This window comes from Streptomyces sp. NA04227 (assembly GCF_013364195.1).
Classification (GTDB): domain Bacteria; phylum Actinomycetota; class Actinomycetes; order Streptomycetales; family Streptomycetaceae; genus Streptomyces.
Genome location: NZ_CP054918.1, coordinates 7,815,636 through 7,872,367 on the forward strand (window position 1 = coordinate 7,815,636; position 56,732 = coordinate 7,872,367).

Genomic DNA, 56,732 nt, shown 5'->3' on the forward strand with positions numbered 1-56,732 from the left:
GCGCGTCATCGGTCACCACCTTCCGTGTTGGCGGACTCGGACGCGGGAGCGGCGTCGGACTCGTCCGGGGGAGGGGGCGAAGACGGGGACGCGGAACGCCCGGTCCCGGTGCCCGGGGCGGTGACCCCCGACGCGGGCTCCTTGAACAACTCCGGCCCGGCGGAGCTCTGTTGGGGCAACCTGTCGGAACGGGGCGGGGCAGAGCCGGTGGGGGAGGGGAACCCGAGGAGGCCGGAGGAGCCGGTGTGGGTGGCGCCGTCCCGTGTCTCGGGCTTCGTCAACTCCGGGTCCCCGGAGGCCGGTTCCAGAACCGTTGGCGCTGCAACAGTCGGTCCCACACCAGTCGGTGCCCCGAGATCCGCACGCCCATCCTCCGAGTCGTCCGAATCTCCGGCGCCTGCCGAACTCGCCCCCGGCGCACGCCAGTTCTCGTCGGCCACCAGCCGGAGCCGCCAGCGCACGGGGCGAGTGAGACCGCACGAATCCACCGCTCGGGCCAACGCCTGCCGTACGTCCTCGCCGACATGCTCCAGATCGCCGAAGCCGACCCGCACCCGTACCGACGCCCTGCTCCGCCCCATGCGCACCCGGGCCTCCGTCACGCCGTTCTGCGCGAGCACCGCGGTCCGCAGCACGGTGGCAGCCGCCGACCGGTCGAGCGTCACGGCGACATCGGCGGCGGGCGTGGTCAGCGGCAGTCGGCGGCGCAGCCCCGGAGTGAGCGCGAGCAGCACGCACCACAGCCCGAGGGCCGCCGCGCCCGCCGCGGCCCAGGGCGCCCAAGTGTCGCCGAGCCGCACCGCCATGAGCTCGTCGAAGGCGTTCCGGCGCCAGGCGGCGACCGTACGGCCGGCGCGTACCGCCACCGCGTCGGCGAGCAGCGCGCCCGCGCCCGCGGCGAGCGCGGCGGCCGCCAGCGCCGCGGGCAGGCGCCGCGCGGACCACGGACGCGCGGACGAATGCCGCCCCGCGGCACCGCCCGCCTGGGCTTCCCGCGTCACCGGTTCGACGACGTCGGGTGAACCGCCGTCCAGTCGCCCCGCCTTGCCGGGCGTCTCCAGACGGCTGATCAGGACCCGCGTACTGGGCACCGAGAGTCCGGTCAACTCCTCGGTGCGGCGCGTGACATGGCGCCGGATCCGCTCGCCCGAGGCGGGCAGGTCGCCGGGGTAGGGGAGCCGTACTTCGAGGGAGAGGCGCGCGGTGGTGCCCTTGCGGGACAGCCCCACCCGGCGCGCCTGTTCACCGCCCTCGATCGCCTCGGCCGCCGCGTGTTCGGCGATGCGGCGCACCGCACGGTCCGCGACGGTGGTCGCCCCCCGGGCGCCCGCGGGTTCCATCAGCGCCTCCGGCCCTGCTGGGACAGGAACTCGCGCAGGTCCACACCCTCGTCGAGCATCCGTCCGATCCCGTAGCCGACCGCGCCCAGCGCGGCCACCAGAAGGAACGCACCGAACCCACCGAACCAGGCGGCGAAGGCCAGTGCCATCCCGACCGCCATGAAGAGCACCGCTCTGCTCATGCCCAAGCCTCTCCGTCGCTTCCCGGTACTCCGTACCCGTCAAGGGGCCACTTCGCTCGTACCACTGTTCGCTTTGTACGAGAACCCCGGCCACCGTGGCTCACCGCCACGCTGTGCGCCCGGCCGGGGCCGGGCGCACAGCGCGTGCGGCCCGTGCTCATTCGACGCGGGACTCGGCGGAGTCCTGCTCGTCGTCCGGCAGGTGGACGTCGTTGATGGCGACGTTGACCTCGACGACCTCCAGACCGGTGATCCGCTCCACCGCGGCGATGACGTTCTCGCGGACGTCGCGGGCGACGTCGCCCACCGGCACGCCGTACTCCACGACCAGGTCGATGTCGATCGCCGTCTGCCGTTCGCCGACCTCGACCTTCACGCCGCGCCCCACGTTGGGGCGGCCGCCGGGCACCCGGTCGCGAACCGCTCCGATGGTGCGCGACAGGCTGCCGCCCATGTCGTGCACACCCGGGATCTCGCGCGCCGCCATGCCCGCGACCTTGACGACCACGACATCGGCGATGGAGGTCTTGCCGCGGGTGGCCGCGGGTTCGGTGACTCCGCTGGTTCCCGCGGTGACCGTGGTGGAGTGCTCGTCATGGGAGCGCGTCTTCGGCATGGACGCTCCGGTCGCGACGGCGGAGGCTGTCTGAGTGGTGGTCATGAGGTCCCTCTCCTCGAATTCCTCGGCACGTGTGGCCATGTCCGGTCGTTGGACACGGCACGCGGGTGGTGTGTCACGCACGGAGCCGGGAAATTTTTCGCCGCTGTTCCGGCGGGGAGCCGAAAAGGGTCCCGGCCGCGCGTGACACTTCGCGGCGGCGTGTGTCGAACAGACGCACCCACGAGACACGAAGGAGCGGTCGATTGCCCGGCGACGGGATGGAACCTTCCGGACGAGTGCCGTCCGAACTCACCGCCGACCCCGGCGACGAACTGCTGGCCACCCGGGCCCGGGAAGGCGACGAGGAGGCATTCGAAGCGCTCGTCCGACGGCACGGCGCGACCCTGCTCGCCCTCGCCGTGCGCATGCTCGGGGACAGGGCCGAGGCGGAGGACGCCGTGCAGGAGGCGTTCGTCAGCGCCTGGCGCAGACTCCCCGAGTACCGTGGAGAGGCGGCGTTCCGTACCTGGATGTACCGGATCGTCACCAATCGCTGTCTGAATCAGCTGCGGGCCCGGCGGCCCTCCGCCCATCTGGACACGGTGCCCGAGCCCGTCGCACCCGAGCACGAGGCGTCCCCGGCGAGGGCGGCCGAGAGCACGGCGGCGATGCGGGCGCTCGGCCGCGCGCTCGCCGAGCTCTCGCCCGAGCAACGTGCCTGCTGGGTTCTGCGTGAGCTGCACAATCTGTCCTACGACGAGATCGCGGAAGCGGTCGGGATCAGCCATCAGGCGGTCCGCGGCCGGATCTTCCGTGCTCGGCGCCATCTGACGGAGGCGATGGGAGCATGGCGTTGAACGCGAACCCGGTGCCGCCGGACGATGAACTCCTGCCCTGCGGACGGTCCTTGGAGTCGCTGTGGGCCGCCCACGACGAGAACGGGCCAGCGGACCCGCACGTCGCCCACTGCCCGCACTGCACGGCCGCCCTCGACGAACTGCACGCCCTCGACGAAGTCGTCCGCCAGGCCCGCACCGCCGAGGAGGACCCCGAGGACGCCTCCCGGCTGACCCGGCGCGTGATGGACATCGTCCGTCTCGAACTGCGCCCCGGCAGGAGCCTGCCGCTGGGCGAGGCGGACGAGGACCTCTGGATCGTGGAGGCCGCGGCCGCCAAGTCCTTCCGTTCGGCGGCGGATTCCGTGCCGGGAGTACGTGCGGGAAGCTGCCAGGTCCTGCCGCTGACGCCGGGCGCCGGACGGGTACGCGGCCCGGTCGCGGTGCGCCTGGACATCGCGGCGGCCCTGAGCTGGAACCTTCAGGAGGTGGCCGAGGCCGTACGCGCGGCGGTCAGTGCGGCCGCCGACCGGTCGATCGGGCTCGAAGTGCGCACGGTGGACGTCTCGGTGGTGGACGTCCTGGACGAGGATCAGCAGGACGGGGGAGGCAGCAGATGAACCAGCAGAAGAAGCAGCACGGGAACCGGCCCAGCGCCCGCAGCCGGGTGGAGGAGGCGGTGGCGGCCGCTGCGGCGGGGGTGCCCGGGGTCGCGTATCTCAGGCCCGGTCTGGTGGGCGTGCTCAGGGCGCACACCGCCCGGCTGATGCACGGCGTGGCCCGGCCCGACCCGGTGGGCGGCGTCCGCGCGGCGCTCGGTCCCGACCGCAGAACCTGGCAGGTGGAGGTGAAACTGACGACCCTGCCCGGCCACCGCGCGGTCGACGTCACCCGCGAGGTACGTGCCGCCGCCACCGCCGCGGCGCGCGAGGTCCTGGCCGACGGCGGGGCGCGGGTGGAGGTGACCGTGACGGTGACCGGCGTGCTGTGAGGCACCCGCTCGTGCTCCGGACCGGCGGGTCACTGCTCCTTGGCGCCGCGCTCCTGCGGCGACGGCGCGGCCTGCCCCGCCCGTGAACCCGGTTCCAGCGGTGGGCAGTTGACGGCCAGGTACGAGCGGCACAGCGGTTTCGGCGCGCGCTTGAGCCGCGGGCGCAGCGAGCGCGGCCGCAGGAACAGGGCGGCCGCGCAGGACGAGGCGAGGAAGAGCACCGCAGTGACGACGGCCGCGCGGTGGAAGGAGCGGTCCACCGCGTCCGGCGAGGTGTAGGCGTCGCCGGAGAGGCCCACCAGGAGCGGCAGCGCGGCGACGACGAGGAGTTGGGCGACCCGCGCCGCCGTGTTGTTGACCCCGCTGGCCAGGCCCGCGCGTGCCGCGTCGACCGAGGCGAGCACCGTGGCCGTCAGCGGGGCGACGAAGATGCTCATCCCGAGCCCCATCACCACCACCGCGGGCAGTACGTCGGCCGCGTACCCGGAGTCGGGTCCGATCCGCAGCATCAGCAGCGCGCCAGCGCCGGCCACCAGCGGACCGGTGATCAGCGGCGGCGCGGGCCCGGTGCGCCGGGCGAGCGCGCCCGCGCGGGCCGACAGCAGCAGCATGAGGACCGTGATCGGCAGGGTGGCGAGCCCGGCCTCCAGGGCGTCGTAGCCGAGGGTCGTCTGCAACTGCACCGGCAGGATGAACAAGGCCCCGCCGATCGCCGCGTACAGACACAGCGTCATGCCGTTGGTCGCGCTGAACAGCCGGGAGCGGAAGAGCGAGAGCGGCAGCATCGGGTTGGCGCGGCGCCGCTCCACCAGCAGGAAGGCGGCCCCGGCCGCGAGGGCGATCACGACGGGGATGCCCACCCGCAGCGGTGAACCGTGTGCGGAGGCGCCGATCAGCGCGTAGCTGACGCCGCCGAGCAGGACGGCCGCGAGGACCGCGCCGAGCACGTCGAAGGGCCGACCGCCGAGCGCCGTGTCGCGGCTCTCCGGTACGAACCGGACGGCGAGCAGAAGGACCAGGGCGCCGAGCGGCACATTGATCAGGAAGATCCAGCGCCAGCCGGGACCGTCGATGAGCCACCCGCCGAGGAAGGGGCCGAGCGCACCGGCCACTCCGGTCAGACCCGACCAGGCGCCGACCGCGCGCGACTGGTCGTCGGGATGGAAGGACGCCCGTACGAGCGCCAGGGAGCCGGGGGTGAGCAGCGCTCCGCCGATGCCCTGCAACCCGCGCGCCGCGATCAGCACCCCTTCGTCCGGTGCGACGCCGCACAGCACCGAGGCCGCCGTGAACCAGGCGACGCCGAGCATCAGCGCCCGTCTGCGTCCGATCCGGTCGCCGATCGCTCCGCCCCAGAGCAGCAACGCGGACAGGGTGAGCATGTAGGCGTTCACCACCCACTGGAGGGTGGACAGCGAGGCGCCGAGGTCGCGGCCCATGCGCGGCAGCGCGACGTTGACCACCGTCCCGTCGACCATGGCCATTCCGGAGGCGAGGACGACACAGGTGAGTACCCAGCGACCGTGGGCGGAGGACAGCCGCAGTCCGTCTCCGGCGGGTTCGGAAGCGCTCATGCCTCCAGCTTGTCGGCCCTGCGGGCCGGGCGCCTGCGGGCGGGAAACACCGGGCGCTGCCCGCGAGCGGGCGGAACGCACCGGCCGATCCCCGCCCGCGGGCGCTCTGGATCAGCCGCGAGTCGCGGCACCCGCCTCGGCGAGCACCTCGTCGGCCTTGGCGGCCGAGCTCTGCCACAGGGTGGTCACCGGCTCCCACACCGCGAGCCCCTCGGGGGCGTTGAGCGAGGCGGCGCTGAAGGTGACGCCCCGGTGCGAGGGGTCGCCGGCGACGGTGACCGAGTCGACGACCCGGGCGTTCGGGCTGTCCAGCTTGTCGACGATGCGCACCGAGGCGTAGCCGGTGGCACCCGGCTTGAGCCGGTACGGCGCGCTCTCCGCGGCGGGCACCGGCTGCGCCGCACCGTCGAGGTCCCCGAAGGTCACGGTGGGAATGTGGTCGACGGCGCAGCTGCGCGAGGCCCGGTTGGTGACGCTGATGTGCAGGACGTCGGGCAGCTCCGTGGCGGAGGCCTTGACGGTCAGCCGGTCGGCCCGGCAGGTCGGGTCCGCGGCCTTCGCGGCGGACCCGGCCCAGGCGGCGGGAGCCGCGAGGGCGAGGGCGGTGGCCGCGGTGGCGGCGGCGAGAACGGTACGAGCACGCATGAAGAATCCCCTGTTCAAGTGCATGATCACGGCACGGTCCCGGACTCTCGCCGACCGGCGGGTGCCGAAAGGCGCGGAAAGCGGGAGCAATGGGTCGAAGCTTGCATGTGCCGGGTATCACTAGGGACGGCCGAAGAGGGGCAGAGGTTGCACGGCGCGCGGCGAATCCACGCCTTTCGTACGGCACTTGGCCTGAAGGTGTGAACGGGGGAGTGCGGGCGTGCCGGGCGCGCCCGGCACCGACAGGGCCTCCCGAGGTGACGGGAGTCACGTCCCCGAGGCGGTTGAGATGCCGCACATTCACGCGGAATGCCTTGAAGTCGCGAATAAAGTCGACTTATGGATGTGTCTCCCAACGGGCCCCTGGACTGCCCGCTGGCCAGGGTCGTGGACAGATATCTGCCCCGGCTCTCCGAGTTCGCCTTCGAACCGGGCCTGGTCGCGGCGGTGGACCAGCATGCCGCCGCGGTGTGCGAGGCACTCGTCCCCGCGCCCCGCGACGGACAGGGGCGCACCCCGCGCCGCGAGGATCTCTCGGACTACGTACGAGGCTTCACCGACGTACTCACCGAGTCCGCATGGCGCGAACCCGTGGGCTACGACTTCGCCGCGCTGCGGCTCACCGCCATCTGCTGGCTCGTACGCGAACACGACCTCCTTGCGCCCTGACGCGCGCGTGCGCTCCGGCGTGAACCGGGGGTCGAGCCGTGCCGGTCCGTGCCGAGGTGCGTTGCGCCGGACGAGTGGCGGGTGCCCTGACCTGTGGTTCCGCCGGACAGGAACGCTTCAGAGGCGCCCATCCGGGTGCCGTGCATAAGCGGATAAAACGTGAGGAATGGGCGATTTCTCGGCGTGCATCACGCAGGACCGCCCGCGCCGAGTGTCTGCTGGATCCCCACCGCCCGACCTCCGGGCACGGACCGATCCCACGGAGTACGTCATGTTCCGCCGCACCACCCGCGTCCGCCGCACCACACCGACCGTCACCGCCGCCGTACTCGCCCTCGCCGCCGCCGCGGCACTGCCCGCCGCGGCGGCCGACGCACGGCCCGAGCGCCCCTCGCCCGCACCGCGGTACACGGTCCAGGAGATCCACACCTTCCTGGAATCGTTCTACGGCGAACACGGCCCGGGCACCTTCGCCAGGAAGTACGGCATCAGCCCGGCACTGGCCACCAAGGTCCGGCGCACCCCGGGATACGACCTGCTGCTGTGCGCCCAGGACAGACCCGGCTCCATCGACATCGGCCGTGTGACGATCGCTCCGGCCACCGGAACCGGCCGGGCCGTCGTGACCACGCATTGGGGCAAGAGCGGCCAGAACCGGGCCAGACTCACCGCGTACGTCGACCGCGACGCGAGACGCCCGCTCCAACTCCACGACGTGGTCTGCGGGTTCTGACCCGGAGGGTACGAGAAGGGGCGCCGCGTCCGGCACGGAACCGCGGCGCCCCACGACGATCCGCCGGTCGGGAGAGGGCTGGGGCGGTCGGGGATGGTCAGTGGTCGCCGTCCCGATCGACGGTCAGGAAACGACCTCCGTACCGACGATCAGCACTGAGCACTCGTCACGCGTCCTCCTGACCGGCGGGCAGGGGAAACCCGAGCTCCCGGGCCGCGTGCCGGGGCGTCGGCCGGTTCCAGCGCTCGGCCATCGCCCGGGCCCCGGACAGGGACCGCAGTTCGGCGAGGTCGAGATACAGCGTCCCGGCCAGATGGTCCGTCTCGTGCTGCACGATGCGGGCCGCCCAGCCGCTGAACACCTCGTCCACCGGTCGGCCCGCGAGGTCCGTGGCACGCAGCCGAACCCGTTCGGGCCGCGCGACCACCGCCTGCCATCCCGGGACACTCAGACAACCCTCGAAGAACGCCACCCGCCGCGGACCCGCCGCCGCGTACGCCGGGTTGATCAGCACACGGAACGGCAAGGGGTACCGACCCCGTACCTCGCGCACCTCCTTCGGCACGTCCGCCTCGTCCTCGACCACCGCGATCTGCAGGGGCACCCCGATCTGGGGCGCCGCCAGGCCGACGCCGGGCGCGGCCCGCATCGTCACACGCATCGCCTCGACGAGCGCTTCCAGCCGCCGGGGCCCCAACTGCCCCTGGTACGGCTCCGCGGGGCGCCGCAGAACGGGATCCCCGGCCGCGACGATGGGCAGCGGAAGCGGGGCGGCGAGCAGAGCGTCGATCTGTTCGGGCAGGTCTTCAGGTGACATGCGCCCCAGCATGCCCGTCGGCGGACCTTCGCGTCGGCCGAGGCCGCCAAGGATGCCCGTAAGTACGACTGTTGCCGCGTCAGGGTGATCTTCAGACGTTGCCGCCGACGCCGAGGCCCTTCGCCCGCTCCTCGGCGGCAAGCTACGCACAGGTCGCCGCGCACCACGCCGAAGGCACCGGCCGCACAGGGCCGCGGAGTCTCGCCCACGCTTGCCCATTCCACCCCAACGCCCGTGACTCTGCCGGTACTTCCGGCCCCTCGCCAGGCGCGCACAGCCACCTGACACCGGCAATCGCCACCCATCGGGTCCGACCGGACCACCACCCCTCCCATGGAGAAACACATGGCACCCCGACGCTTCCCCGCGCTCTCCCTCTCCTCCTTCGCCCCGGCCTCTTCCCGCTCCTCGAATTCCGCCCGTGGTCTGCTCCCGGCGGCCGTACTGCTCGCATTTCTGGGCCTGATGAGCCCGGTTCAGGCCGCCCATGCCGACGTCGCCGTCGCGGCGTCAGCGGACGGCAGCCCGAGCGTCCGCGCACAGAAAAGCGCCTACGTCGAAACCCGGCTGTTCTTCGGAACCGTGCGCCCGAACGGCGGCCCTTCCGTCACCCGCGACGAATTCCAGAGCTTCGTCGACGAATCCGTCACTCCTCGGTTCCCCGAGGGACTCACGGTGCAGGAGGGACACGGGCAGTACCGCGACGGCCACGGCATCGTCGAGCGCGAGGACTCCTATGAGCTGATCCTCTTCTACCCCGTCGCCCAGCGGGCCTCCGCCGACATGAACATCGAGGCGATCCGGGCGGAGTACACGAAGCGGTTCGACCAGGAATCCGTGGCGCGGATCGACCACGAGGTCACCGTCGACTTCTGAGCCTGTGAGCGCCGCTCCGTCGAGCGTCGAACCCGTTCGGCGCTCGGTCAACCGCCCGGGAAGTACGGTGTGCCCACGCCGATTCCCGGGCGGTTGCGTGTCGGGAAGTCGGCCACGGAACATCCGGCGCGAAAGTCGGTCCCGAGTGGGCCCGTCGGGTGCCAGCATGAACCGATGACCGAGCCCTCGTTGCCCGTGCCGTCCGCACCGGAACCGTCCGCGCTCGAATTGCTGGAAGCAGACCAACTCCGCTTCGTCGAGACGCCGACACCGCCGGTGCCCGAGGATGAACGGCTGGCCATGAACCGGCTGTGGGACGAGGCGGTCGGGGCCAACCCCATCCTGTTCGACGGGCCTGTGGCCGCATGCACCGGGACGCACTGGGAAAGCCCGCGGCACCTGGTCGTCCACTGGACCCGGAGCAGCTACCGGTACCGCGCACTGCGCCGGGTCCCGGGCGCGGTCTCCTGGCTGCCCTCGCTGTTCGTCACCGTCCTGCAGCCGACCGACGACGGGCGGTTGCTGGTCGGACGGATGTCGGCATGGACGCAGGCCACCGGCCTGTGGGTACTGCCGGGCGGTTCCGTCGAACCACCGGATCGCGACGGGCAGTTGGACCTGGCGGCACTACGCGGCCACGCGGCCCGCGAACTGTCCGAAGAGACCGGAATCGACATCGCCCCCGACGCCCTGGCTCTGGGCGCCCTCACCCGCGGGCAATGGCGGAACCTGGGCGCCCACTTCCTCGCTCCGCCGCGGCCGGCCCGTGAACTGCGCGCGATCTACGAGGACTTCACAGCGACCGAGAACGCGCTCGGCCGCGAGCCGGAACTCGACCGCATCACTTTCGTCCCCTCCGCCGAGGCGCTGGCGGAACTCGACGGACCTCGCGTGGACTACCTGGAGCCGGTCGTACGGCGCTGCGCCGGGGTGGCTCAGCGCTTCTGAACAACGCCCGGAGCGCTCACAATTCATCGTGCGAGTGCGGCTCCGTCGCGTCCAGAGCATCGTAGGAGTGCTCTTCGCTCTTTCCTCTCGATAGGGAATTCTCCTCGGAATCCTCCAGCCCTTCCTCTTCCGTGTGGGGGGTGGGTGGTTGGTTGGTGATGTATCCGGCGAGGGCGAGGTTGGCGCCGGTTTGGAAGCGGCTTGTGGCGTTGGTTTGTTCCATTATTTGGGCGATGTGGCGTCGGCAGGTGCGGACGCTCATGCCGAGTTTGCGGGCGACGTTTTCGTCTTTGTGTCCTTGGGCGAGGAGTTTGATGATGGCGTGTTTGAGGTCGTGGGTGATGTGGGGTGTGGTGGGGGTGTGGGGGGTGTAGGGGGTGGCGTTGTTCCAGAGGTGGTCGTAGGTTTTGCAGAGGAATTGGACGAGGGTGGGTTCGCGGATGAGGGCGGCTCCGGGTTGGCGGTGGGTGATGTTTTGTTCGGGGAGGAATACGGTTTCGCGGTCGTAGATGATGATGCGGTCGATGAGTTGGTCGGTGGTGCGGACGTGGGCGCCGTGGTGGGTGATGGTGCGTATGTAGTTGACGGTGGTGAGGTCGGTGCGGGCGGTGTGTTGGTAGAGGTGTTTGATGGTGAGTCCGCGTTGGAGGTTGTTGAGGGTGCGGGGGCGGGCGTTTTCGAGGATGTCGGGTGGTCGGGGTCCGCCGGGTTGTGCGGTGAGTATTTCTTTTTGGGCGTGGAGTCCGTGGTCGTTGAGTGTTTTTTGGAGGGTGGTGATGTCGGTGATGATGTCGAAGGCTTCGGTGTGGTTTCGGTGTTGTCGGCTTTCGTAGTAGAGGGGTTGGAGGGTTTGCATGCGGTTGCGGGTGTGGGTGACGGCGTTTTGGAGTTGTTGGATGTGGTGTTCGGTGGTGGCGAGGAGTTCGGCGGTGGCGGCGTCGGGGCTGAGGGGGATGAGGGTGTCGGGTTGTCCGGGGACGGGTTTGAGGAGGTGGAGTTGAGTGAGGGTGTGGGTGATGCGGTGGGTGTGTTCGGGGGTGAGGTGGAGGGTGTGCTGGATGTCGGTGGGGTGGTAGCGGCCGTTGAGGACGGCGTGGCGGTAGGCGGCGGCGGTGGTGTCGTCGAGGTGGTCGATGGTGGGGTTGTGCAGGGTGTGGTGGAGCTGGTCGAGAGTGTCGGCCTGCGCATCGCCGGTCGCGGTGGGGTGAGCGGCGGCCGGGACCGCTGCCGCGGCCACATCGTCGAACTCGGCCACCGCGTGCGCGGGGGAAGGGTCCGCGACAGGCGAGTGAGCGCCACAAGTACAGGTGGACGCAGCGAAGTTGAATGATTTCCCTGCGTGCGGGGTACTGTCGTCGAAGTGCTCGGGTGAACCAACGGCCGTCGTACGCCCGGGGGTTGGTGGTTCCGGCTTATCCGCCGCGCAATGGACGGAGTCCCGGGCGAAGGGCCGGATGTCCGAGGGTTCCGCCACGACGTATCGCGACTCGTGTCCAACCATGGGCGGCACGGGCGAATCCGCCCTCGGGCTGGGGATGTTGGCGTGAGGTGCGGGGCTGGAGGCCTTGTCCGGGCGGGGAGTGGTCGCGTTCGGGTCGGTTTCGGGCATGCCTGGTATTTTCTCCCCTGGGAAGTACTTGTTGCCTGACAACTTTACGTCACTGGGATTGGCTTGGCGGATTACCCGAAGCGGTGCATGGTGGTCTGCGTTCATCGTTCTTTCGTTGTGCAGGGGGATGGTTATGCGTTTGGCCGGTGTACGTAAGGCCGTGGTTGTGGCAGTGGCCGCGGCGGGGATCGGCGTCGCTGTGAACGCCGGTTATTCGGAACAGTCGATTCCGGTTATGGGGGCTTCCTCGAGTGTTTCGCCGGATGTCCCGACGGATGAGCCGGAGGTGGGTCCGGAGGACGACGGCTGGGGCTGATCTGTGTATGTCGTGTGACTGAGGGCTGATTGCTCTTGCTGTTTCCGCGGTCCGGTTTCTGGGGCTTCTCAGAAAACCGGACCGCTTTCTTTTTTCTGGGCTCCAGGACGGCACTCCGGATCCGAGGCGGCTGTACTGGAGCGACTTCATGTGGTGAGGAACCGGTGACCGGGTGTCGGAACCTGGTCCTCCGCACGGAAGCGCACAAGTCTGTGATTGTGACCTGCCCGAGAAGGGTGGGCCAGGAAACGCGGGAGCCGGTAACGGGTCTTTGACGTGCCGGTTTCCTCGGTGTGCGCCGACCGTTGCATGTGTTGCACACTCCGCATTGGCCGCTGTCCATGTGGGGTCCCCTGGACCACATTCGTCCCGCTGGGTGAGACCGTACTGTCGGATGCCCCTGCTTCGGATATGCGCATATGCCGATGCGCCGGGTCGACAACCCCCGGCGCATGCGGTGCAATTCCCACTTTTCCGCACTCAACGGCCCCGCTGGCCGCGCTGCTTGACGTACTGCTCGATCAGGTCCGGGAGACGAGGGCGGGCTCGGCCGGCCGGGACTCGCCGCTCCCGGGTGCCCTCGCTCCCGGTCGTCCGGCCGTGCGGATCACTCGGCGACGCGGAAGCGGTTGATGGCGTCGAGGTGCTTGGCGCGCATCTCGTGGTCGCGGACGCCAAGTCCCTCCATCGGCGCGAGGCCGAGGACGCCGACCTTGCCCTGGTGGAGGTTCTTGTGCACGTCGTAGGCGGCCTGTCCGGTCTCTTCGAGGCGGTACACCTTGGACAGTGTCGGGTGGATCTTGCCCTTGGCGATGAGGCGGTTGGCTTCCCAGGCTTCGCGGTAGTTGGCGAAGTGGGAGCCGATGATGCTCTTGAGGCTCATCCACAGGTAGCGGTTGTCGTACTGATGGTTGTAGCCGGAGGTGGAGGCGCAGGTGACGATGGTGCCGCCCTTGCGGGTGACGTACACAGACGCGCCGAAGGTTTCGCGGCCGGGGTGTTCGAAGACGATGTCGACGTCTTCGCCGCCGGTGAGTTCGCGGATGCGCTTGCCGAAGCGCTTCCATTCCTTCGGGTCCTGGGTGTTCTCGTCCTTCCAGAACTTGTAGCCCTCGGCCTTGCGGTCGATGATCGCCTCGGCGCCCATGGCGCGGCAGATGTCGGCCTTGTCCTCGCTGGAGACGACGCAGATGGGGTTGGCGCCGCCGGCGAGGGCGAACTGGGTGGCGTAGGAGCCGAGTCCGCCGGAGGCGCCCCAGATCAGGACGTTGTCGCCCTGCTTCATGCCGGCGCCGTTGCGGGAGACGAGCTGGCGGTAGGCGGTGGAGTTGACCAGGCCCGGAGCTGCGGCCTCTTCCCAGGAGAGGTGGTCGGGCTTGGGCATCAGCTGGTTGGACTTGACCAGCGCGATCTCGGCCAGGCCACCGAAGTTGGTCTCGAAGCCCCAGATGCGCTGCTCGGGGTCGAGCATGGTGTCGTTGTGGCCGTCGGAGGACTCCAGCTCGACCGACAGGCAGTGCGCGACAACCTCGTCACCGGGGGCCCAAGCCCGGACGCCGGGGCCGGTGCGCAGGACGACACCGGCCAGGTCCGAGCCGATGACGTGGTACGGCAGGTCATGGCGCTTGGTCAGCTCCGACAGACGCCCGTACCGCTCCAGGAAACCGAACGTGGGGAGCGGTTCGAAGATCGAGGTCCACACGGAGTTGTAGTTGACCGAGGAGGCCATGACGGCCACCAGGGCTTCACCGGGGCCGAGTTGGGGCACCGGAACCTCGTCGAGGTGGAGGGACTTGCGCGGGTCCTTGTCGTGCGGTTCGAGTCCGGCGAATATCTCGGTCTCGTCCTTGTGCACCGTGATGGCGCGGTAGGACTCGGGCAACGGCAACGCGGCGAAATCCGCCGGCCCGAGCGCAGGCCGGCCGTTCTCGGTTGCGGTGTGCGCGAGGATCGCGTCGAGGATGTTGTTCATCGTGGCCTCCGGCACTTCGGGTCTGACGGTCCACTCATACGCAAATGTGGGCCCGCTGGGGAGCGCGTCAGGCCGTGCCAGGGGTGGAGGAGCAGAGGCTAGGGGGCATGGGGGCCGGATTCCGGGGCCGCGTCGACAAGCGCGCGTCCCCGGCGGATTGGTCACCGGCGCGGAGCGAGGTCGGTCAGCGCAGCAGACGTGCCCGCAGACGTTGCAAGGTCGGCAGGTCCACGCCCAGGCCCTCGACCGCATAGCGGGTGAAGGTGCCGTACGTATGCCGGATCTCGGCCAGGGCCGTGTCCAGGTAAGCCGTGCGGACCTCCTGGAGCGGGATGATCAGGTCCGGGTTCTGCATGGCGCCGGATTCCTTGAGGTACTCGCGGGCCTTGCGGTCGCTCTCCGCGCGCAGGGTGTTGGAGTGAAGGAAGTCCTGCTGTGCGGTGGCCGCCGGGACGCCGAGCAGACGCAGCAGGGCGTAACTCATCCAGCCGGTACGGTCCTTGCCCGAGGTGCAGTGGAACAGCAGCGGCGCGTTCGCGGGACCTTCGGCGATCTGGCGCAGCGTGGCACCGAACGCCGCACGGCTGTCGGCGTTGGTGACGAAGGTGCGGTAGATCTCGTGCATGGCGGCCTCGGCCTTGCCGTCGCCGAGCATCTCCTGCTGCACCTGGGGGTCGCGGGAACCGATCGCGTCGAGGAGCAGCCGGTAGGAGCCGTTGTCGCTGACGGGCCTGGCCGTCGCGGTCAGACCGGGCGGCAGCCGGTCGGGCTTGTCGTACTGAATCTCGAACGGCGTGCGGAAGTCGATGACAGTCCGCAGACCGAGCCGCGAAAGGGCGGTGACCCCGTTGTCGGTCAGCTTGCCGAGGGAGTCCGAGCGGAACAGCACCCCGTCCCTGATCTGGTGTCCCGTTACGGTCGAATAGCCCCCGAGGTCACGGGTGTTGACGGTGCCTTCCAGCGGGATGTGCCCACCGGGGACAGCGGCGCGGACATCCGCCGTGCCGGGCAAGGGGGCGGTCCCCGGGCCTTCTGCGGCCGTGGCGCCCGCGACATCCGCGGTCGGGACGGAGCCGTCGACGGCAGCGGGGACGGCGACGGCGGGGGTGGCCAGGCCGAGCAGAGCGAGTGCGGCCACGGCAGCGGGGGCCGTGGGCAGAAGTCGGTGAGCACGCATGCGCACATGCTGGCAGCGGAGGCTCCGGCTCGGTATGCCCCGGCGCGATCTGCCGCCCCTCAACCCCAGATGACAACCCCTATGGCCCCTAAGGGAGTTGACTGCCACGCCAGGAGGGAGGCAACGAGTCGAGGACCGGTCCGCGTAGTACTGAAGGGTGGTGCGGGGGCGCGTACCGTCCCCCGCACCGTGTCGGATCTGGCGGTACCGCCCGGTCTCAGGAGGTGGTGGGCGGCTGGGTGGCGGCTCCCAGAGTGAGCTTGATGGTGTTGCCGTCGCCCGGGACGATCAGGTTGATCAGCGGCGTGGAGAGCAGGCAGTGCTCGAACGCCGGAATGGTGTACGTGCCGGAGAGGTTGCCGCCGCGCAGCGGGTTGAACCCGGCCTCGCTGCTCAGGTTGAGGACGGCGGGCGTCCTCGTCTCGCAGTGATCGCCCACCGGCGTCGGGATCCCGGCGACCTTCATGTCCTTCAGCCGGAGCGTCAGCTTGGTGGTCGTCTTGGTCTCGCCGGTCTTCAGATCGAGCGTGCCCGTGGTGGGTTCGGTCTCGATGAACTCGGTCGTCGCGGAGACGGGGATGACGCCGAGCATGTTGAACGAGACCTTCGCGGGCGGCAGTTTGGTGTTCGCGGTCAGCGTGCCCGCGAAGAGATCGGCCGACGCTTCGAGCGTGCCGGGGCCGAGGTTCACCGTCGAGCCGGTGCCCTTGAGGACGGTGCTGCCGGTGAGCGGGTAGTTCAGCCGGACGGGGGCGGCGTGGGCGGCACCCGTGGTGGCCGTCACCAGTGCGGCGGCCGCGGAAACGGCGAACGCGGCACGAACAGCGGTACGGCGGACGGTTCTTGAGGACTTCATCGGGGCTCCAAGGGATCTGAGGGTCGCGGGATGCGGATTCCGTTGGGCTGTGCCGGGCTTCGGCGCGCGCGGAAGGTGCGCACGGCGTGCGGGAGGGCAAACGAGTCGGCCAGAGTGCGAGGCGGTCTTTCGTACGCATCGCCCTTCGGCCGTCCGCGTGTGATGACGAGCAACCGCGCTTCACTGCAAGCGAGTTCGGACCATACGGCGGTGCCGGGACAGCGGGCGCATGCGCGAGAGCGCACACACCGAAACTGTGCGGAGCAGTGGTGCGGCGGTACTGCGGGGGGTGGCACGGAGCGGCTTGACGCGGACTGTGCGAGAGAGCGGCGGTGCGGCGGTGCGGCTCGAACGGGGAAGGCAGCAAACCGGAGCGGTACGCGCATCACGCGAGTGCCGGCAATACGACTACGGCGAGCGATGCGAGCAATGCGAGAGATGGGAACCACACGAACGATGTGCGAGGTTTCCTGCGTTTTCCGTGGTGATGGCCAGACGCTACACACGGGTAACCGGGCAGGCAAGAGCGGTTTCGCCGATCGCGAGCCGGGCTTGTCCGGCGGGGCGGCTTCTTGTCAACGCCGCACTACCCGGCGGACGGTTCTTGTCGGCCGGTGAGCAGCGCCGGGCCTCGCGCCCGGCGCCGCAGTACGGCTCGCTGGGTTGAACAGGTGGGGGTGAACTTCCCCTGTTCTCACTCCAGTTCGAGGACGATCTTGCCCGCCGCACGTCGCTCGTCGAGGGCGAGCAGGGCTTCGGCGGCGTCCTTGAGCGGGTAGGTGGGGCCGAGTACGGGGTCCAGCCTTCCGGTCTCCAGGTGCGGCAGCAGCTCTGTCCACTGCTCGCGCAGGTAGGCGGTGCGCGGGAGCCAGTAGGCGCCCCAGCCGACCCCGCGTACGTCGATGTTGTTCAGCAGCAGCCGGTTCACCTTGACCGTGGGGATCTCACCGCCGGTGAAGCCGATGACCAGCAGACGGCCCTCCGGGGCGAGGGAGCGCAGGGAGTCGGTGAAGCGGTCGCCGCCGACAGGGTCGACCACGATGTCCACACCGCGGCCGCCGGTGAGCTCCTTGACCGCGCCGAGGAACCCTTCGGCCAGCACGACCTCGTCGGCGCCCGCCGCGCGGGCGACGTCGGCCTTCGCCTCCGAGGAGACCACGGCCACGACGCGGGCGCCCAGGACGGAGGCGAGCTGGACGGCGGCGGTGCCCACGCCGCCCGCGGCGCCGTGCACGAGAACCGTCTCGCCCGCCTTCAGGCCGCCGCGGCGGGTGAGTGCGAAGTGGACGGTGAGCAGGTTCATCGGCAGTCCCGCGCCCTGGGCGAAGGACAGCCGGTCGGGCAGCGCGAACACCATGGACGGATCGGTGGCCACCTGTTCGGCGAAGCCGCCGAACCCGGGGAAGGCGGCCACGCGCTGGCCGGACACGAACCCGGAACCGGCGGGCGCCTGGACGACGACGCCCGCGACCTCCGAGCCGGGCGTGAACGGCGGCTCGGGCTTGATCTGGTACTCACCGCGGCTGAGCAGCACGTCGGGGTAGGTGACCCCGGCCGCCTTCACGTCGATCAGTACCTGCCCCTCGACGAGCTGCGGTGCCTCGGCCGTGACCAGTTCCACTGCCTGAGGGCCTTCGAGCCGTACCACCTGCACCGCGCGCATGCGCTTGTCCCTTCCCAGACTGCAACTGGGCCGAGGCTATGCCACCTCCTGAGCATTGCTCAATAGCGCACGGCTGTGAGGCGTACGGCAGTTCCGCTTCTCGCCCTGTGTCCCCTGTGTCCTCTGCGTCCCCTGTGCCTTCCGGGGTTCCGGCCTTCCGGTGTGACTCGCCAACAGGCCGTCCGCGCAAAGGTGTTGGCCTCTTGTCACAGGGATTTCACTCTTCGCATCTACCCGCATAGACCCGGCCGGGGCACCATATGGCCGCCCCCCCCGCACTCACCCCCTCCATCGCCAGGAGAAACCATGCGCAATCGCGCTCGCGCCCTCGCCGCTGCCGTCACCGCCGCCGCGACCACCGCGCTGACCTTCGCGGCCACCGCTCCCGCACAGGCCGCCCTGCCGACCCCGATATCCGCGAGCACCGCCCGCTCCTACCTGGCCTCCATGCCGGCCACCGGCGAGCACTCCCGCACGGGCTACAGCCGTGACCTGTTCCCGCACTGGATCACCATCAGCGGCGCCTGCAACACCCGCGAGACCGTGCTCAAGCGCGACGGTTCCGGTGTGGTCACCGACTCCTCCTGTGCCGCGACGTCCGGCAGCTGGTACTCGCCCTACGACGGTGCCACCTGGTCCGCGGCCTCCGACGTCGACATCGACCACCTGATCCCGCTGGCCGAGGCCTGGGACTCCGGTGCCTGGAACTGGAGCACCTCCAAGCGCCAGCAGCTCGCCAACGACCTGACCCGCCCGCAGCTGCTCGCGGTGACCGACAACGTCAACCAGTCCAAGGGCGACCAGGACCCGGGCACCTGGTGGCCGTCGCGTACCGCCTACAAGTGCACCTACGCCCGCGCCTGGGTGCAGGTCAAGCACTACTACGGTCTGAGCGTCGACTCGGCCGAGAAGAGCGCGCTGACCTCGGTCCTCAACGGCTGCTGAACCGTTCCGCAGTGACTGCCCGCCCCGCATCGTGCCGCTGTGCGCGATGCGGGGCGGGCAGTGCGGGACCTGGCCTCCGCTTGCCCCGGACCGCGTCAACTGGTGGCAAGCACAAGGGAGATGGCCTGCACCGGACAGGCGTGGACCGCGTCGCGCAGCTCCGTCGTGTCGGGGTGGCTGCCGCGTCCCGTGCGGAGTGTGCCGAAGCCGTGGTCGTTCTGGACGAACACGTCGGGTGCGTTGCGGGCACACTGGCCCGCTCCGACGCACCGGCCGGTGTCGATGCTGATGTTCACCCGGCTTTTCATGGGGCTCTGCATGGGGCTCGTCGTGGGGTTGTTCATGTGACTCTTCGTGGGGTTCGTCATGCCGTTGTCCCTACGGATTGCTCGCTGGTCGGGGCGTACTGCGCGGCCGTTCGGCGGTGCTCACCAGGTGACGGGCAGTTCGACAGGTCCCTGAACGGTGTCGCCGGGTTTGAGGACGAGGCTGTCGGCGGGCTGGGCGAGACGCAGACCCGGGAGCCGGGTCAGTAGTCGGCCGAGGGCGATCTCGATCTCCGCGCGGGCGAGGTTCTGTCCGAGGCACTGATGGCTGCCGAAGCCGAAGGCGATGTGGTGCCGGACGGGGCGGTGCCAGTCGAGCTCGTCCGGATGCGGGTAGACGCCGGGGTCACGGTTGACGGTCGAGGCGGCGAAAACGACGGCGTCACCGGAGCGGATCGTCACCCCGTCCACCTCGATGTCCTCGGTGGCCAGGCGCAGGATGCCGTCCACCACGGACAGATGGCGCAGCAGTTCCTCGGTGGCCGCGGGGAGAAGCGCGGGATCGGCGCGCAGTTCGGCGAGCCGCGCGGGGTGTTCGAGCAGCGTGCACACGGCCAGCGCGATCATGTTGGCGGTGGTCTCGTGGCCCGCGACGAGCAGTACCCAGGCGAGGTCGGCGAGGCTCTCGGTGGTGAGCGTGCCGTCGCCGAGCCGGTTGTGTACGAGGTCGTCGACCAGTCCGCGCCCCGGCTCGTGTTGTTTGCGCGCGACAAGTGTGCCGAGATAGCCGAGGAGTTGGCGGTGGGCGTCGGCGCAGTCCTCCGCCGAGGGCCCGCGCAGCAACCGCCGCGACTGCTCCTCGAAGAAGTCGTGGTCCTCGTAGGGAACGCCGAGCAGGGCGCAGATCACCCGCGAGGAGACCGGCAGCGCGAAGGAGCTCACGAGTTCGGCGGGCGGCCCCGCGGCGACGAGGTCGTCCAGGGCCTCGTCGACGGTCCGCTCCATCTCCGGCCGTAACGCATTGATCCGCTTGAAGGTGAAGCCCGGTATCAACAAGCGCCGCTCGGCGGCGTGTTCGGGCCCGTCGACCCCGATCAGCGGGGTGCGGGTCTTGGCGATACCGCTGAACCGCGCGCTGGGGACCGGGAATTGGGGATGCGTGCGGTCCGAGGACAGACGAGGGTCGGTCAGCAGTGCGCGGGCTGTGGCGAGGCGGGTGACCGCCCAGACCGGGCGGCCGTCGTAGAAGGAGACGCGAGTGAGCGGGCCGCCGTCGTGCAGCCGCCGGTAATCGGCGGGCGGCCGGTAGGGGCAGGAGCGGTCCTGGGGGTAGGGGAGGGGAGCACCGTCCGGCTCTCCTGCGACCCGGGTCTTCCCTGGGTCGCTCGGCTCTCCCGAGCTGCTCGGATCGTCGGCGCCGCCGGTGGGCGGGGCGGTGGTCGTGGCCATGGTGATCTCCTGCTGTGAACGTGCGGTGTTCGCTACCGGTGGATGCGGACCATGCCTTGCACGCCGGTGACTGCCGTGGGCGCCGGTGTGCGGGCGAAGCTCCCGAAGGTGCGACCGATTCTGGGTCGCCGGGTCCCGCGATGTCCTTGGCACCGCTGGCACGGTCGCTTGGCCGTCCCTGCCCGGCGGTCCCCTCGCGACTGCCGACCTCCACACCCCTTTGAGTCACTTCTGTCCCATTTGGAGGAATTGGCCAATTCCCCCCTTGGGGGTCGATTGGCTAGGAAGTGGCGGAATTCCGGTGTACGGGTGTGGCGCTTTTGGTTCCACCGAAACGTAGTGAGTCGCGTCACATTCACCTGCGTCCACCTCCGTGGAGAGGGCGGTCATTTCCCTTCAGCGAAGGGCGAGTTGATTTCTCTTCCGGGAAGCCTTCCCGGGTGGCCGGGCGCTTTTCCGGATCACTCGCTTTGCGTTCCGTAATTCAGGCCTTGTTTGTTCTCGAGTTCCTCGCCTACGGTCTCGGCAATCCCGGGTGGAACGCCGAATCCTGCCGCCGCCCGGAATCCGCGCCCCCTACGTGGACCAGGCAGGAGCGGGGAACCCGGAAAGTCGCCGATTCGCCAAGCGGAACGGCTCGGGGTGAAGTCGTGCGGTAGTGCGGCCGGGTAACTCCACCCGAACCCGACAGCTCACCTCGCAGGCGGAGGAGAGGAAATCGCCATGCCCAATAAGGGTAAGCACCGTCGTGTGAAGTCCCGTTCACTCCCGCGTTCCGTGGCTGTCGTCGGTGCGGGAGGTGCCGCACTCGTACTCCCGGTGATCGCCGCGACCAGCGCCAACGCGGCCGGAACCGCCGCAACCGGCTCCGGGCACAAGGCCGGTAAGGCCGCCTCGGGGGCGGTTTCCGCTGCCGCACAGGCCGAGCGGGACGCGGCCGAGAAGAAGTACACCGTGGTCTCGGGCGATTCCCTTTTCAAGATCGCTGACAAGCATTCTCTCGAAGGCGGCTGGCGCGCTCTCTACAAGAGCAACAAGAAGGCTGTCGGAGACAATCCGTCGCTGATTCGCCCGGGTCTGAAGCTCACCATCCCCGTCCCCGGAAAGGGGCAGCGCGAGGAGCCCGCGCCCAGCAGGTCCGAGAAGCGTGAAGAGGCCAAGTCCCCGGCCTCCAAGACGTATTCGAACGACCTCGACGGCTGGATCAAGGAAGCCCTCGACGTCATGGCGAAGCACGACATCCCGGGCACCTACGACGGCATTCACCGCAACATCATGCGAGAGTCCTCCGGCAACCCGCAGGCCATCAACAACTGGGACTCCAACGCCGCGAAGGGCACACCCTCCAAGGGCCTGCTCCAGGTCATCGACCCGACCTTCGCCGCCTACCACGTCCCCGGCACCCCGTACGACCCCTACGACCCGGTCGCCAACATCACCGCGGCCTGCAACTACGCGGCCGACAACTACGGCTCCATCGACAACGTCAACGGCCCGTACTGACCCTCCCGCTCCCCCCACCACGTGTGTGCCCGTCCTCCCCGGCAACCGGAGGGCGGGCACACGCGTGTGAGGACGGTGACTCCGGGCGCGGATCGTCGTGCCGTCGCCCACGCGGCGCGATCCGCCGCGCTCCGGGGTGCCCGCCGGGAACCGGGACGGTGCCCGCGCGCGTACCGTACGCAGGTACGGAAGCCGGAAGCCGGAAGCCGGAGGTCGGCTGTCCGGCCGGTGACGGGTGTGGCAGAGTCGGGCGGGGCTTCGGCCCGAGGGCCCGCGGAACTGCGCAACCGACCTGTCCCGGGCTCCTCGTCGGGGTGAAGGGGGCGAAGTGGCGCGGGTGATCGACGGCCGTTTCGAGCTGCTGTCGCGGCTCGGCGGTGGCGGTATGGGGCTGGTGTGGCGGGCGCGTGACCTGGCGCTGCACCGCGAGGTGGCGCTCAAGGAGGTACGTCCACCCGACCCGGACCTCGCCGAGTACGACCCCGAGGCCTCCGAGGCGCTGCGCGCACGTGTACTGCGCGAGGCCAGGGCGCTGGCCCGCATCGTCCACCCCAACGTCGTGACGATCCACCACATCGTCGACGGCGGCGAGGAGGGCACCTATCCGTGGCTCGTCATGGAACTGGTGCCCGGCGGCTCGCTCCAGGACCGCATCGACCGCGGCAGGCTCACCCCCGGCGAAGCCGCGGCACTGGGCCGGGGCGTCCTCGAAGGGCTGCGCGCGGCGCACGCGGCGGACATCCAGCACCGCGACATCAAGCCGCCCAACATCCTGCTCCGCCCCGACGGCCGCGCGGTCCTGACCGACTTCGGGATCGCCGCCATCCGGGGATCGACCACCCTGACCGCCACCGGCTCCGTGATCGGGACCCCCGACTACATGGCGCCCGAGCGCGTCGCGGGCCAGGGCGGCGGCCCGGCCGCCGACCTGTGGTCACTCGCCATGACGCTCTACGTCGCCGTCGAGGGCCACAACCCGATGCGCCGCGGGAACACCCTCGCCACCCTGGCGGCCGTGCTCGGCGAGGAGGTGCCGCCTCCTCGGCGTGCCGGGGCGCTGACCGGGCTGCTGACCTCCGTCCTCGTACGCGACCCGGCGGCACGGCCGGACGCCGCGACGCTGGACCGGCTGCTCGCCGAGGCGGAAGCGGCGGCCAGGTTCGAGGCCACCAAGGCCACCGAGGCCGCGACCGGCTCCGAGACCTCGTATCCCCTCACCCCGCCCCGCACCACCGCCCCTCAGCCGCCACCGGAGCCCCCGGTGCCGGGAAGCGGCGCGTCCACGCGGGAGGCGCCGCCCTGGATGCCGACCGCCCCGCCGGTGTCGTCCGCGTCGACGCCGCCCTCGTCCCCGCCCGGACCCGCCGGACCGACGCCGCCTCCCTCGGCGTCCCCCTCGCACGCCGAGCCGTTCTTCGGGGTGCCGCACCCAACTCCGGCTCAGGCACTGCCCGTTCGACGCAAACGGACCTGGATCTACGCCTCGGGTCTGGGCGCCGTCGCCCTGGCCGGAGTGCTTCTGTGGGCGCTGCTGCCCCTCGGCGACGGCTCGGGCGGTGACAAGACCGAAGCCGACGGCGGCACGTCGCCCAAGCCCGGTACGTCCGGCGGCAGTTCGCAGCAGCCCGTGGATTCCAGCGGCAAGAAGATCACCATCGGGGTGAAGTACGACCAGCCCGGCCTGGGTTACATGGGGCCCGACGGCAAACCCTTGGGCTTCGACGTGGACGTGGCGACGTACATCGCCAAGAGGCTCGGCCACGCCCCGAGCGACATCGTGTGGAAGCAGGTCCGCGGCATCGAGCGGGAGGGTGTGCTGCAACGGGGCGAGGTGGACTTCCTCGTCGCCGTCTATGCCATGAACGACACGCGCGCGAAGAAGGTGGACTTCGTGGGGCCCTATCTCGAAGCCCACCAGGACGTTCTGCTGCCCGAGGACGCCCCGGCGGTAACCACCGCCGCCGATCTGAACGGCAAGTCGGTGTGCACGGTGGCCGGCTCCTCTTCCGGCACGAACCTGCGGACACAGGCCGCACAGGCTCGGCTCGTAGAACGCGACACCTACTACAGCTGTATTGACGACCTCGTCGCGGGCAAGGTGGACGCCGTCACGGCCGACGACGCCCTGCTCGCCGGTTATGCCACCCAGGTGCCCCAGGACCTGAAACTGGGTGGCCTGAAACTGAGCGACGAACGGTACGGAATCGGCCTCCGCAAGGGCAGCGAGTTGAAGGGAAAGGTCGAGACCGCGCTCAAGGACATGATCAAGGACGGCTCGTGGCAGGCGTCCCTGAACGGCAACCTTTCGTTGCTCAAGTCGCCTCCGCCGCAACTGTGAAGAGCTCGCAAGCGGCACACCGGGTGAGAGCACCACGGCATGCGGAAGAAGTGCCGCGCGCATCCAAGTAGCTGTGCGGGGGCGTGAGTTCGCGCCTTCGGTCGCAATAGCGGGACAACAGGCGTGACTTCGCGCCGTCGGCCGCCCGTATGCGCGCCGTTCGCAGTTCCGTGCACCCGGACGAAATGCCACAACTCCCCGTCTGGCGCGCGCAGTTCACTCTTTCGTGGCGCTTCGCGCGGATACCCCGGGGAAGTCAGTTTCCGACTTTGACGGCGTCGGCCGGGTGCGCGGCGCGGTGCCGTGACCGGGGGCGAGATGGGGAGGAACGGCTGTGACGAATGGCAGCGGGGACCCGCGTCGTGGGCAGGCGGAGGAGGCGGTACAGATCGTCGCCGGGCTCGTGGACCTCGGACTGGAACAGGCGGAGGGACTCATCCGCCGTATGAGGGGTGTCCTCGGACGCTCCGACCTGGATGTGATCACCGCCGACGGGCGCGAGGACCTGCGCGCACGCGGCGAACTCGCGCTGAAACGGCACGCCCCCACGGCCGAGTCGCACATGGAGACACTGGCCCGCCAAGTCGCCGCCCGTCGCTCCGGCTCCGGCGCCTGAGGTGCACGGAACCGGGCTCATCGCGCCCCGCGTCGACCGGGTCCTCGCGGAGTTCGCGCACCGCGAGTCGGCACTGCTGTGCGAGGTGGATCCCCAACTGGAGCCGATGGCCGTCCAGTTGACCACCGCACTTGGCGAAGGCAAGCGTATGCGCGCGGCCTTCTGCTACTGGGGCTGGCGGGCGACCGGGCAGCCCGACAGCGAAGCCATGGTCAAAGCCGCCGCGGCGATGGAGATCCTGCACGCCGCAGCGGTCGTGCACGACGACCTGGTGGACGAGTCCGCCGTGCGCAGAGGCGTCCCGACCGCACACATCGCCCTGCTCGACGCACTCGACGCGTCCCTCTTCGCAGACGAGGCCACTCGCACCGCCGGTGCCAGGAACCTGGCGATGCTGGTCGGCGACCTGCTGATGTCCTGGGCCGGGCAGCTGTTCACGGAGTGCGGACTGCCGGGCGCCTACCTGGCCCGCGCCCGGCCACTGTGGGCCACTCTCGCCCGGGAGCTGATAGCGGGGGAGTGCCTGGAGATCCTGCGCACCCGGGCGGTGCCCGAACAGCACAGCAGCCTCAAGATCATCCGCTACAAGACCGCGAAGTACACCGTCGAACACCCCCTGCACATCGGCGCTCTGCTCGGCGGGGCGCCCCGTCAACTCCTGTACGACTTCAGCGAGTTCGGTCTCGCGCTCGGTGAGGCCTTCCAGCTCCGGGACGACCTGCTCGGCGTGTTCGGAGACCCGTGCGAGACGGGCAAGTCCGCGCTCGACGACCTGTCCGGCGCCAAGCCGACCGTACTGCTCGCACTCGCGCTGTCCCAGGCGGCCGCCGAGGACCGCGTCGAACTGCGGCGGCTCATCGGCCGCCCCGACCTCGGCGAGCCGGAACTCGAAACGGTCAGAGCGATCATGGTGCGCTCCGGTGCCCGCGGCGCGGTGGAGGAACTCATCACCGAACGCGCCGAGACCGCGCTCAAGACCCTGGACCAGCTGCGCATCCCTGACGAGCCCGCCGCCGCGCTGCGCCATCTCGTCACGGCGACCGTTGCCCGCACCTCGTGACCGCGCCCGAAGCACCCGTACGTCACCACGCCTGCCGTACGGCCCCGATCACCACCACATCCGTACTGCCCCAGGAGGAGCCGAGATGACCGCTGCCGCAGAACCGGCACCGCCCGCCGACGCGCCGGGCACCCGGGCCGCCAGGCCCACCGAGGAGTCGATGGACGCCCTGCGGCTGCGCGGCGACGAACTCGCCGACGCCACCGTGCGCACCCTCTTCGAGCGGGGCGAAGTGGGCAAGTTCAACACCCTGATGCGCTGGTTCAACCAGTCGGGACAGCCGCTGCCCGACGGCCTGCCCGAGGTCGCGCGCGAGTATCTGGAGGCGACCGCGCACCCGCCCGCCTGGGTGGACTGGGCCGAGATGGAGCGGGCGAGGCTGTTCTTCATCGACAACAACGTGCACATCTCGACCGCGCTGTCCTTCGCCTCCATGCCCGCCTGCTACATGCTGCCGCACGTGGCCCGGCTGCTCAGCGCCACGCACGGCCTTTCGTACCCGTCCAAACGGATGGCGGAGACCGGCCAGTTCACCGTGTACCTGATGCGGCCCGACGCCTTCGAGTCCGGCAGCCGCTTCGTGCCCGCCGCGCAGAAGGTGCGTCTGCTGCACGCCTCCATCCGCCACCACCTGCGGGAGAAGGGCCTGTGGGACGAGGCAGCCCTGGGGGTGCCGATCTGCCAGGAGGACATGATCGGCGGGCAGATGATGTTCTCCATCCAGGTCCTGGACGCCCTGCACCGGCTCGGCATCCACATGACCCAGGAGGGCGCCGACGCCTACTACTACGCCTGGCGCGTGGTGGGCGCCATGCTCGGCGTGGACATCGAGGCCGGGCCCGCCGACCTCGCCGCCGCCCGCGACTTCTCCGACCTCTACATGACCCGTCACATGGGCCCGTCCGCCGAAGGCACCCTGCTCACACGGCAGTTGATCGACCTCTACGAGGAGGTCGTCCCCGGCACCCTCTTCGACCCGGTGGTCCCGGCCGTCATCCGGTATCTGATCGGGGACACGGCCGCCGACTGGCTGGAGGTGCCCCGCTCGTCCTTCGACGCCGCCGTCAAACTGTCGCCCGCACTGCTCGGCGTCCTCGAAAGCATCGAGGACGCCTCCCCGCTGGGTGCCTGGGCCCTGGACCACCTGGGCAAACTGACCACGGTCTTCGAGCTCAGCTCCCTGACCCGGGGTCGCGTCATGCAGTACGCGATCCCCGAGCATCTGAAGGACGAGTACGGCGTCAGGTCGCCCAAGCCGCGCACCGGCCGCTGGACGCCCCCGCCGCCCTCGGACCTGCTCGCCCGATAACTCGGCGTACCCGCCCGGCACTTCACGCACAAGACTCTGAAGCAGCGTGTGGTCAGGGCCGAATGGCGACAGCTCACCCTGAACCGGCCCGCCACCAGGGCCGGTTCAGGCGTGCCAGGGCGCTCCGGTGACCTGGTGGTCGGCATGGCTCAGTGCCTCCACGACCAGTCGGCGCAGATGCCCGTCGCTCAGCGCGTACACCGCGTGCCTGCCCTCCCTGCGGGCGTGGACGAGACCGGCCAGCCGCAGCTTCGCCAGGTGCTGGCTGACCGCGGTACGCGCGGCCCCGCTCGCCGTGGTCAGCGCGGTGACGTCCGCCGGTCCCTGCGCGAGCAGCCACAGCAGATGCAGCCGGGTCGGGTCGGCGAGCAGCGCGAAGACGGTCGCCGCCGTCCGCAACTGCTCCCGCCCGGGAGCGCGTTCATGCGCACCACTTGCAACTGGGCCCGGTTCGCGTGTGGTCATGCGGCCATCGTACGGTCGGCCCGATTCGACGTTGTCATGTGCGCAGGTGTGCACATGACGCTATGGTGCGAGGAGTTCGCCCCGTCGACCGAAGGACGCGGCCGTGCTTGTTGTGCTGCGCAACCGCACCTACCGTCATCTGTTCGCCGCCCAGGTCATCGCGCTGCTCGGCACCGGTCTGGCCACCGTGGCACTCAGCCTGCTGGCCTACGACCTCGCGGGGGAGCGTGCCTCCGCCGTCCTCGGCACCGCCCTCGCGATCAAAATGGTCGCCTTCGTCACCCTCGCCCCGCTGGTGAGCGCCCTCGCCGAGCGCATTCCGCAGCGCGCGCTCATGGTCGCGATGGACCTGACCCGGGCCGCCGTCGCCGTGGCACTCCCCTTCGTCACCGAGATCTGGCAGATCTACGTCCTGGTCCTTCTCCTGCAAGCCGCCTCCGCCGCGTTCACCCCCACCTTCCAGGCGACCCTCCCCGTCGTACTGCCGGACGAACGCGACTACACCCGCGCCCTGACGATGTCCCGCCTCGCCTACGACCTGGAGACCCTCCTCAGCCCGGCACTCGCCGCGGCCCTGCTGTCCGTGGTCACCTACGACTGGCTGTTCGCCGGAACCGTCGCCGGGTTCCTGGCCTCCGCGCTCCTGGTCCTGTCCTGCGTACTGCCCCCTCGCGCCCCCGTGGCACGAACCGGTGGCCTGGGCCGCAAGGCAGGCTTCGGCATCCGCCTGTTCTGGGCGACGCCCCGGCTGCGCGCCCTCCTCGGCCTCGACCTCGCCGTAGCGGCGGCGGGCGCGACCGTCGTGGTGAACACCGTGGTCCTGGTCCGCGACCAACTGCACCGCTCGCCCGGCGAGGTGTCCCTGGCGCTCGCCGCCTACGGAGCCGGTTCGATGGCCGCCGCACTCCTGCTGCCCCCGCTCCTGGACCGCGTCGGCGACCACGCCGTCATGCTCCCCGCGGGCTGCGTCGTACCCGCCGTCTTCGCCGCTCACGGCATCGCCACCGCCTCGGGCCCGTCCTGGCCCGCACTCCTCCTCGCCTGGGCCGCCTTCGGCGCCGCGTGCTCGGCGGCCCTCACGCCCACCGGACGACTGATCCGCCGCTCGGCCGCCCCCGCCGACCTGCCCGCCGCCTTCGCCGCCCAGTTCTCGCTCTCGCACGGCTGCTGGCTGCTCACCTACCCCCTGGCGGGCTGGCTCTCGGTCGCGGCGGGCACGACCGCCGCCTCCTGGACACTCGGCGCGCTGGCCCTCACCGGCGCCCTGGCCGCGACCCTGCTCTGGCCGGCCCCCGACCCCGCCCATCTCGACCACTCGCATCCCGGTCTGCCACCCGGCCATCCCCACCTCGCCGAGGTCCGCCCCACAACCGACTCCAACCGGCACAGCCACCACTACGTCATCGACCACCTGCACCCGCACTGGCCGACCGCACGCCGCCCGGCCGGTTCGTGACCCACGACCGTCGCACTCCGTAGTGCCTGCGGCCATGGGAGGGAACAACGCCGGGGGAACGTGTCATCGAACCGTCGCCCCTGTCGATCATGCACACCATCTGCGAGTGAATCTTCGACAGAAATGCCTGCCCTTCGTACTGGCGGCGCTCACCGCCGCGCCCCTGATGTCCGCCCTTCCCGCCACCGCCCTTCCCGCCACCGCCCTTCCCGCCACCGCCCTCCCCGCCATCGCTCCGCACACGGCGGCACAGGCCGCCGCTGCCGAGCCCCGCCCGGCACCGTCGAAACACCTGGTCCTGGACGGTGATTCGCTCACGCTGGACGACATGGTCCACATCGTGCGCGGCCGCCCGGTGACCCTGGAACTGGAGGACGGGACGGCGCGCACGATGCAGCGGGTCCGCGAGGGCGCGCTGAAGGCACTCGACGAGGGCCAGCGCGTCTACGGCTGGAACCAGGCGCTCGGCCCGCTCAAGGACCAGCCACTGACCCCCGATCAGCAGGAGGAGTTCCAGCGCCGCATCCTGCGCTCGCACGCCGCCGGGGTCGGCAAGCCGGTCCCGGACGGCGAGGCGCGCCTCGCCCTGGTGCTCCGCGCCAACGCCATGGCCCGCGGCACCATGGGCGTACGCCCGGAACTGGTGCGGCGCATGCTCGACCTCGTCAACGCCGGTGTCACCCCGGTCATCCCGCAGATCGGCTCGCTCGGCACCGGTGACCTCCAGCCGATGGCCGCCGCGGGCCTCGTCCTCACCGGTGAGGACGCACCCGCTCGCTACCGGGGCCGCACCGCACCGGCCAAGGAGATTCTCCGCGAGGCGGGCCTGGAACCCTCGTTCCCGCTCCAGGCCGGTGAGGCACTGCCGATCATCAGCGGCAGCGGCCTGCTCACCGCACGGTACGTGCACGCCATCGACCGGGCGAAGTCCCTGGAGACCCAGTTCGAGGGCGCCTTCGCCCTGTTCATGGAGGCGACCCGAGCCGAGAAGAGCTCGCTCGATGCGCGCACCCACAAAGAGCGGCGGATCCCCGAGGAAGAGGCCGTGGCCGCCCGGCTGCGCGGGCTGGTCGGGGACAGCGACTGGATGACGGAGGCCGGACGCAAACGCCTGGGCGAGACCTCGCCCCGCGTCCAGGACGCCGTGTCGGTACGTGCGGCTCCGCACATCGCCGCCACTTTGGTGCACACCCTCGACGAGGCGAGGACCATCGTCGAACGCGAGGCCAACGCCTCGACCTCGAATCCGCTCATCTTCCCCAAGGACGGCGGCGGTTACGAGTTCGTCATGGGCGGCAACTGGGACGGCGCCCAGATCGGCCATGCCATGGACACCCTCAACGCCGAGGCCACCGACGTCGCCGTACTCACGCACGAACTCTCCGCCCGGCTGCTCTCCAAGAAGTGGAGCTACGGCCTGCCCGCCAACCTCGCCTACCCGCCCGTCGGCCTCAACTCGGGCATGGTGCAGGTGCAGACCGTCGCCGCCGCCCTCATCCCCGAGATGCAGACCCGGGCCGCGCCCTCCGGCGTGCTGTCCCGCCCGGCCAAGGACGGCCAGGAGGACCACAACACGATGGCCATGGCCTCCGCGCGCAACCTGCACGAGAACCTGGACCGCTTCGAAACGGTGCTCGCCGTCCTGCTGATGATGGACGCGCAGGGCATCGACCTCATCAAGGAGGACATGAAGGGACTCTCACTCGGCGCCGGGAGCGCCGCCCTGCACGCGCGCATCCGGCAGACGATCCAGCCCCTCAAGGACGACCGCTGGATGTCCCCCGACCTGAAGAAGATGACCGCCTTGGTCCGCCAGGGGGACCTGCGTGACATCGTCCTCGCCCGGTCGGCCTCCGGCTCCACGCGGTAACGCCGCAACGCGCTGACCCGGCAACCGGCAAAGCCGTACGGCGAGTTGGGCGCCCAACGGGTGCGGGCCCCGGAGCAGCGAGTGCTCCGGGGCCCGCACCTGTCCGCTCTACTAGGCCCGCCCCGGCGCCTCGAACGAAGTGAACGCGCTGCGCTTGGGCAGGCGGTAGGCCTCGCGCCCGGTGATCGTGTTCAGGATCGCCGCGTTGCGCACCGCGCCGATGTCCAGGTTCGGCGCGGACACACCGTGCGAGTGGATCTCGGCGTTGGCCACGAACACCCGGCCCGCGACCCCGTCGGCCAGTTCGAGCGAGTGGTCGAGCCGTACGCGATGCCGCCCCTGCTCGTCGCGGAGCAGCAGCTCCTCGACGGGCTTCAGGAACGACGGCGGACGGTTGCGGTAGCCGGTCGCGGCGACGACCAGATCGGTGGTGTGCTCGAAGAGCTGCCCGGTGTCGCGGTGGCGGCAGGTGAGCACCGTCCGCCCGGCCGCGTCCGTGCCCGCGGACTCCACGCTGATGCCGAACCGCAGCTCCACCTCGGCGAGTTGGTGCTCCAGCTGACGCCGGTAGAGCAGCTCGTGGACCTCCTCCAGGGTGTCGGTGGAGATGCCCTTGTAGAACTGCCACTGCTCACCGATCAGCCGGTCGCGGGTGTCCTGCGGCAGCGAGTGGAAGTAGTGCATGTACGCCGGAGTGGTCAGCTCCAGGTTCATCTTGGTGTAGTCCAGCGGCGCGAACGACGTGGTACGGGTGAGCCAGCTGACCGCCGGCCCGCCGTCCAGGTTGCGGTTCAGCAGGTCGATGGTCACCTCGGCCCCGGACTGGCCGGAGCCGACCACGGTCACCTTGCCCGCGGCGGCCACGTCGGCCGCCCGGTGCAGATAGTCCGAGGTGTGCAGCACCCGCTCGGACGGCAACGACTTCAGGGCGTCCGGGAGGTACGGCGCGGTGCCGATGCCCAGGACCAGGTTGCGGGCGCGCAGCCGCAGCGCGGTGCCGTCGCCGCGGGTGACCCGTACCGTGAACTGCTCGGCCGCGGCGTCCCATTCGACCTCGTCGACGTGGTGCGAGAAGCGCACCGACGGCAGTTTCGAGGCCGCCCAGCGCAGGTAGTCCTCGTACTCCCGGCGCGAGGGGAAGAAGTTCTCGCGCACGGTGAACGTGTAGAGCCGGTCCATGTCGTGCAGGTAGGCCAGGAACGACAGCGGGTGGCTGGGGGCGACCAGGGTGACCAGGTCGGCGAGGAAGTTCACCTGCATCGAGGCGTCGCCGAACATCATGCCGCGGTGCCAGGTCAGCTCGGGCTCTTCCTCCAGGACCACGAGATCGAGGTCGTCGACGGTGGAGGCGAGCGCCGCCAGGCCCAGGTTGAAGGGGCCGCAGCCGATGGCCACCACATCGTGTTCGGTGGCGGTGAGTTCGGTCATCGGGGCATGTCCTTGTCCGAGCGCGGATGCACGAGCAGCGCGGCCTTCTTGTCGGGGAAGACGACCTCACCGGCGGGGCGGAAGCCCGCGGCGGTGAAGGCCTTGAGCGAGGGGGCGTTGGTCACGTCCGGCTCGGCGACCACCCGGGTGCAGTGGGGGTCGGCGGCCAGCAGGCCCTCGGCGAGGGCGCGCAGCAGCGCCCGGCCGAGCCCCTTGCCGGTCCGGCCCGCCTCGCCGATGGCGATGTGCACACCGAGGTCGTGCGGCAGGTGCGGGTAGTGCCCGGCGAGCCGGTCGCGCTGTACGCGGTAGACCTCGATGTACGCGAGGTCGCTTCCCTCGTGCCGGATCACCACCGGCAGGATCGCCTCGCCCGCGAGGTGTCCGGAGATCTCCTCCACCCACCGTTCGCGCGGCCAGGCCTGGTGCCAGAAGGCGTCGATGTGCGGTTCCTGCATCCAGCCGTGTACGAGGTCCAGGTCCGCGCCCTCGGCCTGGGCGATCCGGGCCGACCAGGGCCCTTCGAGCCGGGGCAGCGGCGGACCGGGAACCTCGGCGGGCGCGTCCTGCCGTGCGGGTGACGAGGTCACGCCGAGGCCTCCTGAAGGGGGTTGGGCGCGTCCAGGTAGACCGACTGGGCGTCCAGCGGGGCCAGCACCTCGTCGATCCCGTGCAGGCGGGTGAGCAGATTGCCCTTGCACGGCAGGGTGTCCGCGTCCAGCCAGCGGCGGGCCAGGCGGTCGCCCTCGGGTCCCGCCTCGGCGAGCTGCGGCAGGGCGGCCCGCAGCCGGGCGGCGAGCACGGCGAGCAGGTCGCGCTCGTCTGCCAGACCGTCGACGGCCAGACAGCCGATCACCGACAGCGCCTGGTTGCGCAGCAGGTAGTACGACAGCCGGTCGTCGACCAGCGCGTCGTCGACCACCGCGAGCGTCGAGGAGTCCGCGCCCAACTGCTTGAGCAGACCGGGCAGATGGGACGTCGCCAGGTAGTAGCCCTGGTTGTCGCGGAAGGTGCTGCCGGTCACCCGGCCCCGCTCGTCGAGCCGTACCAGCGTGTTCTGCTGGTGGGCCTCCAGGCCGATGCCGGTGGCGGCGTACAGGTGCAGCATCGGGACGAGGACCTGGTCGGTGTAGTCGGCCACCCACTGCTCGGCGGCGCCCGCGCCGAGCGCGGCGACGATCTCGCCGAGCGCGCTGCGGCCGAGCCCGGGCTGCGGGGCGACCAGGCCGACCAGGCACTTCAAGTCGGCGATGTGCGGCGGCACTTCGCGTACGGCGACGTCGAGCCCGGTGATCTCCGGGCCCTGGGCGCGCCCCGGTTCGTCGACGGCGAGCCACGCCGGGTCACGGGTGATGGCGAAGCCCGGGTGCGCGGCGAAGGTGCTCGCGGCGTAGCCCGCGTCGAGCAGCCGGTTGATCTCCAGACCGCGGCGCAGTTCCGTACGGGTGGACTCGCGGCGGGAGTTGGTGAGCCTCAGGCCGAGCGAGAGCTTCAGCATCACGTCGGCGTCGGGCCGGTAGACGGTGCGCACACTGGAGGTCGGCCACCACTCGGCGCCGAGCTCGCCGAGCGGCTTCAGCGCGCCGGAGGCGACCAGGCGCGCGATACGCGGCCGGTGCAGCAGGTCACGGGCCTGCCACGGGTGCGCCGGTACCAACACCCGGCCGTCGGCGGGGCGTTGACCGGCCAGTTCGGCGAGCAGCTGGACGGTGTCCTTGCCCGCCAGCGAGGGCGCGCCGTCGACGGCGTCGTGAGAGACCACCGAGGCGTCGGCCTCGAACCAGTGCAACCGGAAGGAGCCGCGAAGCTCCGGTGAGAACGCGGCGGCGTCGTGGTCCGAGATGCCGTCGCGGCTCTTGGGCGCGGGGTGGTTCAAGTGCCCCAGAAGCAGGGCCTGTTCGGCGTCCAGGAAGCCGTCGGTGCCTTTCGGCGGCTCGGGGTTGGCGCGGCGGTGACCGATGAAGGAGGCCACCCGGCGCACCGACTCGGCGGTGCGCTCGACCAGATCGGCCACCTCGCCCTCGGGTACGCCTCCGGCGCGGCTGCCGCCCCGTACCGCGGCCTCGGTGGAGAGCAGGGCGACGGCGGTCACCGGGTCCGCCGCCGCACCCAGCGGCCCGCCTGGGCCCTCCAGGCGTGCCGGTGCGAAGCGGTGCCAGCCGGTGGGGGAGCAGTGGGTCACCTCGGTGACCAGCGCCAGTCCGGCGGTCGGCAGCTCGACGCGCAGCGGGCCGGGCGCGACCGGGGAGCCGGTCTCCCGCAGCCAGCAGCGCAACAGCGCCTCGACATGGGCGTGTTCGGCCGCGGCCCGCGGGTTCAGCGTGTGCAGCGGGTCGGCCGGTACGCCGCCGGGAGTCGAAGTCGTCGCGGGGGTGCTCATCCGGCGCTCTCCTCAATGAGACGTGCACAGGCCCGGCCTGCGTCGAGTACGACGGCCACGAGATCGTCGATGTCCTCGGTCGTGGTGGTGGGGTTGAGCAGGGTGAACTTCAGGCACACCTGCTTGGTCGCCGGGTCCTCGGCCGAGGCGACCTCGGTACGTCCGATGAGCGCGGTGCCGGTCTCCAGGAGCCGGCGCCGCAGGGCGCCGTTGAGTTCGTCCGCCCGGGACAAGTCCGTGGTGCGGTAGCGGAAGACCACCGTGGTGAGTTCGGCCGGTGCGACCAGTTCGAGCCGGGGCTCGGCGAGGATGCGCTGCTCGGCGTGGCGGGCCAGGTCGTGGCAGGTGTCGACCATCCGGCCCAGGCCCTCGCGGCCGTAGGCCAGCATCGTGGCGGTGGCCTTCACCGCGTCCGGGCGGCGGGTGGTCTGCAGACTCCGGCCGAGCAAACCGTCGTAGCCCGCCTCCGAGTCGTCCGTCGGATTGAGGTAGGCGACCTCGCGGTCCAGCGAGGTGAACGCGGTGGTGTCGGAGACGAGCAGGACGCTGGTGGCGGCCGGCTGCCAGCCGATCTTGTGCAGATCCAGGGTGATGGAGTCGGCGAGTTCGAGTCCGTCGAGTCGTTTGGCGAGCCGGTCCGAGAGCAGGGCGCCGAATCCGTACGCGGCGTCGACGTGCATCCAGACGCCGTGCCCGGAGGCGATCTCGGCGATCTGCGGCAGTGGGTCGATGGAGCCGAAGTCGGTGGTGCCCGCCGTCGCCATCACCGCGAGCGGTGTCCGGTCCGGGCCGAGCGCGTCGAGCGCCGCGGCCAGCGCCTCGGGACGCATGCGCCGCCGCGCGTCGGTCGCGATCGGGTGTACGGCGGCTTCGCCGAGTCCGAGTGCCGCGCAGGCGCGGTGCACCGAGAAGTGGGCGAGCTCGGAGCAGAACACGACGGGGCCGGGCAGCGCGGCCACCCCGTGCTCGCGGGCGTTGAGTCCGCGGCGCAGGGCGGCGGCGTCCCGGGCGAGCAGCAGGCCGAGGAGGTTGGACAGCGAGCCGCCGGGGGTCAGGACGCCGTCGGCGCGGTCGCCGAGTCCGGCCAGGCGGGTCAGCGCCTGGATCAGCCAGCGCTCGACGGCGATCGCCGAGGGGCCCGAGTCGTAGGTGTCGAGCGAGGCGTTGCCCGCGGAGGCCAGAACGTCGGCGGCCACCGCGACCGACAGCGTCGGCGGCTGCAGATGGGCGGCCGCACGCGGGTGCGACAGATCGATGCCGTGCTCGATCAGCACATTGGCCATCAGGTTCAGCGCCGCTCTGGTGCCCATGCCCGCGTCGGGGAGCCGGGCGTCGCCGAGGGCCTTGGCCGCCGCGGCGAGTACCTCGGCCGGAGTGCCCGCGGGGATCGGGCCTGCCGGACGGGCGGCGGAAAGGGCGGTGTCGACCGTTTCCGTCAGGGCAGCCCGCACCTCGGCGAGACCCTCGCGGGTCCCGGCGAGCACGGACGGGGGGAACGGGGCGGGAACGGGTGGTGCTTCGGTCAGCGGTATCACGCGCCGGTCTCCTCAGCCTTCTGCGAGCGGATTGGGGTGCGTGCCGTTGGGGTACAGCGCGTGGCGCAGTGCGCGGTCGCCGTAGCGCGTGACCACGATCCGGTCGCGGTTGAGCCCGTAACGCGGGATCTCGGGGGTCAGCAGGTCGTACTCGGCGAAGCGCTCGGCCAGTTCCGGATTGCGCTTCTGGAAGTCGAGGATGGTCTGGCGGACCAGGGACCAGAAGGTCTTCTCCGGGACGCCCAACTGCTCGGCGCACAGCGGCGCGAGGTAGCGGAAGTGCCCGACGAACACCTGGTCCATCACGTGCTGCTTGATGATCGAGGGGTGCTTGCGCGGCAGTACGTGGTCGTGCCCGTCCGGCTCGGCGCCGCGCTCGGGCACGTCGGTGAAGGACACACAGACGTCGTCGACGAAGTCCTTCAGGTACAGGCGGACCGGCACGTTGTTCTCGTCGTAGCCGAGCAGGGTGTTCTGGCCGTGCGGGTTGAAGGTGACCCCGTACCGGTAGAGCACGTGCAGGATCGGTACCAGGAGGGTGTCGAACAGGCGCCGCAGCCACTCCTGCGGCTCGAGGCCCGAGGAGCGGACGAGCGCGGCCACGAAGGCGTCGCCGGTGTGGTCGACGTGCAGCAGCGAGGCGAAGGTGCGCACCCGCTCGTCGGCGTCCTTGCGGGCGGTGACCGAGTCGCGCCAGATGCAGCCCAGGGTCTCCAGGTGCTGGTACGGGGCGTCCGGGAGTTTGGTCAGGTAGGGGTGGCGCACCGTCACCGAGGCGACCTCGCCGAGGAAGACGGTGCGGCAGGTGTCGGTCAGGAACGGATCGCGCTCGACGAGTCCGCGCAGCCACTGGGTGACGACCGGCGCGCCCATCGTGCAGTGCGGCGGAATCCCGCGCCACACAAGGGTGTTGAGGATCTTCAGCGGGAGTTTGACGTCGTACCGGTCGGGGGTGCCGACGTTGGCCATGGTGCGGATCGACTGACCCGGAAGATAGGCGTCCTGGCTCTCGCCGAGCGGGATGATGCGCTGCTGGGCGATGTCCGCGGCGTGCAGGATCTGCACCGCGTGGTCCCACTGCCAGGGGTGCACCGGCATCCACACATAGCCCTGCGGGTCGGCTCCGGCGGCTTCCAGTACCGCGGTGAAGCGCGCCCGGGTGGACTCGTCCAACTCGCGGGCGAGGATGGCCTCTTCGGACAGTTCGGAGGTACCGCGGAACTCGGCGAGACCGCGGTGCACGGCCACCCACTGCAGGGTCAGCGGCTGGGCGGACTCGGGCGCGTAGCGGCGGACGTCGGTGGCCGAGAAGCCGATCCGGCCCTTGTTGGCGACCAGGAGGTTGTGGCCGGTCATCCGGCACTCCAGCTCGCTGTGGCCGAGGTCGAGCAGCTCGGCCACGGTCTCGCCGCCGTGGGTGATACGGGCGGCGTCGACGGCCAGCGTGGCGGAGAGTTCGGTGAAGTAGGTGGCCACGGTCGAGGGGTCGGTGCCCAGCGTCGAGGCCGCTTCAAGCAGGAACTGCTGTGCGTCCCAGGCCGGTTCGGCTATGGAGTTGCCCAACATGCTGGTCGCGGTACGGGTCAGGGACCTCGGGTCCACCCGCAGCCAGCCGAAGGCGCCCACGGTGGCTCTGAAGGCGTAGGAGGTGCCGCTGTCGAGGTCGATGCGGTAGCCGCCCTCGCCGGTGTCCACCGCCTTGAGCATGTCCTCGAAGCACCACTCTCCGACGGCCTTCGCAAGGAGCTGTTGGTTGGCTTCCCGCCAGGCCGCGGGAGTCACCTCCGACAGGTCGGGCACGGGGTGGTTCTGCGGGGTGGGCATCAGCGGCTCCGAAGTGTCGCGGTAGGCAAGGCTCCTGGGCCCGGTGACCAGGCCGAGGAGGAGTTTAGGTAAGGTTTACCTAACTCACAAGCCCATCTCGACGGGTTCCGGTGTGACGAGCGCTCAACTCGCCCCGTATGCGCACCTCGTGGCGGGTGCCGGAACCCCTCCGCTGTGATTAGGTTAACCTAACCAAACCTTTCTGGCACTCCCCATCCCCGAGGTGATCAGCGATGCCCGCCAGCCCGCACGCCGCACGCTGGACGTTCGCCCTGGTCAGTGCGGGCGGGGTCGTGATGACCCTCGATGTGACCGTGGTCAACGTCGCACTCGCCGCCATCGCCCGGGACTTCGACGCCGGACTCGACCGCGTGCAGTGGACCGTGTCGGCGTACTCGCTCGCCTTCGGGGCGCTGCTGCTCACCGCGGGCGCGCTCTCCGACCGCATAGGCCGCAGGGCCGTGTTCACCGCGGGCATGGTCCTGTTCACCCTCGCCTCGGCCGCCTGCGGACTGGCACCCGACGCGGGCACCCTCATCGTCGCCCGCGCGGCCCAAGGGCTCGGCGGATCCATGGTGTTCGCACCCGCGCTCGCCCTGATCGCCGCCGCCTACGAAGGCGCCCGTCGCCAGGCGGCGATCGCCTCCTTCGCCGCCATCGCCTCCGCGGCCGGAGCCCTCGGGCCGGTGGTCGGCGGCATCCTGGTGCAGACCCTGGGCTGGCGGTGGATCTTCCTCGTCAACGTGCCGATCGGCGTACTGGTCGTCGCGGGCGCACTGACCCGGATGCCCGAGTCCGCGGCGCCCGAACACCCGCGCCGCCTCGACCCGTTGGGCGCACTCCTCGCCGTCGGCGCCCTGCTCGCGCTGCACTACCCCCTGACCGTCGGCCCCGAGAAGGGCTGGACGTCACCCGGAGTGTTCCTGTCGGCCACGGCCGGACTCACCCTGGCCGCCGCCCTGGTGGCCAGCCAGCGCCGCCCGGACGGACTCATCGACATGGCCCTGCTGCGGATCCGCGCCCTGTCCGGCGCCGCGGTCCTGGGCTTCCTCGCCCGGATGACCTGCCTCGGCGTACTGGCCTTCGTCACCCTGTGGCTCCAGGCCACGCACGACTACTCACCGCTCGAAGTCGGCCTGCATCTGCTGCCGTTGACCGGCAGTGTGCTGGTCGCCGGGATGTTCGTGGCCCGGCTGCAGAAGCTCCACCCGCCACAGACACTGGTGGCGGCCGGCTTCGCCGCACAGGCCCTCGGACTGCTCGCTCTCGCGGCCGCCGCGGACGGCGGCCCGCTGCTGACGGCGACCGGCCTCGTCCTGCTCGGCTGCGGCAGCGCCGTCATCTTCCCGCCGTTGATGGGCGTCGCGGTGGGCGCCGTACCCGCCGACCGGGCAGGCATGGCCTCGGGCCTGACCAACGCCTGCTATCCGCTCGGCACGGCCACCGGGGTGGCCGTGTTCGGCGCCCTGTTCACCGCGCGCGTCGATGCCGGACTGAGCACCGCCGAGGGCGCGTCGGCCGCCCAAGAGGCCACCGGGACAGGGCAGTTCGGCGACATCGAGCCCAGCCTGCGGCCGGTTGCCCAGGAGGCGTTCACCGACGCCTTCACCGCCGTCTGTCTCGCCTCGGCGGCCCTGTGCCTGCTCGGCATGCTGGCCGCCCGCACACTGCGGCCGGTGCCCACGAGCGCGGACACGCCCGTGGGCCGCTCCCTGACCGGTACCGCTCAGGCGTCCTGATTGCGGCGCAGCAGCCACACCAGATACGGCGCACCGATCAGCGAGGTCACGATGCCCACCGGGATCTCGGTCGGCGCGATCAGCCAGCGCCCGAGCGCGTCCGAGGAGACCACGAGCACCGCACCGAGCACGGCTGCCATCGGCACCATCCGCGCGGCGCTGTTGCCGACGAGGCGGCGCGCCAGGTGCGGAGCGACCAGTCCGACGAAGCCGATCGCGCCCACCGCCGCAGCCGTACCGGACGCCAGCACGGCACCCGCACCGAGCACCAGCAGCCGTACGCGCCCAAGGCGCAGCCCGAGCGCGCGCGGCAGCTCGTCGCCAAGCGCCAGCATGTTCACCGGACGTGAGGCGAACACCAGGAGCACGGCGACCACCGCGGGCAGCACCAGCCAGTTCAGTGCGGTGTAATCACGGCCGTACGTACTGCCGTTGAGCCAGGTCAGTGCCGCGGAGATGTTCATCTGCGCGCCGACCACCATGATGTTGACCAGTGCCATCGCGGTGGCGCCCGCCCCGAGTCCGACGAGCACCACACGCGTCGGGTCCAGACCGCTGCGGCCGCCGCTCTTGGGGCCCCTGGCCACCAGGACGACCAGACTCAGCATCAGCACACCGCCGATCCCCGCCGCGAACGGCAGAGCGACCGCGGGAGCCGAGGGAACGACGAGGATGACCAGCATGGCCGCCACCGAGGCGCCACCGGTCACGCCCACCAGGCCCGGCTCGGCCAGCGGGTTGCGCACCACCGCCTGAACCGCCGATCCGGCGACCGCCAGACAGGCACCCGCCAGCGCCGCCACCAAAATGCGCGGCAGCCGGTACGAGAGGACCGCCTCGGTCATCGGGTCGCCCGAGCCGAACAGTGCCGTGCCCAACTGGCCCCAGCTGATGTGCACATCACCGATGCGCAGCCCGATCGCCATCGCGGCCGCCAGCGCGACAAGACCGGCGCCGATCGCCACCGTGTAGGCGGGCAGGTGCCGTTGACCGGCCACCGTCACCGCCGCACCACTGTCCGCGTCACCCGTGCTCACCCGGCGCGCCAGCGCCATGAACACCGGTCCGCCGATCAGCGCGGTGACCACGCCGACCGGGATCTCCGCGTACCCGGCCGACGGGGGCAGGGTCAGCTGGGCCGCCGCGTCCGCGGTGAGCACCAGGGCGGCGGACAGTACGGCCGCCAGCGGGATGAGCAACGCGTGCTTGCGAACGCCGAGTTGGCGCACCATGACCGGCGCGATGAGGCCGACGAAGCCGATCGGTCCGGCCAGCGAGACCGCCGAGGCCGAAAGCAGCACGGCGATCAGGAAGGCCGCCGGACGGATGCGCTCCACCCGCACGCCCATCGCCTGAGCGGTCTCGTCGCCCAGGCCCATCAGGTCGAGCGGCCGGGCGAGGAGCGGGGCGAGCAGAGCGCCGAAGAGCACCAACGCGCCGAGCGTCAACGGCCGTTCGAGGCCGGACTGCATCAGCGTGCCGTTGCCCCAGAAGAACAGCCCGCGGGTGGCCTGCACGTCGAGGATCTGCATCAGCTCGGCGGCCGACGTACCCGCGAGCGCGACGGTCGCACCGGCGAGCAGCACCCGGCCCGGCGTCAGAACGCCACCGCTGGTGAGCAGATACACGAGACCGATCGCGACCAGCCCGCCGAGGAAGGCCGCGCCGCCGGAGGGTATCGGACCGAGGTCCGCGCCGGTGAACGCGACGAGCACCACGGCGAAGTAGGCACCGGCGTTGACGCCCAGGGTGTCCGGGGCCGCCAGCGGATTGCGGGTCGCGCCCTGGATGAGCACCCCGGACACACCGAGGGCGACACCGACCACGAGCCCGGTGAGCGTACGCGGCAGCCGCGCACCGAGAAGCACGTCCTCGGTGTTCTGGTCGCCACTGCCCACCAGAACCCGCGCGATGTCGCCGATGCCCACGCCGGAGGCGCCGAGACCGAGATGGACGACGCCCACCAGGCACAGGACGAGGGACAGCCCGCCGCCCACGAGCAGAGCTCGTGGGCGGCGGCTGAGCACAGGAACCGAAGCGGTCATCAGACCTTGAGCGCCTTACCGGTCTCGTCGAGGATCTGCACCGCCGACAGCGGGCCGCCGAACAGCCAGGTGCCCGGGTCCAAAGCGCGGGTGCGGTCCTGCTTGACGAAACTCAGGTTCTTCCAGACCGGGTTGCCCGCCAGATCACCCGTGAAGGGGTTGTCGGCCTCACTGGCCACGTACAGGAACGTCGAGTCCTTCTCGACCTTCGTCAGGCCCTCCACACCGACGGTGGTCATGCCCCAGACGTCGGACTTGCCCTTCCAACCGTTCTTCAGACCCGCGAGGTTGAGCACCTGCGGGGCGAAGGCGTCGTCGGTGAGCATCCGGATCGAAGCGGTGCCGTTGGCGGTGAAGCCCTGCGCGAGCGCGTACTTCAGGCCCGCCTTGTCGGCCTTCGCCAGACGGGACTTGAGGTCGGCGGCCTTGGTGTCGATCTGTCCGATGACTTCCTTGGCCTTGTCCTCCTTGCCCACGGCCTTCGCGAGCTCGGTGAAGTTGTGCTTCATCGTCTCGAGCTGGGGCTTGGTGGTGTACTTGAACGACGCCACGGGGGCGATGCTCTTGAGCTGCTTGAGGTTCGACTTCGAGCGGTCGTCGTCGATCACGATCAGGTCGGGACGCAGCGCCCGGATCTTCTCCAGGCTCGGCTCGTTGCGGTCACCGACGTCGGTGACCTGCTTCGGAAGCTCGGCGCCCTTGGCGGTGATCCACGTGCCGTAGCCCTTGTTGTCGGCGCTGCCCACCGGCGTGACGCCGAGCGCCACGAGCTCCTCGGTGTAGGTCCACTCCAGGGCCACGACCTTCTTCGCGGGCTTGTCGAGGTGGACCGTACCGCGCTCGGTGTCGATCGCGATCTTGCCCTTGCCGGACTTGTCGCCCCCCGACTCGTCACCGGCGTCCCCGGCGGTGCCGCCTCCGCAGCCGACCGCGGCCAGCATGAGCGCGACGGCGGTGCCGCCCGTCGCGAGGGCGCGCAGCATTCTGTGCATGGTGGAGTTTCTCCCTTGTGCTGATGGTGAAGGACGGGTCGTACTTGGGGGGTTGGGGTGTTGGTTCAGGAGGCGGCGGCGGGCGCGGACCGCTGCGGGAAGCAGGCGAGGTAGCCGCTCTCGGGGTCGCGTACGACGTCGACCCGCAGCCCGAAGGCACGCTCGATGGTGTCCGGGGTGAGGATCTCCTCCGGCGTCCCGGAGGCCGTCACCGAGCCGTCGGAGACCACCACGACCTCGTCGGCGTACGCGGCCGCCTGCATCAGGTCGTGCAGGACGACGCCGCAGGCGATGTCGTGCTCACGGGCCAGTTTGCGGACCACGTCGAGCACCTCGAACTGGTGCCGCAGGTCCAGATACGTCGTGGGCTCGTCGAGCAGAAGTACACCCGCACGCTGGGCAAGTACCGTTGCCAGCCAGGCGCGTTGGCGCTCGCCGCCGGACAGTTCGTCGAGCCTGCGGTCGGCCAGCGGACCGGCGTCGGTGACCTCCAGCGCCCACTCGATCGAGGAGAGGTCCTCGTCGGTGTGCCGGGCGAACGCGCCCCGGTGGGCGTAGCGGCCGTGCCTGACCAGCTCACGGACCGTCACCCCGGCGGGTACCAGCGATGCCTGCGGAAGAAAGGCGAGTTCCTGCGAAAGGGACCGCCTGGAAAGCGAGTTGAGGGGACGGCCGTCGATCTGCACCTCGCCGCCGATCGGCGGGAGCAACCCCGCGACGGTGCGCAACAGGGTCGACTTGCCACAGCCGTTGGGCCCGACCAGAACGGTGATGGCACCGGCACGCAACGACACGTCGACCTGCTTGAGCACCGTCCGGCCCGCATGCCCGACCTCGAGCTCCTTCGCCACCAGACGAACGCCGCCCTTGGACACCACGTAACCTCCCCGCCTCGGACCGTCGGCGCCACCATACATTTTAGGTAAGCCAAACCTAATACCCGGGCCCGTGAATGTTCGATCCGTAACCGCGTTGAGACTTAGCGTCCCGGTCCGCGGCCACCGTCGCGGGGCTGTGCGATTCCGGCAAACCGAACGGGCCGCGGGGACCTGCGGCGATGCGTCGACGCCGAGGAGGCCCGACTCGCAGGCGAGCGGCGGCTGTCGGGCGGCAGGCAGAGTACGCGCTGCCGCCCGAAGTCACAACTCCCCATTGATTGGCGGTATTTGGCCTACGCGGCGCAGAACTCGTTGCCCTCCGGATCACGCATGATCCACCAGTGTCCGGCAGGGCCCTGGTCCACCTCACGGACCCGGGTCGCCCCCAGCGCTTCCAGTCGGGCCGCCAGCACTTCGAGGCCCCCCGCCTCGCCGTGGATGTCGATGTGCAGCCGGTTCTTGACGGACTTCTCCTCCGGTACGTCCTGGAAGAGCAGCCGTCGTCCGCCGCCGACCCCGCTCGTCGGGTCGAACGGGTCCTCGGGATGGCGGACCGCGGCATAGCCCCGGAAGGTCTTGCGCCCGTGGTGCTCCGCCACCGCGGCCTCGGGCAGCTGCCCGGCCGCGAGCAGCTGCTCGACGAGCGGGCTCGGGTCCTCCACCTCGTAGCCCAGCGCGGCGGCCCAGAAGTCCGCGAGGGTCGCCGCGTCCCTGCTGTCGATGACCAGCTTCCAGTTCAGTGCCATACGACCAGTCTGCCCGCGCCGCCTGCCCGCCACGACTCCGAGGAGAGCGGGCGGGACCGCGATCCGGGCAGGTCTCCGCCGCCGGCGCCGGGGGAGCGCTGCGCAGAGTGAAGGACGACGCACCCAGCGGGAGCACGGCCCGAAACAGGTCCGGGCTGGGCGTGCGGGTGAGGACGGTGGCGAGGGAGTATGGAGGGGCCGGTGCCGCGTATCCGGGTGCCCGGTGCGCGTCCGGTGCGGCAGCCCGACGGGGCCCGGAAGGAGAGCCCGTGGACATGGGTGCGACCGACCCCCTGGGGGCCGATCCCGGAGCGGGCCCCGCGCCCTCCGGGACCGGAGGCCTGCTCGATGAGCTGGGCGTGGCCGCGGTTGTCCTCGACGGCGAGGGGCGGATCCGGTTGTGGAGCCCCCAGGCCGAGGAACTCTTCGGATACACCCCCCAGGAGGCGCTCGGGGAGTACGCTGCCCCGCTGCTCGTCTTCGAGGAGCACCTGGAGCAGGTGCTCAACCTGTTCGCCCGCGTCATGGCCGGCGGAGGCATCTGGGCGGGCGCCTTCCCGGTGCGCCACAAGGACGGCAGCAGCCGCCTCGTCGAATTCCGCAACATGCGGCTGGAGGACCAGGAGGGAGCGGGCTACGCCCTGGGGCTGGCCACCGACCAGGCCACTCTGCGGCGCGTGGAGCGCGACCTCGCCCTGTCCACCCGACTGGTGTCGCAGTCGCCGATCGGACTCGCCGTCCTGGACACCGACCTCCGCTACATCTCGGTCAACCCCGCGGAGGAACGCATGAACGGCGTGCCCGCCGCCGAACACGTCGGGCGGCACGCGCACGAGATCATGCCCCAGGTCGACGCGTCCTTCGAGTCGGCGATGCGGAAAGTACTGGACACCGGGGTCTCCGTGATCGACCAGTACACGGTGGGCCGCACCCAAGCCGACCCGGACCACGACCACGCCTGGTCGGTCTCCTTCTACCGGCTCGAGGCGCCGAGCGGGAAGGTGCTGGGCGTGGCCACCCTGAGCGTGGACGTCACCGACCGGCATCGCGCCGCCGAGGAGCAGCGACGCACCGCCATCGCCCTCCAACGAGGCCTGTTGCCCCGGCCCACCCCGCGCCGCCCCGGCCTCGACATCGCGGTCCGCTACCGCCCCGCACAGGCCACCGTGGAGATCGGTGGCGACTGGTACGACGTCATCCCGCTCAGCGACGACAAGACCGCCCTTGTGATCGGCGACGTCATGGGCAGCGGTGTCGCCGCCGCGGCCACCATGGGCCAACTGCGCACCGCCACCCGCACGCTGGCCGATCTCGACCTGCCTCCCGAGGAGATCCTGCATCACCTCGACCGCATCACCGACGGTCTGGGCGAGGCCATCGCCACCTGCGTCTACGGCGTGTACGACCCGCACACCGCACAGTGCGACATCTCCGTCGCAGGCCATCTCCCGCCACTCCTGCACCACCGCGACGGCACCCGCGAACTGCTCGACCTGCCCACCGGCGCCCCCCTCGGCGGCTGCGGCGTCGACTTCCACACCACCCGCCTCGACATCCACCCCGGCGAACAGCTCATCCTCTACACCGACGGCCTCGTCGAAACCCGCGACCAGCCCATCGACGTCCGCCTCGCGGCCCTGCTCGACGCCCTCGACGATCCCACCCGGCCCCCCGAGGAGACCTGCGACCGGCTGCTGCACACCATGCGTCATCCCAGCGGTCACGACGATGTGGCGTTGCTGGTCGCGCGGACGGGGATGCCGAACTCTCAACCCTAAAGGTGAACTTGACCTTCACTCCGACTGTCACTCCGACTGTCGATCGCTCCCCGAGACCCGAGCCTCGACGTCTCTGGCACGGTCAGCGTCAGGAGCGAGGCAGCGGTCAGCACCCGATCCGTACGTCCTGAGGAGCGCTGCGCGGAAAGGCCCAGGTCCGGCCCGACGTGCTGACCGCCGTCACCGCTGTCTCGTCCAACACCACCTGGCCGAACGGGTCGGACCAGGCGCAGACCGCGATCCAGCACAGCGTCCGCACCGCGTCGTCCCGGGTCAGCGCCACCCACCCGAAGCTCCCGTGCGCGGCGGACTCACCGGCCAGAGCACGGTGCCCGTCCCGTACGTCGGAGGCGAGCACGGAGTCGACGTCCACCCAGTCCCGGGTCGTCCAGGAGGTGGCGCGCAGGCACTCGTGCCACTGCCACCGCTCGTCGCGCGGGTCCTCGGCCCCTCCGGGCGGACCGAGACGCACCAGCTCCATCACGGCCAGCGACCCGTCCGCGAACAGCACGCAGTCGTACCCCGGCGCCTCCCGTGCCTGCCATCTGCGGTGCACTTCGGGCGAGTTGGGGGTGATGTTGTCCGTGTTCATGTACGGGTTCATGTCCGTGATCGTGGCACGACGGAGGGGTGCCGACCCGCTGCCGAGCCGGGACAGGCCGGGCCCGGCGGAGTCGGCCCGGGGAGGACTGGCAAGTCGAGTCCGCTGAGAAGGCGATTCGCAGGTTGTGGCGATCCTGTTGCCGCGATGCGAGGTGGCCGTTGGCCTGCCTGGCGACACTGTCCTCATGTCTGACCACGTCAAGCGTTTGCCGGCGGGCGTCGCCCCCGCGGAGGTCCGCTCCTGGCCCGTGACGGCGGCCGAGCAGTGGCGGGATGCCGTGCCGCGAGGGGTTCTCGCGCCGGGGCCGGGGGCCTGGACGCTGGCCGCGGCGACCGGGGTGTTCTGGGTGATGACGTGGCACGACGTGACGGCGTTGCCGTCGTCGACGGTGTGGAGCGTGTACGGCGAGGTCGTCCTGCTCGGCCTGTTGCCTTTGTGGTACCGGTACTTGCCCGGTGCCGCCGCACTCGCCGCTGCCGTGCTCCCCGTCAACTCCCTTCTCTTCCTCATCACTTACGACACCACGGCCGAGGACCGGGTGCGGCATCTGCTCGAACTGGCAGTGGCCGTCTACGCGTTCACCGGAGCCTGGACCCGACTGCGTGCCCGTCGCCGTCAACGGACCCTCTTCCGGTCCGCAGCGGGTGCCGCCACCCACCCGCTGCCCGCGCAGTCCGCCCTCGCCGGTCGCCGCCGATACGCCATGTGGTGGGCACTGTCCGGAGGCGGGCTCTGCCTGATCGCCGCCGCGCTGCTCCTGTACGGCCTCAACCGTGACCTGGCCGCCCACGGCACCGACTCCCCGTACAACGCGTTCAACGAGCAGGGATATGCACTCGTGTGCCTCATGGCCGGAACACCGTTGCTGGGGAGGGGAGTTGGTGTGTGGTGGGCGCTGCGGCGGCTCGCCTCGGGCAGCCGGCCCGTCCTGGTGATCGGTGTGCGCGTCTCGGAGGTGGGCTTCCACTGGCTGTACCCGAACGCGGTCACCACCACTGCCGGGCCGCTGGCCGCGCGTTCCCGCTGGAGTACCGGCAGAACCTGGGGCAGGCAACCGCTCGTCGGTGGCGCGGAGGAGAGCCTGCGCAAGGCCCACCGCGATGTCGACGCTCGCCGGGAGCCGTACGAGGCGCTCCTGTACGGCGAGGCATACGAGGGAGCGGAGATCCTGCTGCGGTCCGCCGTCTACAACCAAGCGGGCAACCGCATCGTCTCCGACTACGTCGTGGCCGGACTGCTGCCCAACCGCCCGCCCCAAGCGCGCCCTTGGCACCCCGCCGTGGGCTCACACCGCCTGGACGTCCGGGCGAGTCAGGCCGCGGAACGCGAGAAGCGCGCCGAACGAGAGCGGACGGGCTCCACGGGCGGAGGGTGCGGGGGCTGCGGCAACTCGTGTGGCGGCTGCGGAGATTGACCGCGTCGGACGTCTAGGCGTAGGCGAACGGGCACGTATTCGACTTCGACCGGTACGGGGACGGGCCGGGTGCCGGTGCGACGGGTACGGCCCCGAGCCGCTGCCGGCGTACATCCACCCGAACCTCCGCCCAAGGGCAGAGACCCGCGCCACGCCGTCGTCTCGAATCCCTTGGTCGGGCGAGGTGTTGGTGGGTAAGGATGGGCCCACCCCCGCCTCGGCTGCGTGGCGTTGTCGCTGGGGTGCGCGTCCTCTTCCGCGCACCGTGGTGCCGCCGGGCTGCTGTTCTGCACTGTTCAGGAGTCCGGTTGTGTCCGACCGTAGCGACATCGTCGTAGCCGCCTCGTGCCCACCACTCACTCGCCGCGGTCTGCTCGGCGAACGCGGCACTCCCGGCGAGGGTCAGATCCTCGGTGACCCTGTCGACTGCGCCGGCCTCGGCGCTTTCCCCGTGGCCGATGACCCCAACTGTGCGCAGGTGTATGTGCAGTTGCCCGGCCGCAGCGCGCTGATCCGGGCGCTCACCGCGCCGCGTCAGGGGATGGGAAAGTACTCCGCGGATTCGGCCGCTTTCCTGGTCGACGAGTTGTGCGACGACGTACGGCGTGCGACGGCCGCGCTCCAACGGGCCGCCCTGGAAAGGGGCGTACGGACCGACGGAGCTTCTCCCGGCCGCTTCCTGACCGACGTGATCGACTTGATAGACCCCGACGCGATGGTGCACGAGATCGGCTGAGGCGCGGAGACGGGACGCAAGGAAGGAAGGGCCGCCCGAAGCGTGGACTGGCCCGCCGCTGTGTCGGCGCAGCGCCCTAACGTGGGTACGTCGGGTGGGGATTCGGCACCAGGGGGAGTGGCGTGGTGCAGTGGGTGTGGGCGGGACTCGTTCCGGTCGGCGTGCTCGGGGTGGGCGCCGGTGTGTTCTGGGTGTGGGCCCGGATGGGCACCGACAGGCCGGTGGAGCACCACAGTTCGATGCCGACGGAGTATGTGCCACCCGAGGGCTGAGCGCGCGACGGCCGAAAGTGCAGCCCAGGCGGAGAACGGCGCCTTGACATCGATGACCGCGAACGCGGGGGAGCGGTATCCGGACGGAGTCCCGGACCGGTGCGCCGCGTCTCGGCGCACTGTGTGAACCCGCCGCACAGCAGTCCACGGCAGGTGACCAGGCGCTCATGTGCGATGGCGCACGGTGAGGGCTCCACGCGTGTAGGTGCCAACAGCCTTGGGCGGCAGTCTCGTTGGAGCGAACTCGAACTGTCCGTCACGGGCTCACCCCTCGGGTGCGCCGATGTATGGCGTGTGCACACCCGGTGAACCCGGCCATGGCGCCGCAATTTTTGAACGTACTGCTGCCAATTTTCCGGCCAGTTTTTCGCGGGTTTACTGTCGGATTTGTTGCCGGATGCAGTGCCTGGTTGGCGTTGGGGCGTTCATGGGTGTTGAATCCATGACTATTGCCTGCCGTTGACTCAAACGTTGAAGACAAGTGCCGGTTTCGGCGCAAGGATCTTGGCGGTGCGTCTGGACGGGAGCCAGGTGGGACCCCTAGCCTCATTGAGGCGTTCGCCCCGGTGAAACAAGCACGCCCAATTCACCTGGGTGTGTTGACATATATTCGAGTTATCGCAGTCTCTGTACAGAGCGACTCTTTCCTCAGGTGAAGTTGACCGATCGTCCGGACCTGCTCCGTACGGTTCCACCGGTTCTGGCCCGTTCTTCTTGTTCTTCCTGCTCTCCTCTGCTCCTGCACCTGGTTCGTCCTTCGGTCGAGTCGTCGCTCGGCGAATGGGTCCCCAGTATGGAAAGGGCATCGAAGTCATGCGGAAAGACAGCTGTGTTGCTGCATGTGGCGCTCGGCTTCGGGCCCGGAGATCTCCTTGTCTCAGTCCTCGTTTCGAGCGGCGTTTGGTCCGCTCCGACTGGTAACGCCCCAATCGGGTACAGGAGTTGGGCGAGCAACGCCCATGGTTGCGTACCAGCGCGGATTTGAATTGAGACCATCGAGGAAGCGAGAGGGACGGAAAGGCTCCCGGCGCTGCCTCGACGGTGTTGCGTGCACAGTTCTCTTCGGCTCTCTTTCGGCCTTCGACCCGACTTCCGGGGGATGTCAGACATGAGCACAACACGCGACGTCGGCAGTCTGCTGACGCTTTACCGAGCGATATACGCGGCGGGAGTGTCCGTCGCGGCGTTGGCAGCGGTTGCCGCGGCCGGATGGGCGCTCGGCGGCGGCCCCGGCCTGGTGGCCTGGCCGGTGGCCGCGGTACTCGCCGCCGCCCTGCTCTACGGGGTCGGTAAACGCGCCGCCGAATTCCGTTCGCTGCGTCATGTGCCCGGCCCGAAGCCCGCCTTCTTCCTGGGGAACATGGCGGACCTGCTGGCGCACGGACACGGCGGCCGCGACCGCGCCCTCGAAGCGCTGCACGAGCGGCACGGACCCGTCGTCCGGCTGCACCTGGCCTGGGGAAGCGCCCCGCTGGTGTCGCTCTCGTACGCCTCGGGCAATCTGGGCCGCAAAGGTCTCGACTCGCACCGGCGCGCCGACGGGACGGTGCTCTCCCGCAGCCTGATGGGCGTCCCCGGCGGCGAGCTGCACCGCAGCCACCGGCAGACCATCACTCCGCACCTGACCAAGCGCAGCGTCGGCGAACGCACCTATGTGCTGCGGGAGATGGCCGCTCTCTACGTGGAGAAGTGGAAGCACATCGACGGCGTCCACGACGGGCTGCAGTCCGACCTGCGCGACTGGAGCGTCGGCTGCCTCAGCGCCTTCCTGTTCGGCGACGACTGGCACGCCCAGGACGTCGACATGAAGTGGTACTACGGCGAACTCGCCGCCATCGAGGAGGAAGTGAGCTTCCGGGCCTTCCACCCCTTCTTCGTCCGCTGGATCTTCCCCTCCCGGCGCGCGCGGGTGAACGCCGCCTACCGGAACGTGGCCGGTGTCATGGAGTCGGTGATGCGGCACCGCGAGCGGAGCGTCCCGGACTCCTGCCCCGCGCACGAGCGGCCGCAGGACCTGCTCGACCAGCTGGTCCGGCCGGCGCCGGGCAGCGAGGCGGCGTCCTGGACCGAGAAGGACCGTGTCGAGGAGCTGATGTCGCTGATCCTCGGCGGCGCGGACCCCATGTCGTACGTGATCTCGCAGGCCCTCGTCCTACTGGCAAAGCACCCCGAGGTGCAGCAGAAGGCGCAGGAAGCCGCCGGACGCCCGGCGGCGGTCGCGGTCGGAACCGGCGGAGCGTGCCCGGTGACCGGAACGCGCAACGAGGCACCCGACCCGTACATCCTGGACGTCGTCTACGAGACGCTGCGGCTGTACCCGCCCGTCCCCTACAGCGCGAAGTTCTCACCGGACCGACCGGTGGAGGAACGGGGTCTGAGCATTCCGCCGGGCACGGTCATCATGTGGATGAAGAACGTCGTCGGGCGCAACAAGGAAACCTTCGAGGACCCGGACGGATTCCGCCCCGACCGCTTCTCCGCGCAGGGCGTGGACCGCGACACCCTCAACAGTTTTCTGCCTTTCGGCGCCGGGCCCCGGCACTGCGTGGGAAACCGGCTCGCCGAGCGGCAGTGCGCGGTCCTGCTGACCGAGATCCTCAGGAATTTCGACATCGCCCACGACGACAACGTGAAGGTCGAGTTCCACTCCACGATCAGTGTGGTCCCGTCGACCGTGCCGGTCAGTCTCATCGCCCGGTAGCCGCCATAATCCGCACCGGGAAACCCTGTTACCGAACCGCCCCAGCACCAGCAGAGAATTCGTGGAAGGACTGACCGACTATGCCGGGCACGGAAAAGACTCCGCCCATCGCACTGCGCCGCGACGAGGGCGAGGCCATCTGGTTCCTCGATTTCCTCGCCATCATCAAGGGCTCGGCGGACACGACCAATGGCTCGGCCTCCGTCATCGAGCACGTCGGCCGACGCGGCTCCGGCTCGCCGCTGCACGTACACCGCCAGGAAGACGAATGGTGGTACGTCCTCGACGGCGAGATGACCTTCTGGGTGGCCGGAAAAATCATCGAAGCCCCCGCCGGTTCCTATGTCTTCGGCCCGCGGGAAGTCCCGCACACCTTCCAGGTCAGCTCCGACGAAGCACGATTCCTGCATGTGACCGAACCCGGCGGATTCGACGGATTCACCCGCGCGATGGGCACCGCCGCGAGCTCGCTGGAAGTTCCGACCTCGGTCACGCTGCCCGATCTCGAAGAACTCGCCGCGACCGCCGCCAAGTTCGGTATCGAACTGCTCGGCCCGCCCGGAATTCCGCCCGCCGAGCCCGACGAGGCCACCCCCGGCACGAAGTGAACAACCCTTCGTACAAACGGTTTTGACGTGTGAACCACCTCCGCGTGCGAACGGCCCCGCCGCCCGCATCACCGCACCGCGGAACCGGCTTGCCGTGCGACCGGCGCACCACCGCCCGACCCGCCCTCCCGTGCACCCCGCGGCACCGGATTCCCGGTGCCGACGTCAAAGGAGCTTGCCATGCCGGGTTTATCCCCGCTGTCCGACCCCGCCATCGTGCCCAACCCCTTCCCCGTCTACGCCGAACTCTCCGAGCGTGAACCGGTGCACTGGTGCGAGGGCCTGAACGCCTGGGCCGTCCTCCGGCACGCCGACTGCACCGCGGCCCTCAAGGACTCGCGGCTGAAGGCCGAGCGCATGGAGGAGGTCCTCGGCGCGAAGTTCGACGGCCGGGCACTGCCGCCGGACAGCATCTACCACCGGTTCACCAAGAACGTGATGATGTACACCGACCCGCCGCTCCACGACGAACTGCGCCGGGCCACCCACGCCGGTTTCACCCGCTCCGCGCACGAGCACTACAGCGAGGTCATCAAGGAGGTCGCCGAGGACCTGGTCGCCGAACTCCCCGAAGGTGTACGGGAGATCGACGCCGTCGCCGCCCTCGCGGCCAAGCTTCCGGTGAACGCCGCGGTCCGCGCCTTCGGCGTACCGGAGAGCGACCTTGAGTTCGTGGTGCCGCGCGTGGACACCATCATGACGTTCTGGTCGGGCCCCCAGGACCAGCCCGTCGACCTCGACACCCTGCTGGAACAGCTCACCGATCTGCACGTCTACTCGCTCGAACTCCTCGAGGGCAAGCGCGGCAAGGTCCTGCCGGACACCGTCATCGCCCGTCTCGCCGCCGCCCAGCAGAACCCCACCGAGACCGAGCTGCGCCAGACGGTGCACCAGCTCGTACTGCTGCTCATCGCCCTCTTCGCGCCCACCACGCCCGGCTCGGTGAGCAGCGGCATGCTCACCTTCGCGAAGAACCCCGAGCAGATCCGGCGGTTCCTGGCCGACGAGGCGTGCGTGGACAACACCGCCAACGAGGTCGTGCGGTACAACGCGTCGAACCAGTTCACCTGGCGCGCCGCCGCCACCGACCTGGAGATCGGCGGCGTACCGATCAAGAAGGGCCAGAACCTCGCGCTGTTCCTGGGCGCCGCGAACCGCGACCCGCGCGTCTTCACCGACCCGGACACCTTCGACCTGGGCCGGACCAACAGCGGCAAGCACCTGTCCTTCGGCCTCGGACTGCACTCCTGCCTCGGACGGCAGATCGCCAGCCTCGAAGTGAAGTGGTTCTTCGTCGCCCTGTTCGCCCGCTTCCCGAGCATCCGTCTCGCCGGCGAGCCCGAGTGGAACACGAACCTGGAGTTCCGCTCCCTGAGCTCGCTGCCGCTGGCCGTCGGCTGACGCTCGACGGCCGCCGGCCGTCGCTCCTCCGACGAGGTTCCGAAGTCTGTGGGTCCCGCCGAGACGGGCCCGGGTGAAGCGCGTTCGCCGCTTCCCGCCCGTCTCGGCCGGACACGTCGTCGCGCGCACGCCAAGCAATCCCAGCATCAAGGCGCCCAAGTGCCCTCGCCGGTCCCCGAGACGGGACCGCGCCCCCTTCACCCGCCCCCAGGCACCGCGCGCCAGGCCCAGGCCATCCGCCCGGGCCGCACCGACCGCCGCAGCGGGCCTCCCCGTATCCCTCCGGCTCGGTGGACGGTGCGGTCCGGCACACCCCCTCCGCGAGGATGACCGTGACATCCGAAAGCATTCGGCCCCACACCACCTCCGCGCACCCGGCCTCCGCACACTGCGCGCCTCGCACCGTTCCCGGCAGCGGTGCCGACCTGGCGTCCGGCAGCGGTGACGACGGCATCGCCGACCCGTACGAGGCCGAGGAGTTCCTGCGCCAGTTCCATGCCGAGAATCCGCGGCAGAGCGTTCCGCTCGACGCGCGCCTGCGCGGTATGCGTGCCGACATCGACACCACCGGCACCTACGTCCACACCACCGAGGAGCTCACCTTCGGTGCGCGCGTCGCGTGGCGCAACGCCAGCCGCTGCATCGGGCGCCTCTACTGGAACAGCCTGCGCGTCCTGGACCGTCGTAAGGCCCAAGCACCCACACAGATCTACGAACACCTCGTCGACCACCTGCGGCAGGCCACCAACGCCGGTCGCATCCGCCCGGTCATCTCCGTGTTCGCCCCCGACACCCCCGCGCGACGCGGCCCGCGCCTGTGGAACGACCAGCTCATCCGCTACGCGGGCTATCGCAACGACGACGGCACCGTACTCGGCGACCCCGCGTACGTACGGTTCACCGAACAGGTACGCCTTCTGGGCTGGCAGGCACCCCAAGGCCCGCACGACATCCTGCCGGTGGTGATCGACACCCCCGACGACAAACTGCAGCTCTTCGACCTGCCCCGGGACCCGGACGTGATCCTGGAGGTTCCGATCGTCCACCCGCACCACCAGCGGATAACCGATCTCGGCCTACGCTGGCACGCCGTCCCCGCCATCTCCCACATGCGCCTGCGCATCGGCGGCGTCAACTACCCGCTCGCCCCGTTCAACGGCTGGTACATGGGCACCGAGATCGGCGCCCGCAACCTGGTCGACGCCGACCGCTACAACCTCCTCGCCGACATCGCCACCCTGCTCGGCCTCGACACCACCAGCGAATCTTGAGCGCTATGCCCGACGGTCACGACGAGAGCGAGGCCCAGACCGTACGCGCACGGGCAAGGAGCGCGTACGGGGGACTCGGACGACTCCGAGATGCTGGGGGAGCCGGTGGCAGGTGTGTGCGGTGCGGCAGACGAAAGCGAAAGCGGAGCCGGAGCCGTGGCTGGAGCCGTGGCCGGGGTTGGGGTCGGGGGTTGTGCGGGTGGGGGCCGGGCGGTGTTCCGGATCGAGCGGGGTGAGGTCACGCAAGCCGAACTGGCCGCGGTGACCGTGGTGTTGATGCTGCTGGCCACCCGAGACGAGGGCGCGGCCGAGCGCCGGCGGCCCCAGGCGCCGTGGCGCCCGCAGTGGCTGCCCGGCATGTACCGCTCCCCGCACCAGTGGCGCTAGCCCCCGCACCAGCGCAGGCCTCAGCCCGCCCCGCCCCGCAGGCAACCCGAAATCCGCGGCCCCCGCCCCACCGGCCGACCCCGCCACCGCACCCCCGGCACCTCCCGCGCCGTGTGCCGCGCCGCCCGTACGCCCCGGCGCCCGTGCCCCCACGTCGTACGCCCCGCCCGTACGCCCCCGCCCGTATGCCCCGCCCCGTACGTCGGCCGCGCCGCACCGTTGCGCCGTACGCCGCGCTGCGCCGCGCGGTGCCGTGCTGTGTGCGGCGTATCCCGAAGGCGCCGTACCCGGTGACTGCCGTGCTCCGCATGGGAGTTGCGGGTGTTCGCGCTGCTGTGTGGGTGTGGTGCGCGGTCGCCTGCCGGAGCACTTGCCTGCCGCAAATAGTGTGTGCGGTGGGTGGGTTGCAAGGGTGGATCAGGCCATGACGTTGCGGAAGGCGTTGCCTGCGCGGGCGGGGCGGGGTTGTCCGGCCCGTATGGCGTGAAAGTGCTGTAGGTCTGCTGCGGCGTGGTCGTGCGCCTCCTCGGCGCGGCCTCCTGCGTCTGCCGGACGCCCTGTGAGCCGCCCTGGACCTGTGAGCCGCCCTGGACCTGTGGCCGCCCTGGACCTGTGAGCCGCTGCGGGGCCGCGGTCCCTCGTGGTCGCGGGGGCCCGGCGGCCCGCGGTCCTCGTGGTCGCGGGGCCATGGGTGCTTGTGGCCCCGGGTGTTTATGGGCGTGGGGCGTGTGCGCTGAGGGGTGTAGGGGCGGGGGTGGGGATGTCTTGTCCTGTTCCGGGGTGTTGTGCGGTGTGCTGTGTCTTGTTCCGGGGTGTTGTGCGGCCGTTACGCAGGGGTGTGGGGGCGGGGGTGTTCCGGACTTCTGGTGGCGGCATGTTTTCGCTGGTCTGTGCGGTGCGGAAGCGGACTT

At 70.4% G+C, this 56,732-nt stretch carries 50 protein-coding genes and 1 riboswitch (1 of these 51 only partly in view); of the genes, 25 read left to right on the forward strand and 25 right to left on the reverse strand.

Annotated elements, in window-relative coordinates:
• The 4 genes from HUT18_RS32860 to HUT18_RS32875 form a co-directional block, all read right to left on the reverse strand.
• A protein-coding gene (locus HUT18_RS32860) for an alkaline shock response membrane anchor protein AmaP (protein WP_176104144.1) crosses the window boundary here: on the reverse strand, positions 1-9 show its beginning. 570 nt of this gene lie to the left of the window's left edge; the window shows 9 of its 579 coding nt (coding positions 1-9); the start codon lies at positions 7-9; its stop codon lies off the left edge, out of view.
• On the reverse strand, positions 6-1,340 hold the full coding sequence (locus tag HUT18_RS32865; protein ID WP_176104145.1) for a DUF6286 domain-containing protein: 1,335 nt from the start codon (positions 1,338-1,340) through the stop codon (positions 6-8). Before HUT18_RS32865 ends, HUT18_RS32860 begins: the two co-directional genes overlap by 4 nt.
• Positions 1,340-1,522: a hypothetical protein gene (locus HUT18_RS32870; RefSeq protein WP_176104146.1), complete on the reverse strand. Its 183-nt coding sequence runs from the start codon at positions 1,520-1,522 to the stop codon at positions 1,340-1,342. Before HUT18_RS32870 ends, HUT18_RS32865 begins: the two co-directional genes overlap by 1 nt.
• 157 nt (positions 1,523-1,679) lie before the next feature.
• Positions 1,680-2,183, reverse strand: a complete 504-nt coding sequence (locus HUT18_RS32875) for an Asp23/Gls24 family envelope stress response protein (protein ID WP_176104147.1) — start codon at positions 2,181-2,183, stop codon at positions 1,680-1,682.
• 218 nt (positions 2,184-2,401) lie between these two features.
• Between HUT18_RS32875 and HUT18_RS32880 the strand changes: the two genes are divergently transcribed.
• From HUT18_RS32880 to HUT18_RS32890, 3 genes are read left to right on the forward strand one after another with little or no spacing between them, the layout of a single operon-like run.
• On the forward strand, positions 2,402-2,980 hold the full coding sequence (locus HUT18_RS32880) for an RNA polymerase sigma factor (RefSeq protein WP_176104946.1): 579 nt from the start codon (positions 2,402-2,404) through the stop codon (positions 2,978-2,980).
• Positions 2,971-3,579, forward strand: coding sequence for a hypothetical protein (locus HUT18_RS32885; RefSeq protein WP_176104148.1), 609 nt, complete (start codon positions 2,971-2,973; stop codon positions 3,577-3,579). Before HUT18_RS32880 ends, HUT18_RS32885 begins: the two co-directional genes overlap by 10 nt.
• Entirely contained in the window at positions 3,576-3,950 is a 375-nt protein-coding gene (locus tag HUT18_RS32890) for an Asp23/Gls24 family envelope stress response protein (protein WP_176104149.1), read from the forward strand. Before HUT18_RS32885 ends, HUT18_RS32890 begins: the two co-directional genes overlap by 4 nt.
• Positions 3,951-3,979: 29 nt before the next feature.
• On the opposite strand, the gene HUT18_RS32895 is transcribed toward HUT18_RS32890, so the two are convergent.
• Both HUT18_RS32895 and HUT18_RS32900 read right to left on the reverse strand, forming a co-directional pair.
• A complete protein-coding gene (locus tag HUT18_RS32895; protein WP_176104150.1) occupies positions 3,980-5,524 on the reverse strand; it encodes an MFS transporter in 1,545 nt (514 codons plus the stop codon).
• A 111-nt stretch (positions 5,525-5,635) separates the two neighbouring features.
• Positions 5,636-6,169 (reverse strand): DUF4232 domain-containing protein, encoded by a 534-nt coding sequence (locus HUT18_RS32900; protein WP_176104151.1) that lies wholly within the window; start codon positions 6,167-6,169, stop codon positions 5,636-5,638.
• A 339-nt stretch (positions 6,170-6,508) separates the two neighbouring features.
• Here HUT18_RS32900 and HUT18_RS32905 point away from each other — a divergent pair, with 339 nt between their 5' ends.
• Positions 6,509-6,838 (forward strand): DUF6401 family natural product biosynthesis protein, encoded by a 330-nt coding sequence (locus HUT18_RS32905; RefSeq protein WP_176104152.1) that lies wholly within the window; start codon positions 6,509-6,511, stop codon positions 6,836-6,838.
• Between the two features lie 271 nt (positions 6,839-7,109).
• Positions 7,110-7,571: a hypothetical protein gene (locus HUT18_RS32910; RefSeq protein WP_176104153.1), complete on the forward strand. Its 462-nt coding sequence runs from the start codon at positions 7,110-7,112 to the stop codon at positions 7,569-7,571.
• Between the two features lie 166 nt (positions 7,572-7,737).
• Here HUT18_RS32910 and HUT18_RS32915 read toward each other — a convergent pair whose 3' ends face one another.
• Positions 7,738-8,388, reverse strand: coding sequence for a peptide deformylase (locus HUT18_RS32915; protein ID WP_254878907.1), 651 nt, complete (start codon positions 8,386-8,388; stop codon positions 7,738-7,740).
• Positions 8,389-8,733: 345 nt separating this feature from the next.
• Here HUT18_RS32915 and HUT18_RS32920 point away from each other — a divergent pair, with 345 nt between their 5' ends.
• A complete protein-coding gene (locus HUT18_RS32920) occupies positions 8,734-9,264 on the forward strand; it encodes a DUF3574 domain-containing protein (protein WP_368661562.1) in 531 nt (176 codons plus the stop codon).
• A 174-nt stretch (positions 9,265-9,438) separates the two neighbouring features.
• Positions 9,439-10,212, forward strand: a complete 774-nt coding sequence (locus HUT18_RS32925; protein WP_176104155.1) for an NUDIX hydrolase — start codon at positions 9,439-9,441, stop codon at positions 10,210-10,212.
• Positions 10,213-10,228: 16 nt separating this feature from the next.
• Here the strand turns inward: HUT18_RS32925 and HUT18_RS32930 are convergent, their stop codons facing one another.
• The 5 genes from HUT18_RS32930 to HUT18_RS32950 form a co-directional block, all read right to left on the reverse strand.
• On the reverse strand, positions 10,229-11,467 hold the full coding sequence (locus HUT18_RS32930; protein WP_176104156.1) for a hypothetical protein: 1,239 nt from the start codon (positions 11,465-11,467) through the stop codon (positions 10,229-10,231).
• Positions 11,468-12,744: 1,277 nt separating this feature from the next.
• Positions 12,745-14,109: a crotonyl-CoA carboxylase/reductase gene (ccrA, locus tag HUT18_RS32935; protein ID WP_176104157.1), complete on the reverse strand. Its 1,365-nt coding sequence runs from the start codon at positions 14,107-14,109 to the stop codon at positions 12,745-12,747.
• A gap of 184 nt (positions 14,110-14,293) precedes the next feature.
• Positions 14,294-15,286: a tyrosine-protein phosphatase gene (locus HUT18_RS32940; protein ID WP_176104158.1), complete on the reverse strand. Its 993-nt coding sequence runs from the start codon at positions 15,284-15,286 to the stop codon at positions 14,294-14,296.
• Positions 15,287-15,503: 217 nt separating this feature from the next.
• On the reverse strand, positions 15,504-16,142 hold the full coding sequence (locus tag HUT18_RS32945) for a hypothetical protein (protein WP_176104159.1): 639 nt from the start codon (positions 16,140-16,142) through the stop codon (positions 15,504-15,506).
• 694 nt (positions 16,143-16,836) lie between these two features.
• On the reverse strand, positions 16,837-17,805 hold the full coding sequence (locus HUT18_RS32950) for an NADPH:quinone oxidoreductase family protein (RefSeq protein WP_176104160.1): 969 nt from the start codon (positions 17,803-17,805) through the stop codon (positions 16,837-16,839).
• Between the two features lie 306 nt (positions 17,806-18,111).
• Between HUT18_RS32950 and HUT18_RS32955 the strand changes: the two genes are divergently transcribed.
• Positions 18,112-18,750, forward strand: coding sequence for an HNH endonuclease family protein (locus tag HUT18_RS32955; protein WP_176104161.1), 639 nt, complete (start codon positions 18,112-18,114; stop codon positions 18,748-18,750).
• 95 nt (positions 18,751-18,845) lie between these two features.
• On the opposite strand, the gene HUT18_RS32960 is transcribed toward HUT18_RS32955, so the two are convergent.
• The gene (locus HUT18_RS32960) at positions 18,846-19,118 is read right to left on the reverse strand and encodes a ferredoxin (RefSeq protein ID WP_368661563.1); all 273 of its coding nucleotides are present in this window, start codon (positions 19,116-19,118) and stop codon (positions 18,846-18,848) included.
• A gap of 60 nt (positions 19,119-19,178) precedes the next feature.
• Entirely contained in the window at positions 19,179-20,465 is a 1,287-nt protein-coding gene (locus HUT18_RS32965) for a cytochrome P450 (RefSeq protein WP_176104162.1), read from the reverse strand.
• A gap of 531 nt (positions 20,466-20,996) precedes the next feature.
• Positions 20,997-21,184: riboswitch (cyclic di-AMP (ydaO/yuaA leader) on the forward strand.
• Positions 21,185-21,188: 4 nt separating this feature from the next.
• Here HUT18_RS32965 and HUT18_RS32970 point away from each other — a divergent pair.
• The 5 genes from HUT18_RS32970 (at position 21,189) to HUT18_RS32990 (ending at position 27,291) form a co-directional block, all read left to right on the forward strand.
• A complete protein-coding gene (locus HUT18_RS32970; RefSeq protein WP_176104163.1) occupies positions 21,189-21,968 on the forward strand; it encodes a transglycosylase SLT domain-containing protein in 780 nt (259 codons plus the stop codon).
• A 337-nt stretch (positions 21,969-22,305) separates the two neighbouring features.
• A complete protein-coding gene (locus tag HUT18_RS32975) occupies positions 22,306-24,306 on the forward strand; it encodes a bifunctional serine/threonine-protein kinase/glutamate ABC transporter substrate-binding protein (RefSeq protein WP_176104949.1) in 2,001 nt (666 codons plus the stop codon).
• Between the two features lie 334 nt (positions 24,307-24,640).
• A complete protein-coding gene (locus HUT18_RS32980) occupies positions 24,641-24,922 on the forward strand; it encodes a hypothetical protein (protein ID WP_176104164.1) in 282 nt (93 codons plus the stop codon).
• Position 24,923: 1 nt separating this feature from the next.
• On the forward strand, positions 24,924-25,982 hold the full coding sequence (locus tag HUT18_RS32985; protein WP_254878908.1) for a polyprenyl synthetase family protein: 1,059 nt from the start codon (positions 24,924-24,926) through the stop codon (positions 25,980-25,982).
• Positions 25,983-26,142: 160 nt separating this feature from the next.
• Positions 26,143-27,291 carry an oxygenase MpaB family protein gene (locus HUT18_RS32990; RefSeq protein ID WP_254879133.1) on the forward strand — a complete coding sequence of 383 codons (1,149 nt, stop codon included), beginning with the start codon at positions 26,143-26,145 and terminating at the stop codon, positions 27,289-27,291.
• A gap of 105 nt (positions 27,292-27,396) precedes the next feature.
• Here the strand turns inward: HUT18_RS32990 and HUT18_RS32995 are convergent, their stop codons facing one another.
• Positions 27,397-27,756 (reverse strand): metalloregulator ArsR/SmtB family transcription factor, encoded by a 360-nt coding sequence (locus tag HUT18_RS32995; protein WP_176104166.1) that lies wholly within the window; start codon positions 27,754-27,756, stop codon positions 27,397-27,399.
• 103 nt (positions 27,757-27,859) lie between these two features.
• On the opposite strand from HUT18_RS32995, the gene HUT18_RS33000 reads away from it, so the two are divergent.
• Positions 27,860-29,212, forward strand: a complete 1,353-nt coding sequence (locus tag HUT18_RS33000; protein WP_176104167.1) for an MFS transporter — start codon at positions 27,860-27,862, stop codon at positions 29,210-29,212.
• Positions 29,213-29,318: 106 nt separating this feature from the next.
• Positions 29,319-31,082 (forward strand): histidine ammonia-lyase, encoded by a 1,764-nt coding sequence (gene hutH / locus HUT18_RS33005; RefSeq protein ID WP_303246570.1) that lies wholly within the window; start codon positions 29,319-29,321, stop codon positions 31,080-31,082.
• A gap of 111 nt (positions 31,083-31,193) precedes the next feature.
• Here hutH and HUT18_RS33010 read toward each other — a convergent pair whose 3' ends face one another.
• From HUT18_RS33010 to HUT18_RS33030, 5 genes are read right to left on the reverse strand one after another with little or no spacing between them, the layout of a single operon-like run.
• Positions 31,194-32,510, reverse strand: a complete 1,317-nt coding sequence (locus tag HUT18_RS33010; protein ID WP_176104168.1) for a lysine N(6)-hydroxylase/L-ornithine N(5)-oxygenase family protein — start codon at positions 32,508-32,510, stop codon at positions 31,194-31,196.
• Positions 32,507-33,100 carry a GNAT family N-acetyltransferase gene (locus tag HUT18_RS33015; RefSeq protein ID WP_217710541.1) on the reverse strand — a complete coding sequence of 198 codons (594 nt, stop codon included), beginning with the start codon at positions 33,098-33,100 and terminating at the stop codon, positions 32,507-32,509. The genes HUT18_RS33010 and HUT18_RS33015 overlap by 4 nt, the downstream gene beginning before the upstream one ends.
• Positions 33,097-34,890: an IucA/IucC family siderophore biosynthesis protein gene (locus tag HUT18_RS33020; RefSeq protein WP_176104169.1), complete on the reverse strand. Its 1,794-nt coding sequence runs from the start codon at positions 34,888-34,890 to the stop codon at positions 33,097-33,099. Before HUT18_RS33020 ends, HUT18_RS33015 begins: the two co-directional genes overlap by 4 nt.
• Positions 34,887-36,425: a pyridoxal-dependent decarboxylase gene (locus HUT18_RS33025; RefSeq protein ID WP_217710542.1), complete on the reverse strand. Its 1,539-nt coding sequence runs from the start codon at positions 36,423-36,425 to the stop codon at positions 34,887-34,889. The genes HUT18_RS33020 and HUT18_RS33025 overlap by 4 nt, the downstream gene beginning before the upstream one ends.
• A 12-nt stretch (positions 36,426-36,437) precedes the next feature.
• On the reverse strand, positions 36,438-38,249 hold the full coding sequence (locus HUT18_RS33030) for an IucA/IucC family siderophore biosynthesis protein (RefSeq protein WP_176104170.1): 1,812 nt from the start codon (positions 38,247-38,249) through the stop codon (positions 36,438-36,440).
• A 233-nt stretch (positions 38,250-38,482) separates the two neighbouring features.
• Between HUT18_RS33030 and HUT18_RS33035 the strand changes: the two genes are divergently transcribed.
• Positions 38,483-39,988, forward strand: coding sequence for an MFS transporter (locus tag HUT18_RS33035; RefSeq protein WP_176104171.1), 1,506 nt, complete (start codon positions 38,483-38,485; stop codon positions 39,986-39,988).
• Here HUT18_RS33035 and HUT18_RS33040 read toward each other — a convergent pair.
• From HUT18_RS33040 to HUT18_RS33055, 4 genes are all read right to left on the reverse strand, one after another.
• Positions 39,976-42,033, reverse strand: a complete 2,058-nt coding sequence (locus HUT18_RS33040) for an iron ABC transporter permease (RefSeq protein ID WP_176104172.1) — start codon at positions 42,031-42,033, stop codon at positions 39,976-39,978. The two genes, HUT18_RS33035 and HUT18_RS33040, sit on opposite strands and share 13 nt — an antisense overlap.
• Positions 42,033-43,025: an ABC transporter substrate-binding protein gene (locus tag HUT18_RS33045; protein WP_176104173.1), complete on the reverse strand. Its 993-nt coding sequence runs from the start codon at positions 43,023-43,025 to the stop codon at positions 42,033-42,035. Before HUT18_RS33045 ends, HUT18_RS33040 begins: the two co-directional genes overlap by 1 nt.
• Before the next feature lie 65 nt (positions 43,026-43,090).
• Complete coding sequence (locus HUT18_RS33050; protein WP_254878909.1) at positions 43,091-43,876, reverse strand: ABC transporter ATP-binding protein; 786 nt, start codon at positions 43,874-43,876, stop codon at positions 43,091-43,093.
• A 320-nt stretch (positions 43,877-44,196) separates the two neighbouring features.
• Positions 44,197-44,649, reverse strand: coding sequence for a VOC family protein (locus tag HUT18_RS33055; protein ID WP_176104175.1), 453 nt, complete (start codon positions 44,647-44,649; stop codon positions 44,197-44,199).
• A gap of 275 nt (positions 44,650-44,924) precedes the next feature.
• Here HUT18_RS33055 and HUT18_RS33060 point away from each other — a divergent pair, with 275 nt between their 5' ends.
• Positions 44,925-46,427, forward strand: coding sequence for a SpoIIE family protein phosphatase (locus HUT18_RS33060; protein WP_176104176.1), 1,503 nt, complete (start codon positions 44,925-44,927; stop codon positions 46,425-46,427).
• Positions 46,428-46,533: 106 nt separating this feature from the next.
• On the opposite strand, the gene HUT18_RS33065 is transcribed toward HUT18_RS33060, so the two are convergent.
• Positions 46,534-47,031, reverse strand: a complete 498-nt coding sequence (locus tag HUT18_RS33065) for a hypothetical protein (RefSeq protein WP_254878910.1) — start codon at positions 47,029-47,031, stop codon at positions 46,534-46,536.
• Between the two features lie 184 nt (positions 47,032-47,215).
• Between HUT18_RS33065 and HUT18_RS33070 the strand changes: the two genes are divergently transcribed.
• The 8 genes from HUT18_RS33070 (at position 47,216) to HUT18_RS33105 (ending at position 55,821) form a co-directional block, all read left to right on the forward strand.
• Positions 47,216-48,445, forward strand: coding sequence for a hypothetical protein (locus HUT18_RS33070; protein ID WP_176104177.1), 1,230 nt, complete (start codon positions 47,216-47,218; stop codon positions 48,443-48,445).
• Between the two features lie 310 nt (positions 48,446-48,755).
• On the forward strand, positions 48,756-49,181 hold the full coding sequence (locus HUT18_RS33075; RefSeq protein WP_176104178.1) for a hypothetical protein: 426 nt from the start codon (positions 48,756-48,758) through the stop codon (positions 49,179-49,181).
• Between the two features lie 122 nt (positions 49,182-49,303).
• Positions 49,304-49,453 (forward strand): hypothetical protein, encoded by a 150-nt coding sequence (locus tag HUT18_RS33080; RefSeq protein WP_176104179.1) that lies wholly within the window; start codon positions 49,304-49,306, stop codon positions 49,451-49,453.
• Between the two features lie 1,108 nt (positions 49,454-50,561).
• Positions 50,562-52,154 (forward strand): cytochrome P450, encoded by a 1,593-nt coding sequence (locus HUT18_RS33085; RefSeq protein WP_176104180.1) that lies wholly within the window; start codon positions 50,562-50,564, stop codon positions 52,152-52,154.
• 80 nt (positions 52,155-52,234) lie between these two features.
• Positions 52,235-52,762: a quercetin 2,3-dioxygenase gene (locus HUT18_RS33090; protein WP_176104181.1), complete on the forward strand. Its 528-nt coding sequence runs from the start codon at positions 52,235-52,237 to the stop codon at positions 52,760-52,762.
• Positions 52,763-52,942: 180 nt separating this feature from the next.
• Positions 52,943-54,163, forward strand: coding sequence for a 4-nitrotryptophan synthase (txtE, locus tag HUT18_RS33095; RefSeq protein WP_176104182.1), 1,221 nt, complete (start codon positions 52,943-52,945; stop codon positions 54,161-54,163).
• 332 nt (positions 54,164-54,495) lie between these two features.
• Entirely contained in the window at positions 54,496-55,434 is a 939-nt protein-coding gene (locus HUT18_RS33100; RefSeq protein ID WP_254878911.1) for a nitric oxide synthase oxygenase, read from the forward strand.
• 156 nt (positions 55,435-55,590) lie between these two features.
• The gene (locus HUT18_RS33105) at positions 55,591-55,821 is read left to right on the forward strand and encodes an acyl-CoA carboxylase subunit epsilon (RefSeq protein WP_176104184.1); all 231 of its coding nucleotides are present in this window, start codon (positions 55,591-55,593) and stop codon (positions 55,819-55,821) included.
• Positions 55,822-56,732 lie beyond the last annotated feature (911 nt).

Bases quoted from the DNA above. Each gene is read 5' to 3' on its own strand.
- HUT18_RS32865 (WP_176104145.1), bottom strand. From the start codon at position 1,340: ATGGAACCCGCGGGCGCCCGGGGGGCGACCACCGTCGCGGACCGTGCG.
- HUT18_RS32870 (WP_176104146.1), bottom strand. From the start codon at position 1,522: ATGAGCAGAGCGGTGCTCTTCATGGCGGTCGGGATGGCACTGGCCTTC.
- HUT18_RS32875 (WP_176104147.1), bottom strand. From the start codon at position 2,183: ATGACCACCACTCAGACAGCCTCCGCCGTCGCGACCGGAGCGTCCATG.
- HUT18_RS32880 (WP_176104946.1), top strand. From the start codon at position 2,402: ATGGAACCTTCCGGACGAGTGCCGTCCGAACTCACCGCCGACCCCGGC.
- HUT18_RS32885 (WP_176104148.1), top strand. From the start codon at position 2,971: ATGGCGTTGAACGCGAACCCGGTGCCGCCGGACGATGAACTCCTGCCC.
- HUT18_RS32890 (WP_176104149.1), top strand. From the start codon at position 3,576: ATGAACCAGCAGAAGAAGCAGCACGGGAACCGGCCCAGCGCCCGCAGC.
- HUT18_RS32895 (WP_176104150.1), bottom strand. From the start codon at position 5,524: ATGAGCGCTTCCGAACCCGCCGGAGACGGACTGCGGCTGTCCTCCGCC.
- HUT18_RS32900 (WP_176104151.1), bottom strand. From the start codon at position 6,169: ATGCGTGCTCGTACCGTTCTCGCCGCCGCCACCGCGGCCACCGCCCTC.
- HUT18_RS32905 (WP_176104152.1), top strand. From the start codon at position 6,509: ATGGATGTGTCTCCCAACGGGCCCCTGGACTGCCCGCTGGCCAGGGTC.
- HUT18_RS32910 (WP_176104153.1), top strand. From the start codon at position 7,110: ATGTTCCGCCGCACCACCCGCGTCCGCCGCACCACACCGACCGTCACC.
- HUT18_RS32915 (WP_254878907.1), bottom strand. From the start codon at position 8,388: ATGTCACCTGAAGACCTGCCCGAACAGATCGACGCTCTGCTCGCCGCC.
- HUT18_RS32920 (WP_368661562.1), top strand. From the start codon at position 8,734: ATGGCACCCCGACGCTTCCCCGCGCTCTCCCTCTCCTCCTTCGCCCCG.
- HUT18_RS32925 (WP_176104155.1), top strand. From the start codon at position 9,439: ATGACCGAGCCCTCGTTGCCCGTGCCGTCCGCACCGGAACCGTCCGCG.
- ccrA (WP_176104157.1), bottom strand. From the start codon at position 14,109: ATGAACAACATCCTCGACGCGATCCTCGCGCACACCGCAACCGAGAAC.
- HUT18_RS32940 (WP_176104158.1), bottom strand. From the start codon at position 15,286: ATGCGTGCTCACCGACTTCTGCCCACGGCCCCCGCTGCCGTGGCCGCA.
- HUT18_RS32945 (WP_176104159.1), bottom strand. From the start codon at position 16,142: ATGAAGTCCTCAAGAACCGTCCGCCGTACCGCTGTTCGTGCCGCGTTC.
- HUT18_RS32950 (WP_176104160.1), bottom strand. From the start codon at position 17,805: ATGCGCGCGGTGCAGGTGGTACGGCTCGAAGGCCCTCAGGCAGTGGAA.
- HUT18_RS32955 (WP_176104161.1), top strand. From the start codon at position 18,112: ATGCGCAATCGCGCTCGCGCCCTCGCCGCTGCCGTCACCGCCGCCGCG.
- HUT18_RS32960 (WP_368661563.1), bottom strand. From the start codon at position 19,118: ATGACGAACCCCACGAAGAGTCACATGAACAACCCCACGACGAGCCCC.
- HUT18_RS32965 (WP_176104162.1), bottom strand. From the start codon at position 20,465: ATGGCCACGACCACCGCCCCGCCCACCGGCGGCGCCGACGATCCGAGC.
- HUT18_RS32970 (WP_176104163.1), top strand. From the start codon at position 21,189: ATGCCCAATAAGGGTAAGCACCGTCGTGTGAAGTCCCGTTCACTCCCG.
- HUT18_RS32990 (WP_254879133.1), top strand. From the start codon at position 26,143: ATGGACGCCCTGCGGCTGCGCGGCGACGAACTCGCCGACGCCACCGTG.
- HUT18_RS32995 (WP_176104166.1), bottom strand. From the start codon at position 27,756: ATGACCACACGCGAACCGGGCCCAGTTGCAAGTGGTGCGCATGAACGC.
- HUT18_RS33010 (WP_176104168.1), bottom strand. From the start codon at position 32,510: ATGACCGAACTCACCGCCACCGAACACGATGTGGTGGCCATCGGCTGC.
- HUT18_RS33020 (WP_176104169.1), bottom strand. From the start codon at position 34,890: ATGAGCACCCCCGCGACGACTTCGACTCCCGGCGGCGTACCGGCCGAC.
- HUT18_RS33030 (WP_176104170.1), bottom strand. From the start codon at position 38,249: ATGCCCACCCCGCAGAACCACCCCGTGCCCGACCTGTCGGAGGTGACT.
- HUT18_RS33035 (WP_176104171.1), top strand. From the start codon at position 38,483: ATGCCCGCCAGCCCGCACGCCGCACGCTGGACGTTCGCCCTGGTCAGT.
- HUT18_RS33040 (WP_176104172.1), bottom strand. From the start codon at position 42,033: ATGACCGCTTCGGTTCCTGTGCTCAGCCGCCGCCCACGAGCTCTGCTC.
- HUT18_RS33045 (WP_176104173.1), bottom strand. From the start codon at position 43,025: ATGCACAGAATGCTGCGCGCCCTCGCGACGGGCGGCACCGCCGTCGCG.
- HUT18_RS33055 (WP_176104175.1), bottom strand. From the start codon at position 44,649: ATGGCACTGAACTGGAAGCTGGTCATCGACAGCAGGGACGCGGCGACC.
- HUT18_RS33060 (WP_176104176.1), top strand. From the start codon at position 44,925: ATGGGTGCGACCGACCCCCTGGGGGCCGATCCCGGAGCGGGCCCCGCG.
- HUT18_RS33065 (WP_254878910.1), bottom strand. From the start codon at position 47,031: ATGAACCCGTACATGAACACGGACAACATCACCCCCAACTCGCCCGAA.
- HUT18_RS33070 (WP_176104177.1), top strand. From the start codon at position 47,216: ATGTCTGACCACGTCAAGCGTTTGCCGGCGGGCGTCGCCCCCGCGGAG.
- HUT18_RS33085 (WP_176104180.1), top strand. From the start codon at position 50,562: ATGAGCACAACACGCGACGTCGGCAGTCTGCTGACGCTTTACCGAGCG.
- HUT18_RS33090 (WP_176104181.1), top strand. From the start codon at position 52,235: ATGCCGGGCACGGAAAAGACTCCGCCCATCGCACTGCGCCGCGACGAG.
- txtE (WP_176104182.1), top strand. From the start codon at position 52,943: ATGCCGGGTTTATCCCCGCTGTCCGACCCCGCCATCGTGCCCAACCCC.